This window comes from Rhizobacter sp. P2_D12 (assembly GCF_056404395.1).
Map to the genome: position 1 here is coordinate 1 of NZ_JBFUEB010000059.1, position 41,026 is coordinate 41,026.

The 41,026-nt window shown below is 70.1% G+C and carries 40 protein-coding genes; 13 read left to right on the forward strand and 27 right to left on the reverse strand.

Annotated elements, in window-relative coordinates; genetic code table 11:
* Positions 1 to 451, forward strand: a 451-nt coding sequence (locus AC1DYN_RS19375) for an anti-sigma factor (protein ID WP_477962509.1), incomplete at its 5' end; no start/stop codon positions are given.
* A gap of 28 nt (positions 452 to 479) precedes the next feature.
* Here AC1DYN_RS19375 and AC1DYN_RS19380 read toward each other — a convergent pair.
* The 11 genes from AC1DYN_RS19380 to AC1DYN_RS19430 all read right to left on the reverse strand — a co-directional run bounded on the left by AC1DYN_RS19380 (position 480) and on the right by AC1DYN_RS19430 (position 9,553).
* Positions 480 to 1,985, reverse strand: a complete 1,506-nt coding sequence (locus AC1DYN_RS19380; RefSeq protein ID WP_477962511.1) for a sensor histidine kinase — start codon at positions 1,983 to 1,985, stop codon at positions 480 to 482.
* Between the two features lie 5 nt (positions 1,986 to 1,990).
* A complete protein-coding gene (waaF, locus tag AC1DYN_RS19385; RefSeq protein ID WP_477962513.1) occupies positions 1,991 to 2,986 on the reverse strand; it encodes a lipopolysaccharide heptosyltransferase II in 996 nt (331 codons plus the stop codon).
* Positions 2,987 to 2,992: 6 nt separating this feature from the next.
* The gene (locus tag AC1DYN_RS19390; RefSeq protein ID WP_477962515.1) at positions 2,993 to 3,196 is read right to left on the reverse strand and encodes a zinc-finger domain-containing protein; all 204 of its coding nucleotides are present in this window, start codon (positions 3,194 to 3,196) and stop codon (positions 2,993 to 2,995) included.
* A gap of 10 nt (positions 3,197 to 3,206) precedes the next feature.
* Complete coding sequence (locus tag AC1DYN_RS19395) at positions 3,207 to 4,130, reverse strand: branched-chain amino acid transaminase (protein WP_477962517.1); 924 nt, start codon at positions 4,128 to 4,130, stop codon at positions 3,207 to 3,209.
* Between the two features lie 36 nt (positions 4,131 to 4,166).
* Complete coding sequence (locus AC1DYN_RS19400; protein WP_477962519.1) at positions 4,167 to 4,553, reverse strand: hypothetical protein; 387 nt, start codon at positions 4,551 to 4,553, stop codon at positions 4,167 to 4,169.
* 10 nt (positions 4,554 to 4,563) lie between these two features.
* On the reverse strand, positions 4,564 to 5,349 hold the full coding sequence (locus AC1DYN_RS19405) for a metallophosphoesterase family protein (protein ID WP_477962521.1): 786 nt from the start codon (positions 5,347 to 5,349) through the stop codon (positions 4,564 to 4,566).
* A 49-nt stretch (positions 5,350 to 5,398) separates the two neighbouring features.
* Positions 5,399 to 5,647: a DUF6587 family protein gene (locus AC1DYN_RS19410; RefSeq protein ID WP_477962523.1), complete on the reverse strand. Its 249-nt coding sequence runs from the start codon at positions 5,645 to 5,647 to the stop codon at positions 5,399 to 5,401.
* Between the two features lie 13 nt (positions 5,648 to 5,660).
* Complete coding sequence (gene feoB / locus AC1DYN_RS19415; RefSeq protein WP_477962525.1) at positions 5,661 to 7,508, reverse strand: ferrous iron transporter B; 1,848 nt, start codon at positions 7,506 to 7,508, stop codon at positions 5,661 to 5,663.
* Complete coding sequence (locus AC1DYN_RS19420) at positions 7,505 to 7,765, reverse strand: FeoA family protein (RefSeq protein WP_477962527.1); 261 nt, start codon at positions 7,763 to 7,765, stop codon at positions 7,505 to 7,507. Before AC1DYN_RS19420 ends, feoB begins: the two co-directional genes overlap by 4 nt.
* A gap of 106 nt (positions 7,766 to 7,871) precedes the next feature.
* On the reverse strand, positions 7,872 to 9,230 hold the full coding sequence (gene radA / locus AC1DYN_RS19425; protein WP_477962529.1) for a DNA repair protein RadA: 1,359 nt from the start codon (positions 9,228 to 9,230) through the stop codon (positions 7,872 to 7,874).
* Positions 9,227 to 9,553, reverse strand: a complete 327-nt coding sequence (locus AC1DYN_RS19430) for a DUF2917 domain-containing protein (protein WP_477962531.1) — start codon at positions 9,551 to 9,553, stop codon at positions 9,227 to 9,229. The genes radA and AC1DYN_RS19430 overlap by 4 nt, the downstream gene beginning before the upstream one ends.
* A 177-nt stretch (positions 9,554 to 9,730) precedes the next feature.
* On the opposite strand from AC1DYN_RS19430, the gene AC1DYN_RS19435 reads away from it, so the two are divergent.
* From AC1DYN_RS19435 to AC1DYN_RS19455, 5 genes are all read left to right on the forward strand, one after another.
* Entirely contained in the window at positions 9,731 to 11,179 is a 1,449-nt protein-coding gene (locus tag AC1DYN_RS19435; protein WP_477962533.1) for an aminotransferase-like domain-containing protein, read from the forward strand.
* A 26-nt stretch (positions 11,180 to 11,205) separates the two neighbouring features.
* Positions 11,206 to 11,829 carry a LysE family transporter gene (locus tag AC1DYN_RS19440; protein WP_477962535.1) on the forward strand — a complete coding sequence of 208 codons (624 nt, stop codon included), beginning with the start codon at positions 11,206 to 11,208 and terminating at the stop codon, positions 11,827 to 11,829.
* Positions 11,830 to 11,931: 102 nt separating this feature from the next.
* The gene (locus AC1DYN_RS19445) at positions 11,932 to 13,416 is read left to right on the forward strand and encodes a methyl-accepting chemotaxis protein (RefSeq protein ID WP_477962537.1); all 1,485 of its coding nucleotides are present in this window, start codon (positions 11,932 to 11,934) and stop codon (positions 13,414 to 13,416) included.
* Between the two features lie 68 nt (positions 13,417 to 13,484).
* Positions 13,485 to 13,763: an AbrB/MazE/SpoVT family DNA-binding domain-containing protein gene (locus tag AC1DYN_RS19450; protein ID WP_477962539.1), complete on the forward strand. Its 279-nt coding sequence runs from the start codon at positions 13,485 to 13,487 to the stop codon at positions 13,761 to 13,763.
* On the forward strand, positions 13,760 to 14,155 hold the full coding sequence (locus tag AC1DYN_RS19455) for a type II toxin-antitoxin system VapC family toxin (protein ID WP_477962541.1): 396 nt from the start codon (positions 13,760 to 13,762) through the stop codon (positions 14,153 to 14,155). The genes AC1DYN_RS19450 and AC1DYN_RS19455 overlap by 4 nt, the downstream gene beginning before the upstream one ends.
* Positions 14,156 to 14,168: 13 nt before the next feature.
* On the opposite strand, the gene arfB is transcribed toward AC1DYN_RS19455, so the two are convergent.
* Positions 14,169 to 14,570, reverse strand: a complete 402-nt coding sequence (gene arfB / locus AC1DYN_RS19460; RefSeq protein ID WP_477962543.1) for an alternative ribosome rescue aminoacyl-tRNA hydrolase ArfB — start codon at positions 14,568 to 14,570, stop codon at positions 14,169 to 14,171.
* Between the two features lie 6 nt (positions 14,571 to 14,576).
* Positions 14,577 to 15,677, reverse strand: a complete 1,101-nt coding sequence (gene alr, locus AC1DYN_RS19465) for an alanine racemase (protein ID WP_477962545.1) — start codon at positions 15,675 to 15,677, stop codon at positions 14,577 to 14,579.
* Positions 15,678 to 15,894: 217 nt separating this feature from the next.
* On the opposite strand from alr, the gene lplT reads away from it, so the two are divergent.
* On the forward strand, positions 15,895 to 17,172 hold the full coding sequence (lplT, locus tag AC1DYN_RS19470; protein WP_477962547.1) for a lysophospholipid transporter LplT: 1,278 nt from the start codon (positions 15,895 to 15,897) through the stop codon (positions 17,170 to 17,172).
* Between the two features lies 1 nt (position 17,173).
* Positions 17,174 to 18,064 carry a DMT family transporter gene (locus AC1DYN_RS19475; protein ID WP_477962549.1) on the forward strand — a complete coding sequence of 297 codons (891 nt, stop codon included), beginning with the start codon at positions 17,174 to 17,176 and terminating at the stop codon, positions 18,062 to 18,064.
* Positions 18,065 to 18,121: 57 nt separating this feature from the next.
* Here the strand turns inward: AC1DYN_RS19475 and AC1DYN_RS19480 are convergent, their stop codons facing one another.
* Both AC1DYN_RS19480 and AC1DYN_RS19485 read right to left on the reverse strand, forming a co-directional pair.
* Complete coding sequence (locus tag AC1DYN_RS19480) at positions 18,122 to 18,448, reverse strand: hypothetical protein (protein WP_477962551.1); 327 nt, start codon at positions 18,446 to 18,448, stop codon at positions 18,122 to 18,124.
* A 56-nt stretch (positions 18,449 to 18,504) separates the two neighbouring features.
* Positions 18,505 to 19,308, reverse strand: a complete 804-nt coding sequence (locus AC1DYN_RS19485; protein ID WP_477962553.1) for a response regulator — start codon at positions 19,306 to 19,308, stop codon at positions 18,505 to 18,507.
* A gap of 163 nt (positions 19,309 to 19,471) precedes the next feature.
* On the opposite strand from AC1DYN_RS19485, the gene AC1DYN_RS19490 reads away from it, so the two are divergent.
* The 3 genes from AC1DYN_RS19490 (at position 19,472) to AC1DYN_RS19500 (ending at position 23,851) form a co-directional block, all read left to right on the forward strand.
* A complete protein-coding gene (locus AC1DYN_RS19490) occupies positions 19,472 to 19,924 on the forward strand; it encodes a c-type cytochrome (RefSeq protein WP_477962555.1) in 453 nt (150 codons plus the stop codon).
* Positions 19,925 to 20,102: 178 nt separating this feature from the next.
* Positions 20,103 to 22,595 (forward strand): polysaccharide biosynthesis/export family protein, encoded by a 2,493-nt coding sequence (locus tag AC1DYN_RS19495; RefSeq protein ID WP_477962557.1) that lies wholly within the window; start codon positions 20,103 to 20,105, stop codon positions 22,593 to 22,595.
* Positions 22,596 to 22,603: 8 nt separating this feature from the next.
* Complete coding sequence (locus AC1DYN_RS19500) at positions 22,604 to 23,851, forward strand: Wzz/FepE/Etk N-terminal domain-containing protein (protein ID WP_477962559.1); 1,248 nt, start codon at positions 22,604 to 22,606, stop codon at positions 23,849 to 23,851.
* Here AC1DYN_RS19500 and AC1DYN_RS19505 read toward each other — a convergent pair whose 3' ends face one another.
* From AC1DYN_RS19505 to AC1DYN_RS19520, 4 genes are read right to left on the reverse strand one after another with little or no spacing between them, the layout of a single operon-like run.
* Positions 23,852 to 24,487: a VOC family protein gene (locus AC1DYN_RS19505; protein ID WP_477962561.1), complete on the reverse strand. Its 636-nt coding sequence runs from the start codon at positions 24,485 to 24,487 to the stop codon at positions 23,852 to 23,854.
* A gap of 5 nt (positions 24,488 to 24,492) precedes the next feature.
* Positions 24,493 to 25,326, reverse strand: a complete 834-nt coding sequence (locus tag AC1DYN_RS19510) for a PhzF family phenazine biosynthesis protein (RefSeq protein ID WP_477962563.1) — start codon at positions 25,324 to 25,326, stop codon at positions 24,493 to 24,495.
* Positions 25,326 to 26,504, reverse strand: a complete 1,179-nt coding sequence (locus tag AC1DYN_RS19515) for an aminotransferase-like domain-containing protein (protein WP_477962565.1) — start codon at positions 26,502 to 26,504, stop codon at positions 25,326 to 25,328. The genes AC1DYN_RS19510 and AC1DYN_RS19515 overlap by 1 nt, the downstream gene beginning before the upstream one ends.
* On the reverse strand, positions 26,501 to 27,421 hold the full coding sequence (locus AC1DYN_RS19520) for a DMT family transporter (protein ID WP_477962567.1): 921 nt from the start codon (positions 27,419 to 27,421) through the stop codon (positions 26,501 to 26,503). Before AC1DYN_RS19520 ends, AC1DYN_RS19515 begins: the two co-directional genes overlap by 4 nt.
* 86 nt (positions 27,422 to 27,507) lie before the next feature.
* Between AC1DYN_RS19520 and AC1DYN_RS19525 the strand changes: the two genes are divergently transcribed.
* Both AC1DYN_RS19525 and AC1DYN_RS19530 read left to right on the forward strand, forming a co-directional pair.
* The gene (locus AC1DYN_RS19525) at positions 27,508 to 28,989 is read left to right on the forward strand and encodes an aminotransferase-like domain-containing protein (protein ID WP_477962569.1); all 1,482 of its coding nucleotides are present in this window, start codon (positions 27,508 to 27,510) and stop codon (positions 28,987 to 28,989) included.
* Positions 28,990 to 29,022: 33 nt separating this feature from the next.
* Complete coding sequence (locus AC1DYN_RS19530; protein WP_477962571.1) at positions 29,023 to 29,781, forward strand: hypothetical protein; 759 nt, start codon at positions 29,023 to 29,025, stop codon at positions 29,779 to 29,781.
* A 16-nt stretch (positions 29,782 to 29,797) separates the two neighbouring features.
* Here the strand turns inward: AC1DYN_RS19530 and AC1DYN_RS19535 are convergent, their stop codons facing one another.
* The 8 genes from AC1DYN_RS19535 to AC1DYN_RS19570 form a co-directional block, all read right to left on the reverse strand.
* Positions 29,798 to 30,874 (reverse strand): AAA family ATPase, encoded by a 1,077-nt coding sequence (locus AC1DYN_RS19535; RefSeq protein ID WP_477962573.1) that lies wholly within the window; start codon positions 30,872 to 30,874, stop codon positions 29,798 to 29,800.
* Positions 30,871 to 31,443, reverse strand: coding sequence for a nicotinamide riboside transporter PnuC (gene pnuC, locus AC1DYN_RS19540; RefSeq protein WP_477962575.1), 573 nt, complete (start codon positions 31,441 to 31,443; stop codon positions 30,871 to 30,873). The genes AC1DYN_RS19535 and pnuC overlap by 4 nt, the downstream gene beginning before the upstream one ends.
* The gene (gene abc-f, locus AC1DYN_RS19545) at positions 31,443 to 33,332 is read right to left on the reverse strand and encodes a ribosomal protection-like ABC-F family protein (protein WP_477962577.1); all 1,890 of its coding nucleotides are present in this window, start codon (positions 33,330 to 33,332) and stop codon (positions 31,443 to 31,445) included. The genes pnuC and abc-f overlap by 1 nt, the downstream gene beginning before the upstream one ends.
* Positions 33,333 to 33,371: 39 nt before the next feature.
* The gene (gene gshB / locus AC1DYN_RS19550) at positions 33,372 to 34,316 is read right to left on the reverse strand and encodes a glutathione synthase (protein WP_477962579.1); all 945 of its coding nucleotides are present in this window, start codon (positions 34,314 to 34,316) and stop codon (positions 33,372 to 33,374) included.
* Between the two features lie 16 nt (positions 34,317 to 34,332).
* Entirely contained in the window at positions 34,333 to 35,517 is a 1,185-nt protein-coding gene (locus AC1DYN_RS19555; RefSeq protein ID WP_477962581.1) for a benzoate/H(+) symporter BenE family transporter, read from the reverse strand.
* Positions 35,518 to 35,552: 35 nt separating this feature from the next.
* Positions 35,553 to 37,427, reverse strand: a complete 1,875-nt coding sequence (locus tag AC1DYN_RS19560; RefSeq protein ID WP_477962583.1) for a potassium transporter Kup — start codon at positions 37,425 to 37,427, stop codon at positions 35,553 to 35,555.
* Positions 37,428 to 37,577: 150 nt separating this feature from the next.
* Positions 37,578 to 38,873 (reverse strand): glutamate--cysteine ligase, encoded by a 1,296-nt coding sequence (gene gshA, locus AC1DYN_RS19565; protein WP_477962586.1) that lies wholly within the window; start codon positions 38,871 to 38,873, stop codon positions 37,578 to 37,580.
* A gap of 782 nt (positions 38,874 to 39,655) precedes the next feature.
* Positions 39,656 to 41,026, reverse strand: a 1,371-nt coding sequence (locus AC1DYN_RS19570; protein ID WP_477962588.1) for an ammonium transporter, incomplete at its 5' end; no start/stop codon positions are given.

Genomic DNA, 41,026 nt, shown 5'->3' on the forward strand with positions numbered 1-41,026 from the left:
GCGCTGGTGGGCGCGGCTCGCGGTCTGGCGCGGGCTGACCGGCGCCGCGACGGCGATGGCCCTGGYGCTCACGCTGATCGTCGCGAGCCCGCCGCCGGCGCAGGCGCCGATCGTCGTCGTGCTGTCGGCCACCGCGCCGGCCGGCCAGCCGGGCGCCATCGCGCCGGCCAGCTTCGTCGCCAGCATCAGCGCCGACGGGCGCGCGATGGTCACGCGGCCGCTGACGCAGGTCAGCGTGCAACCCGACCGCGCGCTCGAGCTGTGGGCGCTGCCGCCGAGCGGCCCGCCGCGCTCGCTGGGCCTGATCTCGTCCAGCGGCGCGACGGTGGTGCGCAAGGGGAAGGTGTTGCAGGACACGGCGGCGTTCGCCGTCTCATTGGAGCCGCCGGGTGGATCGCCGACGGGGTTGCCGACCGGGCCTGTCCTCTACGTCGGGAAGTTGTCCTCCTGACTGGCGCCGTCCCGGATTGGCATCCGGGCTACGAACTCGCGGGAAGGTGCACGCTGAACGTGGACCCGCGGCCCGGCTCGCTCTCGACCTCGATGTGCCCGCCCATCAGCACGACCAGCGCCCGCGTGATCGCAAGGCCGATGCCGGTGCCCTGGATGCCGCTGCGCTGCTGGGCCAGCCGGTTGAAGGGCTCGAACAGCTGCGGCAGGTCCTGCGCTGCGATCCCCACGCCGTCGTCGGCCACCTGCAACATCACCCGGTCGCCATCACGCAATGCACGGACCCGCACCGAACCGCCGACGCGGTTGTACTTGACCGCGTTGCTCAGCAGGTTCAGCACCACCTGGCGCAGCCGCGTCGGGTCGGCGCGCACCTGCAAAGCCTGCGCACCCTCGATCGGCTGCAGCGCCACGCCGGCCTCGCCGGCCTGTGGCGCCAGCATGTCCAGGCACTCGCCGAGCAGCGGGCCGAGCGCGACGTCGGTGGCCTCGACCGGCAGCTGCCCGGCCTCGATGCGCGTGTGGTCCAGCAGGTCGCCGATCATGCGCAGCAGATGCTCGCCCGATTCGCGGATCAGTCCGACGCGGCGGCGCTGCGACACCGTCAGCGGCTCCTCATCCAGCTCGAGCAGCTGCGCGAAGCCGAGCACCGCATTCAGCGGCGTGCGCAGCTCATGGCTCATGCGCGACAGGAAATCGGTCTTGGCGCGGTTGGCCGCCTCGGCGCTGGTCGCCGCGGCGCGCGCGGCCTCCAGCTGGCGGTGCTCGGTGACGTCCTCCATGTAGCCGTGCCAGGTGATCGAGCCATCCAGGTCGCGCCGCGGCGACGACACCGACTGCATCCAGCGCAGCGTGCCGTCCGGGTGGTGGTAGCGGATCTCGGTGCGCTGCGTCGCCTGGCTGCGCGCCCAGGCCGAGGTCATGCCGATCAGCTTCTCGCGGTCGACGCGCGAGATGCGGCGGAACATCTCCAGCGAATCGGCCATCAGCTGCTTCGGCGTCAGCCCCAGCACCGCGGTACAGCGGTCGCTGACGTAGGGGATCTCGCCGCGCCCGTCGGGCCACAGCCGGTACTGGTAGAGCACGCCGGGCACATGGCGCGTGATCTGCTGCAGCCGCTCGCCGCGCTCGGCCGCCTCGCCCTGGGCCTGGCGGCGCAGCGTCACGTCGCTCAGCGTGCCGACCATGCGGCGCGGCCGGCCATCGGGCCACCATTCGACGATGCGCCCGCGCTCGGACAGCCAGCGCCAACTGCCGTCGCGGTGGCGCGCGCGGTACTCGCTTTCGTAGGCCGGGATCTCGCCGTGCGCGTGGCGCAGGTAGGCCGCGTGGTTCATCGCGCGGTCGGCCGGGTGGATCACCGTGTCCCAGCCGGCCTGCGTGGCCGGCAGCTCGCCGACCGCGTAGCCGAGCAGCGCGACGCTGCCGTCCATGCCGCTCAGCAGGTCGGCCTCCATGTCCCAGGCCCAGACCGAGGTGCCGGCACCCACCAGCGCCTCGCGCATCAAGCGGTCCTGCTGCAGCTCGGCGCCCACCGCGTTCAGCCCACGGTCTCGGCCAGTGCGGCTTCGACGCGCTGCGCGCTGACGCCGGTCAGGCACCGGGTGTGGCCGAAGCGGCAGGTGCGGTCGAAGCAGGGCGCGCAATCGAGCTGCAGCTCTTCCTTCAGCCAGATCACCCGCGCCCGGTCGTTCAGCGGCGGCGTGTGCTCGGGGCTGGTGGAGCCGAACACGGCGACCTGCGGGATGCCGAAGGCCGCAGCGACGTGCATCAGCCCCGAGTCGTTGCTGACCACGCCGCGCGCCGCCGCGATCAGCGCCATCGCGTCGATCAGCGTGGTCTTGCCGGCCAGCACGCGGCACGCACCGGGGGCGGCCGTGGCGATCTCGTCGCACAACGCCACCTCCTTGCCCGAGCCCAGCAACAGCACCGGCAGGCCATGCGCCGCATGCAAGGCGCGTGCGAGTTCGGCGTAGTGCGAGGCTGGCCAGCACTTGGCGGGGCCGTATTCGGCGCCGGGCGCGAACGCCCAGTAGCCCTTGGGGGCGACACCCGCGGCGTCGGTCACGCGGGCCAGCGTCGCATCGTCGAACTGCAGCAGCGGTTTGCCGCCGCCGTCCGGCCCGCCGGCCAATGCCGCATAGAACGCGACCATCGGCGGCCGGCCGCCCGGGTTCGGCAGCCGCTTGGTCAGCAGCAGCGGCCGGCCTTCGCCCTGGTAGCCGATGCGCTGCGCGATGCCGGCGAAGAACGGGATCAGCGCCGCCTTGATCGAGTTCGGCAGCACATAGGCGGTGTCGAAGCGGCCCCGCAGACCCGCGGCGACTTTGCGCCGCGCCGACCAGTCGAGCCGCCCGTGCGCGAACGGCAGCTCGATCACCTCGCGCACGCCCGGTATCGCCCGGTACACCGGTGCAACCCAGGGCAGGGCCGCCACCGTCACCTCGTCGCCGCGCGCCAGCAGCAGGCCGACCAGCGGCTGCGACATCACCGCGTCGCCGATCCACTGCGGGGCGATCAGCAGCGCGCGGGCCATGGCGGGTCAGTGGGTATGAAGCTTCTCGCCGGCCTTCAGGCGGTAGACGGTGCCGCAGTACGGGCACTTGCCTTCGCCCGTCGTCGCGACGTCGATGAACACCTTCGGGTGCGTGCTCCACAGCGTCATCTTCGGGTTCGGGCAGAACACCACGCCCGGGCCCTGCACGTCGTGCGCAGTGACTTCGACCACTTCCTGTTTGCTGCTCATGCGGGAATCCTCAGACGAGTGTCAGCCATTCGGCGTACTTGGGGTTGCGGCCGTTCACGATGTCGAAGAACGCGCTCTGGATCTTTTCGGTGATGGGGCCGCGCGAGCCCTGGCCGAGCTCGATGCGGTCGAGTTCGCGGATCGGCGTCACTTCGGCGGCGGTGCCGGTGAAGAAGGCCTCGTCGCAGATGTAGACCTCGTCGCGCGTGATGCGCTTCTCGACCAGCTTCAGGCCCAGGTCGTTGCAGATCGCGAAGATGGTGTTGCGCGTGATGCCGTTCAGCGCGCCGGCCGACAGGTCGGGCGTGTAGACCACGCCGTTCTTGATGACGAACAGGTTCTCGCCGGCGCCTTCGCTGACGAAGCCCGAGGCGTCGAGCAGCAGCGCCTCGTCGTAGCCGTCTTCCGTCGCCTCCATGTTGGCGAGGATGGAGTTGGTGTAGTTGCTGACCGCCTTGGCCTGCGTCATCGTGATGTTGACGTGGTGGCGGGTGTAGCTGCTGGTCTTCACGCGGATGCCGCGCTTCAGGCCCTCTTCGCCCAGGTAGGCGCCCCAGGACCAGGCGGCGACCATCAGGTGGATCCGGTTGCCCTTCGGGCTCACGCCCAGCTTCTCGGAGCCGATCCAGGTCAGCGGGCGCAGGTAGCAGCTGTCGAGCTTGTTCTCGCGCACCACGCTGCGCTGGGCTTCCATCACCACGTCCGGCGTGAACGGGATCTTCATGCGCAGGATCTTGGCGCTGTTGAACAAGCGCTCGGTGTGCTCGCGCAGCCGGAAGATCGCCGTGCCCTTGTCGGTCTTGTAGGCGCGCACGCCCTCGAAGGCACCGCACCCGTAGTGCAGCGTGTGGCTGAGCACGTGGATCTTGGCGTCGCGCCAGTCCACCAGCTGCCCGTCCATCCAGATTTTTCCGTCGCGATCGGCCATCGACATGGCAGGCTCCTGTGGGATGAGGCGAAACCGGCGATTTTACGGACTGGCCGGAGTCGGGCGCACCAGGGTCCACTTGACGAGCTTGCCGCCCTTGAATTCGAGCGTCACCTCGCTGCCGCCGTCGTCGGCCCAGGCCCAGGTGTCGGCCCGCGGATCGACCTGCCGGCCCAGGCTGCGCGCCATCGCCACCACCTGCATCATCGTCAGCCCTTCGCGCAGCTTGGCGCTCAGCATCACGGTGCTGCCGATGTGGCCGACCGGCGATTCGCCGGCGTTCTTCATCACGCGCAGCGCGCGGCTGAACTGGATCAGCAGCCAGAACACGATGACCGACACGGCCATCACGACACCCTGCCAGCCGTAGGCCTGCCAGGCCGCGGCGACGCCGATCGCCGCCAGGCCCCACCCGATGATTGGATTCATGCGCGCAATGTTACGGGGCGGGGCGCGCGCCGGGCTGCGCAGTTCCCACAGGCATGAAGCCGGTGCGCAATGCGCCCGCCCAATCGGGCCGGCCGTGGTGCTCGGCCAGCTGCGCGGCCGGTTCGGCGTCGTAGGGCACCGCGCGCAACTCGACCTGCCAGCCGGCGGGGCGGCGCGTCAGCAAGGCGTAGCGGGCATGCGGGGTGCCGTTCTCGACCAGGTGCGGGTGCGGGTAGTCGTCGTCGTAGGCCTGCAGGCCGACGCTGCCCGGGTTGACGACGAGGCGACCGTCGAGCAGCCGCAACGCGCGCGGCACGTGGGTGTGGCCGCACAGGATCACGCCGTGGCGGACGCCTTGCTGCGCACGGCCGGCGCGGGCGAACGCCTCGGCCTGCGTGGCCGGGCGCAGGCCGGCGGGATCGACCGATTCGAGGAAGTAGACCCGGTCGCTGTCCGGCGTGCCGTGGCAGCAGAACACCTCGTGCGAGAGCTGCAGCGTGGCCGGCAGGCGGGCGAGCCACAGGCGCTGGCGCGGCTGCAGCCGGGCGGCCGCGAAGGCGTCGGAAGGGCCCATCGCCGCCACGTCGGAGGCGAGCACCTGGCGCTCGTGGTTGCCACGGATCGTCGGGATGTCCAGCGCCATCAGTCGCTCGGCGGTTTCGGTGATCCACAGCGGGCCGGACACGATGTCGCCCAGGTTGACCGCCAGGTCGGCGCCGCTGTCGGCGATGTCGGCCAGCACCGCGTCGAGCGCGTGCAGGTTGCCGTGGATGTCGGAGAGAACGGCCAGTCGCATGGCCGGTATTGTCGTCAATTGAAGGACGATCCCCGGATGGCCATCCGGGCTACGAGCGGTGGATGCGGATCGGCTTGGCCTGGTTGGCGGCGGTCTTGGCCGGCACGTCGCAGCCGTCGCAACCGCAGCCCGAGCTCACCTGGGCTGCGCGCTGCAACCGCTGCGCGAGCGGCGCCGGCCAATGCGGCCAGCGCACCAGGCGCCCGGCCACGGCGCGCCGCAGCGCGGCCGGCATCAGCGCGTTGACCGCGTAACCGAGGCAGCCGAGGACGATCAGGCCGACGACAAGATCCTGCATGACGGGTCCTTTCTCAGGCGCCGAGCCACAGCGTGGCGCGGTAGGTGATGAACGACGCGACGTAGGCGAGCGCGAACAGGTAGCCGGCCATGATCAGCGGGTAGCGCCACGAGTTGGTCTCGCGCCGCACCACCGCCAGCGTCGACAGGCACTGCGGCGCGAACACATACCAGGCGAGCAGCGAATAGGCGGTGGCGAGCGACCAGCTCTGCGCGATCACCGGCGCCAGCGCATCGGCCACCTCGCCGCCGGCGGTCGACATCGCGTACACCGTGCCGAGCGCGCCGACCGCCACTTCGCGCGCCGCCAGGCCCGGCACCAGCGCGATCGAGATCTGCCAGTTGAAGCCGATCGGCGCGAAGATCACCTCCAGCGCGCGCCCCAGCATGCCGGCCAGGCTGTACTGGATGGCCGGGCCGGTGGCGCCGTCCGGCGGCGCCGGGAAGCTGGACAGGAACCACAGCACCACCGTCAGCGAGAAGATGATGGTGCCGACGCGGCGCAGGAAGATGCGCGCCCGCTCCCACAGCCCGATCGCCAGGTTGCGCAGGTTCGGCAGGCGGTACGGCGGCAGCTCGAGCATCAGCGGCTGGTAGCTGCTTTTCATCCACGAGCGCTTGAGTACCCAGGCCACCGCCATCGCCGACAGCACGCCGGCCACGTACAGCACGAACAGCGTCAGCCCCTGCAGGTTGAACCAGCCGACGCTGCGCTGCGGCACGAAGGCGCCGATCAGCAGCGCATACACCGGCAACCGCGCCGAGCAGGTCATCAGCGGCGCGACCATGATGGTTGCCAGCCGGTCCCGCCAGTTGGGGATCGTGCGCGTGGCCATGATGCCGGGGATGGCGCAGGCGAAGCTCGACAGCAGCGGGATGAAGGCGCGGCCCGACAGGCCCACCTTGCCCATCACGGTGTCGAGCAGGAAGGCGGCGCGCGGCAGGTAGCCGGAGTCCTCGAGCACCAGGATGAAGAAGAACAGGATCAGGATCTGCGGCAGGAACACCAGCACGCTGCCGGCCCCGGCGATCACGCCGTCGACCAGCAGGCTGCGCAGCGGGCCGTCGGCCATGTGGGCGTTGAGCCACTCGCCGGCCGCGGCCATCGTGTCCTTGATGGCGTCCATCGGCACGTTGGCCCACGAGAACACCGCCTGGAACATCAGGAACAGCAGCACGGCCAGCAGCGACAGGCCCCACACCGGGTGCATCACGACCGCGTCGAGGCGGTGGTTGAAGCGCTTGAACTGCATCGCACCGGGCACGGCCACCGACAGGACGCGGCGCACCTCGCGCTGCAGCTCGGGCAGCGTCGGCGTGTCGGCCACCGCGGCCGGGGTCGGCCAGCCGGCCTGCTTCTCCAGCTCGGCCAGCAACGCCTCGTGACCGCGGCTTTGCACCGCCACCGTCTCGACCACCGGCACGCCGAGCTCGGCGGACAGCTTCGCGACATCGATCTTCAGGCCGCGCGCACGGGCGACGTCAGCCATGTTCAGCGACACGATCATCGGCCGGCCCAGGCGGCGCAGCTCGAGCACCAGGCGCAGGTTCATCGCCAGGTTGGTGGCGTCGACGACGGCGACCAGCGCATCGGGCGCGGCCTCGCCGGCGCGCAGGCCCATCACCATCTCGCGCGTGACTTCTTCGTCCGGCGTGGCCGGCGTCAGGCTGTAGGCGCCGGGCAGGTCGATCACCGACACCGTGCGGCCGCTGCGCAGCGTCGCGCTGCCGACCTTGCGCTCGACCGTCACGCCGGCGTAGTTGGCGACCTTCTGGCGCGCACCGGTCAGCAGGTTGAAGAGGGCGGTCTTGCCGCAGTTCGGGTTGCCGACCAGCGCGATCCGCAGTGAGGGCGTGCTCATGCGGCAAGCCCGTCCAGGCTGACCTCGACGCACTGCGCCTCGACCCTGCGCAGCGCGAAGAAGGTCTCGCCGATCTGCACCGCGAGCGGCTCGCGCCCGCCCGGGCCGCGCCGCAGCAGCTGCACCGGCTCGCCCGGCAGGAAGCCGAGTTCGCTCAGGCGGTGCAGCATCTGCGGGTCGGGAGAACCGTCGGCGCACAGGCCGATCACGGTGCCGCGGGCACCGTTGGGCAGGTCGGAAAGTCGGGGAGCGGGCATACGGGCGGCCGGAGCAGTCACAACTGGGCGAAGGTCTGCCCGATGCAAATGATAATAGCTCGTGTTTGCCCTGCTGTCCGCAGGGGCCGCCCTGGGGACCGGTCCGTCAATTGAGCTCGCGCAACAGGTGGATGGCTTCCTCGATGCGCTCCACCGGGTGGATCGTCAGCCCCTCGATCGGCTTCTTCGGCGCATTGGCCTTCGGCACGATCGCGACGCTGAAGCCCAGCTTGGCCGCCTCTTTCAGGCGCTCCTGGCCGCGCGGCGCCGGCCGCACCTCGCCGGCCAGGCCGACCTCGCCGAACGCGATGAAACCGCGCGGCAGCGGCTTGCCACGCAGGCTGCTCTGGATCGCCAGCATCACGGCCAGGTCGGCCGCCGGCTCGCTGATGCGCACCCCGCCGACCGCGTTGACGAACACGTCCTGGTCGAGGCAGGCGATGCCGGCGTGGCGGTGCAGCACCGCCAGCATCATCGCGAGGCGGTCGCGGTCGAGGCCGACGCTCAGGCGGCGCGGGCTCGGGCCGCCGGAATCGACCAGCGCCTGGATCTCCACCAGCAGCGGCCGCGTGCCTTCGAGCGTGACCAGCACGCAGGAGCCGGCCACCGGTTCGCCATGCGTCGACAGGAAGATCGCGCTCGGGTTGGCGACGCCCTTCAGCCCCTTCTCGGTCATCGCGAACACGCCGATCTCGTTGACCGCGCCGAAGCGGTTCTTGATCGCGCGCACCAGCCGGAAGCTGCTGTGCGTGTCGCCTTCGAAGTACAGCACGGTGTCGACGATGTGCTCCAGCACGCGCGGGCCGGCCAGCGCGCCTTCCTTGGTGACGTGGCCGACCAGGATGATGGTGGTGCCGCTGCTCTTGGCGACACGCGTCAGCTGGGCCGCGCATTCGCGCACCTGGGCCACCGAGCCGGGCGCGGAGGTCAGTTGCTCGCTGTAGACGGTCTGGATCGAGTCGATCACGCAGATCGCCGGCTGCTCGGCATCGATGGTGGCGGTGATCTTCTCGAGCTGGATCTCGGCCACCACGCGCACCTGCGAGCCGTCGAGGCCGAGCCGGCGCGAGCGCAGCGCGACCTGCGCGCCGGATTCCTCGCCGGTGACGTACAGCGCGCGCATGTTGCGCGACAGCGCATCCAGCGCCTGCAGCAGCAGCGTCGACTTGCCGATGCCCGGGTCGCCGCCGATCAGCACGACGCCGCCGGCAACGATGCCACCGCCGAGCACGCGGTCGAGCTCGTCGATGCCGGTGGGCTGGCGGTCGACGTCGGAGGCCTCGATCTCGGACAGCGTCGCCACCGGCTGCGCGCCGGCCAGCGACTGGTAGCGGTGTTTCGACGGGCCGTCGGCAACGCCTTCGACCAGGGTGTTCCAGGCGTTGCAGTGCGGGCACTTGCCCAGCCATTTGGGGCTGGTGCCACCGCACTCGCTGCAGGTGTAGACGGATTTTTGTTTGCTCACCCCGCGACTGTAGCGGCCGGCCGGCGCCCGCCGGCCCAGCGCTGCAGCCACTGCCGCCAGCGCGCGCCGCGCGACTGCAGCGGCACGCCGGACGGCGCGAACAGGCGCAGGCTGGCTGCGCCTTCGGCCTCGATCAGCGCCAGCGCACCGGCACGCAGCCGCAGCGTGTCGCCGGGCGACATGAAATGGTCATCCTCGTCGCCGGTCTGCGTGACCCAGGCGCGGCCGGACAGCAGCTGCAGCTCGATCGCCGCGGCCGGCTGCCAGCGCAGCAACTCGCCGGCATCGAGCCGCAGGTCCAGGGTGTGGAGTGTCTTCAACATGATGGTCGTGCCTCGTCTTCCTCAGGGTTCCAGTCTGGGTGGGAACTCGTTGTCGCAACACATCCAGACACCCGCGAACTGCAGCAGCACAGATGCGTGCAAACTAGGCTGTGCTGGTGACAACAGACGGGCTCTGTACCTGTGCTGGCCAAGCCTGCCCGGAGACAATCCCCACCCATGGACGACGCTGTGCTCGACGCCGACCCGCAACTGCAGACGCCCCTGTACCAATCGGTGGCCGGTGCGCTGGAGCAGGCCATCACCGGCGGCAGCCTGCGCAGCGGCGACCGGCTGCCGTCGGTGCGGCAGCTGTGCCAGCAGCACGGCGTCAGCGCGTCGACGGTGACGCTGGCCTACCGCTGGCTCGAGAACCGCGGCCTGGTCGAGGCGCGGCCCAAGTCGGGCTATTTCGTCGCGCCGCGCCCGCAATCGCTGCCCGAGCCCGAACTCGATGCGCGCATGGGCAAGGCCGATTTCGTCACGCCCGACGGCCTGACACGTCAGTACCTGCTGGCCGCCAACGAGCCGGGCTCGATGCCGGCGTTTCGCGTGCAGGCCGGCCGCAGCCTGCTGCCCGAGGGCAAGCTGCGCCAGCTCACTGCCAGCATCAACCGGCGCCACCCCGAGTTCGCCTCGCGCGTCGAGATCGGCGGCAGCCTCGCGCTGCGCCGCGAGATCGCGCGCCGCGCCGTCCACAGCGGCCTGCGCCTGCACCCCGACGAGATCGTGCTCACCAACGGCGGCATGGAGGCGATGCACATCGCGCTGCGCTCGGTGGCCAAGGCCGGCGACACGATCGCGCTCGAATCGCCGACCTATTTCATGCTGCTGGAGGTGATCGAGAGCCTGGGGATGCGCTCGCTGGAGATCCCGACCCATCCGCGCGACGGGCTGTCGCTGGAGGCGCTCGACTTCGCGACGCGCACGCCCGGCACGGTGCAGGCCTGCGTCGTGATCCCGAACTTCCAGAACCCGGTCGGCAGCCTGATGCCGGTCGAGAACAAGCGCCGCCTGGTGGCGCTCGCGGCCGAGCGCGGCTTCGCGCTGATCGAGAGCGACATCTACGGCGAGATCCACTTCGGCGACGAACGCCCGCCGGTGCTCAAGAGCTTCGACCGCCGCGACGACGTGATCCTGTGCTCGGCCTTCACGAAGGCGGTGGCGCCGGGCTACCGCGTCGGCTGGATGGCGCCGGGCCGGCATTTCCGCGACTGCCAGTCGGTCAAGTTCCGCACCTCGTCGGCCGGCGTGCAGCTGCAGCAGGAGGTGATCGCCGAGTTCCTGGCCGACGGCGGCTACGACCACCACATGCGCCGGCTGCGCGCCGCGCTGAAAACCCAGGCCCAGGCCATGGCCGACGCGATCGCGCGATACTTCCCGCCCGGTTGCCGGCTCAGCCGGCCGCAGGGCGGGCTGGTGCTGTGGATCGAGCTGCCGCGGCAGGTGGATTCGCGCAAGGTGTTCGAGCAGGCGCGGCGCGAACTGATCGGCATGGCCCCTGGCGCCACGTTCAGCTGCAGCGCGCGCTTCGACCACTTCATCCGACTGCAGTACGGCGAGCCGTGGACACCGCTGCTCGAAACACGGCTGAAACGGCTCGGGCAGATCATCGCCGGGCAACTCTGAACACGGCTTCTCCTTCAGGACACGACATGGATTTCTCGCTCTGGCTCGCCTTCTTCGCCGCCGCCTGGGCCATCAGCCTCTCGCCGGGGGCCGGTGCGGTCGCGGCGATGAGCGCCGGCGTCAACCACGGCTTCGCACGCGGTTACTTCATGACCTTCGGGCTGGTGATGGGCATCTGGACCCAGGTGCTGGTGGTCGGCCTGGGCCTGGGCGCGCTGATCGCGGCGTCGAGCCTCGCGTTCGCCGCTGTCAAGTGGCTGGGCGTCGGCTACCTGCTGTGGCTGGGCATCAAGCAATGGCGCGCACCGGCCACGCCGCTGGTGGCGAGCGCCGGCGAGGCGCAGGTGACGCGCCGCTCGCTGGTGCTGCGCGGCTGGATGGTGAATGCCGTCAACCCGAAGGGCACGGTGTTCCTGCTGGCGGTGGTGCCGCAGTTCCTCGACCTGGCGCAGCCGCTGGCGCTGCAGTACGCGGTGATCGGCTCGACGCTGATGTTCACCGACCTGGTCGTGATGGCCGGCTACACCGCGCTCGCGTCGCGCCTGCTGCGCCTGATGAAGTCGCCGACGCAGATCCGCGCACTGAACCGGCTGTTCGGCAGCCTGTTCGTCGGCGCCGCCGCCTTGCTGGCGCTGTTCAAGCGGGCCTGACCCGGCTGTTTGCCTCCGGCTTGCCCCCGCCTGTACGATGGGGCGCCCGCCACGGGCGCATCCAGACGCTGGGGAGACCGGATGGAAGTGATGGGGTTGGGGGTGAGGTTGTTCCGCGGGCTGAACCTGGGCGCCAAGATGGGCCTGCTGTCGCTGGTGTGCGCCTTGATGCTGGCCGCCGCGCTCGGCACGTGGCTGCAGCAGCATGACTGGACGCACTGGGGCAGCCTGGCCTGGCTGGCCGGCGCTGCGTTGCTGGCCTGGCTGCTGGCGGCGCTGTACCTGCAGATGGCCGGGGCGATCGGCGCGCTCGAAGCCGCCACCGCGCGCATGCGCCAGGGCGACCTGTCGCGCCGCATCGAGATCCACGGCCGCGACGAGTTCGCGCGCATCGGCGCGACGATGGATGCCGTCAACGACACGCTGTCCGGCCTGGTGGCCGACATCCGCAGCAGCGCCTTGCTGGTGTCCGCGGCAAGCGCCGAGCTGAACGCCGACACCGCCGACCTGTCGCGCCGCACCGAGCAGCAATCGACCCGTCTCGAGCAGACCTCGGCGAGCGTGCAGCAGCTCGATGCCACCGTGCGCCGGAACGCGGGCGATGCACGCGAGGCCGAGGCGCTGGCCGCGCGGGTGCACGGGCTGGCCGGTTCCGGCGGCGGCGCGATGCGCGAAGCGGTCGATGCGATGCACGCGATCAAGGGCAGCTCGGAGAAGGTCGCCGACATCATCGGCGTGATCGACTCGATCGCGTTCCAGACCAACATCCTGGCGCTCAATGCGGCGGTCGAGGCGGCGCGCGCCGGCGAGCAGGGCCGCGGCTTCGCGGTGGTGGCCGCCGAGGTGCGGGCGCTGGCGCAGCGCAGCGGCGAGGCGGCGCGCGAGATCAAGCAGCTGATCGAGCAATCGACGGCCGGGATCGGCAACGGCGTCGGCCACATCGACCGCGTCAACGGCGTGCTGTCCGAGATCGTCGGCGGCATCGCCGAGCTGGCCGGCAGCATGGGCCGCATCACCGCCGCGGTCGGCGAGCAGAGCGACGGGCTGGCGCAGGTGTCGCAGGCGATGACGCAACTCGATGCGCTGACGCAGCAGAACGCGCAGATGGTCGGGCAGACCTCGCGGGCCTGCGAGGGGCTGGGCGACAGGGCGAAGCAGCTGTCCGAAGCGGTGGTCGGCTTCCGGCTGCGCCAGGGCACGGCCGACGAGGCCCAGGCGCTGGTGCAGCGCGCTGTGGCGTTCTACAAGGAGCGCGGCGGCAACGCGGCGCTGCCGGCGATCACCGCGCCGGGCAACGGCTTCTCGGACCGCGACATGTACGTCTTCGCCTGGGACCGGCAACTGGTCTACCACGCGTTCGGCGGCAAGCCGGCCAACGTCGGCAAGAGCGCGCAGCAGATCATCGGCACCGACGTGACGAAGCTGGCACACGACGTGTGGGCCGCGGCCGCGGCGGGCGGCGGCTGGGTCGACTACGACTTCCTGAACCCGGCCAACGGGCAGGTGCTGCCGAAGACCTCGTTCATCGTGCCGGTGGCGCAAGACCTGGTGCTGGGTTGCGGGATCTACAAGACCCGGCGTGCCTGATTGGATTTTCGTCGGCTTCCTTACGACATTAGAATGTAAGGAATCATCGACGACCGAGGTCCTCCGCCATGTATGCCACGCTCACCAGCAAAGGCCAGGTCACGGTCCCGAAGGAGATTCGTGACAGGCTCGGCCTTGATGCCGGCTCGACCCTGGATTTCCAGGTGCTGCCGGACAACACGATCACGGCTCGGCACGTCACGGCCGACGCCCGCCGGATCCGCGGCATCCTGAAGTCGCCGCATGCCGGCCCCCTGACCGTCGAGCAGATGGACGAAGGGATTGCAAGACACCTGCGCGACAAGCACGCGCCTGCAGTGGGCCGACCCAAGACGCCCCGTAGATGATCGGCCTCGACACGAACATCCTCTTGCGGCTGTGGCTCAACGACGATCCGGTGCAAAACCGGCGGATCGACGCGCTGCTGGCCGAGCACGGCAGCGTTCCGGGTTCGCTGCTGGTGACCGACGTCGTGCTGGTCGAAGCGGTGTGGACCCTGCGATCCGCGTTCTCGCAGGACAAGACGGCGCAGTTGACTGCCGTGCGCAGCCTGCTGGACGAGCCGGCTTTCGCATTCGAGGACCGCGACGCGATCGGGCGCGCGGCCACCCTGTTCGAGGGCGCATCCTGTGGCTTTGCGGATTGCCTGGCGGTCGCCAAGCATGCGCATCACGGCTGTGACTTCACGGCCACCTTCGATCGCGGCATGCGCAAGCTGCCCGGCGTGCGCATGCCGTGACGTGGGTGTGCCGTCAGGCGTCGCGCACCTTCCCCCGCGAACTCTTCAACTCGCCGCGCTGAGACTTCCCTTCGAGCCGCCGCTTCTGCGCGCCGCGCGTCGGCTTGGTCGGCCGGCGCACCGCCGGCACCACGGCCACGCTGTCGACCAGCTGCTGCAGCCGCTGCAGCGCGTCCTGCCGGTTCATGTCCTGGCTGCGCGAGGTCTGGGCCTTGATGACGACGACGCCCTCGCCGGTGATGCGCTGGTCGGACAAGGCGAGCAGCCGCTCCTTCAGCGGTTCGGGCAGCGACGAGGCGCGGATGTCGAAGCGCAGGTGCACCGCGCTCGACACCTTGTTGACGTTCTGCCCGCCGGCCCCTTGCGCGCGGATCGCGCTGAACTCGACCTCGGCCGGATCGACTTGCGGTGTCACGTCAAGTCAGGCGACTGCGTGCGTCGGCACGCGCGGCGCCAGCGCGCACATCAGCTCGTAGCCGATGGTGCCGGCCGGCCGCGCGACCTCATCGATCGACAACACGCTGCCGTGCGGCCCCTGGCCCCACAGCGTGACCTCGCTGCCGATGCCGGCCCCGGGCACCGGCGTCAGGTCGATCGACAGCATGTCCATCGACACCCGGCCCGCCAGCGTGCAGCGCACGCCGTTCACCAGCACCGGCGCGCCGTTCGGTGCAAGGCGGGGATACCCATCGGCATAGCCGCAGGCCGCGATGCCGATGCGCATCTCGCGCTCCGCGGTGAAGGCGCTGCCGTAGCCGATGGTGTCGCCCGGCTTCAGCGACTGCACCCCGATCAGCTGCGTGCGCAGCGTCATCGCCGGGCGCAGGTCCCAGTCGGCGATGGTCGCGTCGGGATGGTCGGGCGCCGAGCCGTAGACCATGATGCCGGGCCGCACCCAGTCGCCACGCACCTTCGGCTGCTGGCGCGCGAAGCGCAGCGTGGCCGCGCTGTTGCTGAGCGAACGCTCGCCGTCCAGGTCGGCGGTCGCGGCCTCGAACACCGCCGCCTGCGTTTCGATGCCGCGCGGCCCGTCGGCATCGGAGAAGTGCGTCATCAGCGTGATCGCGTCGACCTGCGGCAGGTTGGACAGCCGCAGCCACGCGGTGCGGAAGGCGGCCGGCGCAAAGCCGAGCCGGTTCATGCCGCTGTTCATCTTCAGGAAGACATGGTGCGGCCAGGTGGTCTTGTGCATCGCGAGCCAGTCGATCTGCGCCTCGTGGTGCACCGTGTGCCACAGGTTCAGGCGCGAGCACAGCTCCAGGTCGCGCGATTCGAAGCAGCCTTCGAGCAGCAGGATGGGCCCGCGCCAGCCGAGTGCGCGCACGCGTTCGGCCTCGGCCAGGTCGAGCAGCGCGAAGCCGTCGGCCGCCTGCAGCGCGCCGTAGACCCGCTCGATGCCATGCCCGTAGGCGTTCGCCTTGACCACCGCCCAGACCCGCGCATCGGGTGCGCAGGCACGGGCGCGCTGCAGGTTGTGGCTCAGCGCATCGCTGTGGACCAGGGCTTCGATGGGACGCGGCATGGGGCGATTCTGCCAGTGCGATCAAGCAACGACCCGGGATCCGGCTTTGCCGGGCCCAGGGTTGGTGCCCCTTGGGGGCAGGAGCGAAAGCGACTGGGGGGCGCCATCCCGCATGCTATAACCGCCGCCGCGGGGAAGCAGCGGCGGCCGGGACGAGCGCTGCATCGATTGATGACCGGGACCACCCGGCTGGCGACAGGCAGCACGCTCTCAGCGAATGAAAAAAGGTTTCTACACCATCATGTCGGCGCAGTTCTTCAGCTCGCTGGCTGATAACGCGTTGCTGGTGAGCGCCATCGAACTGCTCAAGACCTCGCATGCACCAGCGTGGCAGGTGCCGGCATTGAGCCCCATCTTCGCGCTGTTCTACGTGATCCTCGCACCCTTCCTCGGCGCGTTCGCAGACGCCGTGCCGAAGGGCCGCGTGATGTTCGTGTCGAACGCGATCAAGGTGATCGGCTGCCTGATGATGCTGTTCGGCAGCCACCCGCTGGTGTCGTACGCGATCGTCGGGCTGGGCGCCGCCGCCTACTCGCCGGCCAAGTACGGCATCCTGACCGAGCTGCTGCCCAACTCGCAGCTGGTCAAGGCCAACGGCTGGATCGAGGGACTCACCATCCTGTCGATCATCTTCGGCCTGCTGCTGGGCGGCCAGCTGGTGGGCCACGCGATGTCGGCGCACCTGCTCGCCTTCGACATGCCGATGATCGACACCGGCATCAGCACGCCGCCCGAGGCCGCGATCTCGGTCATCGTGTTCCTGTACGTCGTCGCCGCGCTGTTCAACCTGAAGATCCCGCGCACCGAGGCGCCGCTGCAACCGCTCGCGCACAGCGTGGTGGTGCTGGTGCGCGACTTCTCCAGCTGCAACGCGCGCCTGTGGAGCGACAAGCTGGGCCAGATCTCGCTGTCGACGACGACGCTGTTCTGGGGCGTGTCCGGCAACCTGCGCGTGATCGTGTTCGCATGGGCCGCGGCGGCGCTCGGCTACACGACCACGCAGGCCTCGACGCTGGCCGGCGTGGTGGCCCTGGGCACCGCGGTCGGCGCGATCGCCGCGTCGATGCGGGTGCGGCTGGACCAGGCCACCAACGTCATCCCCCTGGGCATCCTGATGGGCGGCCTGGTGATCGGCCTGAACTTCATCCACAACGTCTGGGTGGCCGCGCCGTTCCTGATCATCCTGGGCGCGATCGGCGGCTACCTGGTGGTGCCGATGAATGCGCTGCTGCAGCACCGCGGACACAACCTGATGGGCGCCGGCCGCTCGATCGCGGTGCAGAACTTCAACGAGCAGGCCTGCATCCTCGGGCTCGGCGCGTTCTACACCGGCATGACCAAGTTCGGCATGTCGGCCTTCGCGTCGATCACGGTGTTCGGGCTGGTCGTGGCCGGCACGATGTGGCTGATCCGCCGCTGGCATGCGCGCAACTGCATCGAGAGCCGCGACGAGGTCGAGCGCCTGCTTGCCCTCGCGCGCAGCGACAAGCACTGACGTGCACGCGCCGTCCAGACTGCTCCCCGCCCTCGCCCTGAGTTTCAACGCCCTGGTGTGGGGCCTGTCCTGGTGGCCGTTCCGCGAGCTGCAGGCGCTCGGCCTGCACCCGCTGTGGGCCACGGTGCTGATCTACGGCGTGGCGGTGCTGCTGATCGGGCTGACGCGGCGTCGCGCGTTCGCGACGCTGGTGCGCACGCCGACGCTGTGGATCCTGGTGCTGGCCTCGGGCACCACCAACGCCGCCTTCAACTGGGCGATGGTGATCGGCGACGTGGTGCGCGTCGTGCTGCTGTTCTACCTGATGCCGCTGTGGGCGGTGCTGCTGTCGCGGCTGGTGCTGAAGGAAGCCTTCACGCCGACCGCGGCGCTGCGCATCGCGCTGGCGCTGGCCGGCGCCTTCATCGTGCTGAAACCGGCCGGCGGCGCGATCGAACTGCCGCTGCCGCAATCGCTGGCCGACTGGCTGGGCGTGCTGGGCGGGTTCTCGTTCGCGCTCAACAACGTGATGCTGCGCCACCAGGCGCGCCAGCCGGAAGAAGCGCGCGCGCTCGCGATGTTCGCCGGCGGCGTGCTGGTTGCCGGCGTGCTGGCCGCGAGCCTGGCCGCCGGCGCGCTGATGCCGTGGCTGCCGGCGCCGCAGCCGGGCTGGCTGCTGTTCGTCGCGGGCCTGAGCGGCGTGTTCCTGCTCAGCAACCTGGCCTTGCAGTTCGGCGCATCGCGGCTGCCGGCCAACGTCACGTCGGTGGTGATGCTGTGCGAGGTGATCTTCGCGACGCTGTCGGCGGTGGCGCTGGGCGCCGGCACGCTGACGCCCGACGTGCTGCTCGGCGGCGCGCTGATCCTGGCGGGGGCGCTGCTGTCGGCCTTCGAACGAAGCGGCGCGCATTGACCCCGGATTGCGCTGCGCTTCATCCGGGCTACGCCGCTGGGGCGGCCCGCTCGAGCGCTACTGCAGCGTGCGCGTGCCCGGCAGGCTGAACACCTCGGCCGGTGCCTCGTGCGCCCGGCAGGCCGCGCCGGCCTCGCGCGTGCAGCCGGCCATCACGGCCCAGCGCTCGTGCAGGTGCCACAGCACGCAGCGGCAGTCGCCGGACAGCTGCGGGTGCCCCGCCAGCATCGCCAGGTTGTGCGCGATCTTCTCGCCCATGCCGGCCCGGTGCGCCGGGTCGGTGGCCGCCTGCAGGTACTGGCTGTAGCCCGTCATCAGCGCCAATGTCCCGGCCAGCACGGCTTCGACGCCAGGCATCTGGTGTTCCTCGATCAGCAGGTCCATGCGGTGCTCCGATGGCAGTGGCAATGGAGGCATGCTATATCAAATGAGAATCATTCTCAAATAGCCGCGAAATCGGGATCGAGCTGGCGCAGCGCCTGGACGAACTCGGCCTCCATCAGCGGCTTGGTGAGGTAGGCGTCGCAGCCGGCCAGCGAGCCGCGCACCCGGTCGGCGGCGCCGGACAGGCCGGTGACCATCACGATCTTCGGGGCCTCGCCGCTGGAATAGCGCGCGCTCTGCTTCATGAACTGGCACAGCTGCAGCCCGTCCATCGGGCTTTCGGCGCCGAGCGCGATGTCGATGAAGGCAAGCGCGAAGCGGTGCAGCGTCAGCCGGTCCAGCGCCTGCGTGCTGTTGCGCGCGAGGTGCACGCGGTAGCCCAGGCGCATCAGCCGCGCCTGCAGGAACTTGAGCGCGATGCGGCTGTCGTCGACCACCAGCACGTCCTTGGCGACGCGCACGGCACCGGCCGGGTCGTCCAGCACCTGCGGGTCGGAAGCGACCCAGTCCGCCTGGCGCGGCTCGTCGAGCAGCGCGAGCCGCTGCTCCAGCAACTGGTCGAGCTCGCGCACGATGTGCGTCGGCGCGATCGGGCGCGGCAGGCAGGCGACCGCGCCGGGCGGCACCTGCGCGCCGACGAACACGGTGTCCTGCAGGCGGCCGGCCGCGATGACCGCGCTGACCGAGGCGGGGTGGTCGGCATCGGCGATGACGAAATCGCCGTCGGCCAGGCTGTCGGCGCGGTGGTAGGCGGGAGCGCGCTGTTCGGCCAGGCGGAAGAACGAATGCAGGCCGTCGCGCTCGAAATCGCTGAATCCCTGCAACGCCACCGAATACCGCATCGGAATGCGCTCGGACACGGTGAGCTCCCTTCGTCTTGTGTGGCCTGCATGTTCAGCGCCGCCGCCGGCTGCGTCAAGCGCCGGGAATGGACCGCAGGCCTGCTGCGTACACTGCCGTGCGCCGCCGCCCGGCGCGCATTGCGTTTCAACACGACACCCAGCCCCAGCCAGGAGATCCCGCATGAAACGATTGTTCCTCGTCTTCGCCACCATGGCCGGCCTCGTCGCCGCGCTGCCGGCGGCGGCCCAGTTCGCCAAGCCCGAAGACGCGATCAAGTACCGCAAGGCCGCCTTCACCGTGATGGCCGCGCACTTCGGCCGCGTCGCCGCGATGGCCAACGGCCGCATCCCGTTCGACGCCAAGGCGGCCGCCGACAACGCCGAGATCGCGACGATGATGTCCAAGCTGCCGTACGCCGGCTTCATCGAAGGCACCGACAAGGGCGACACCAAGGCCAAGCCGGAAATCTGGACCGAGCAGGACAAGTTCAAGGCCGCCGCGACCAAGATGCAGGACGCGATGGAGAAGCTCAACGCCGTCGCCAAGGCCGGCAACGTCGACACCCTCAAGGCCGCGGCCGGCACGGTCGGCCAGGCCTGCAAGGGTTGCCACGACACCTACCGCAAGGAGTGAGCCCGGGCGCCGGCCGGGCCGGCTGCCACGCCTTCCCGGGCCCGCTTCGGCGGGCCCGCTGCGTTTGTAAAGACGCCCGGGGGGCATCCGCTACCATTCGCAGTTGCGCTGCGCGCGCCGCCCGTCCCCCCAAGACTTCAACGAGCCGTTTCGAATGACCGTGTTTTGCTCCCGAGCCGTGCGCATCCTCGCCCTGCTGTTGCCGTTGCAGGCCCTGGCAGCACCGGCCGCAGACGAAGCCTCCACCGGCGGCCTGTTCAACACCCCGGCCTATGCGCCGGCAGGCGCGGCCAGCGCGCCGAACACCGGCAGCAACCCGCCGGGCGGTGCCGCGCTGCGCAACCTGCCGGGGCAAGGGCAAGGGCAGGGGCAGGCCGGACGCGACGACGAGGATGGTTCGGGGCGCGTGCGCAACCTGCCGCTGCCCAAGCCCAGCGAGTTCCAGAAGTTCGTCGAAGCGGCCACCGGCCGGCAACTGCCGGTGTTCGGCAGCACTTTCTTCACCGACGCGGTGCGCGGCTTCCAGTCGGTCGACAACGTGCCGGTCTCGGCCGACTACACCGTCGGCCCGGGCGACGAGGTGATGGTGCGGGCCTGGGGCTCGATCGACGTCGACTACCGCAGCATCGTCGACCGCAACGGCCAGCTGAACCTGCCGAAGATCGGCAGCTTCACGGTGTCGGGCATCAAGGCCTCAGAACTCGAAAGCCAGCTGCGCGCACAGATCGGCCGGCTGTACCGCAACTTCAACCTCAGCGTGTCGCTGGGCAAGCTGCGCGGGCTGAAGGTGTTCGTCGTCGGCCCGGCGCGGCTGCCCGGCGTCTACACGGTGCCGAGCCAGTCGACGATGCTGTCGGCCGCAGTGGCCGCCGGCGGCCCCGGCCCGAACGGCTCGATGCGCCGCGTGCTGCTGCGCCGGGACGGCAAGGTGGTGTCCGAACTGGACATCTACGACTTCCTGGTCCAGGGCGACAAGTCCAAGGACCTGCAGCTCTCCGCCGGCGACGTGATCGTCTTCCAGCCGGCCGGCCCGCGCGTCGCGCTGAACGGCGCGCTCGACAATGCCGCGATCTACGAGCTCAAGAGCGCGCAGGAACCGTTGGGCGAAGTGCTCAAGTACGCCGGCGGCTCGCAGGTGCTGGCGAACCCGAACCGCGCCCAGCTCGAGCGCATCGACCCGTCGCAAAGCCCGGCCGCGCGCTACGTCGAGGACCTCAAGCTCGATGCGGCCGGCCTGCAGCGTCCGCTGCGCGACGGCGACGTGCTCACGCTGCTGGCGATCTCGCCGAAGTTCGCCAATGCCGTGACGCTGAAGGGCCATGTCGCGCAGCCGCTGCGCTACGCCTACACGCCCGGCATGCGCATCCGCGACCTGATCCCCGACAAGGAAGCGCTGATCTCGCCCGACTTCTACCGCCGCAAGAACCTGCTGGTGCAGGTGATCGAGGACGACGACGAGGACGATGCATCCCTCGCACAAACGCGGCGGCCACTGCGCGTGGCGGACGGCAGCCGCGACGCGAGCCGTTCGGGCACGCAGCGCACGCCGACCACGGCCCGCGCGCAGGACGACACCGTGCGCAGCGGCATCGGCGTGGTGGATCGCAATGATCGCAATGACGGCTACGACACCGAACGCCCGTCGCGGCGCCGCCAGGACCGTGTCGCCGTACAGGAGGCCAAGCGCACGCCGGCCACGCTGTTCGACGAGCTGAACTGGGACTACGCCGTCGTCGAGCGCCTGAACGACAAGGACCTGAGCACCCAGGTGATCCCGTTCAACCTCGGCAAGGCGGTGCTGCAGGGCGACGACGACAACAACATCGAGCTGAAGGCCGGCGACGTCGTGACGGTCTACAGCCAGAAGGACGTGCGCGTGCCGGTGGGCAAGCAGACCCGCCTGGTGTCGCTCGAAGGCGAGGTCGGCGCTCCCGGCGTCTACCAGTTGCTGCCGGGCGAGACACTGGCGCAACTGATCACGCGGGCCGGCGGCTTCACGCCGCAGGCCTACGTGTATGGCCTGGAGTTCAGCCGCGAAGAGACGCGCGTGCGCCAGCGCGAGAACCTGCAGGCGGCGATCGCCCGGCTCGAAGTGCTGTCGGCCCAGCAGGCGGCACGCGAGGCCGCGAACCGGCGCGACGAGCAGGCCGGCGGCGCCGCCATCAGCTCGGCGGCGACGCAGGCGCAGATGGCGCGGCTCAGCCGCATCCAGCCGAACGGCCGCGTCGCGCTCGAGCTGACGCCCGACACCACCTCGGTGTCGCAGCTGCCGCTGGTGCCGCTGGAGCACGCCGACCGCATCGTGGTGCCCAGCCGCCCCGGCTTCGTCACCGTGGCCGGCGCGGTCGTCAACAACAACGCATTCCTGTGGAAACCCAACCGCACCGTCGGCGACTACGTGAAGCTGGCGGGCCTGGACGAGGCGGCCGAGCCGTCGAACATGTTCGTGCTGCGCGCCGACGGCACCGTCAGCCATGCCAACGAGCGGCGCGGCTGGTTCGGCAGCCTCGAATCGCAACCGCTGCAGCCGGGCGACGCGGTGGTGGTGCCCAACCAGCTCGACTATGAAAGCTGGGGCCGTGCCGCGATGCGCAACCTGAAGGACTTCTCGCAGATCTTCTACCAGTTCGGCCTGGGTGCGGCCGCCATCAAGACGTTGCGCGGGGACTGAGGCAGGCGATGACGATCGATCAAGAGACGAACCTGGCGGCCGACCACCCCCAGGAGGACGACGGCCCGGGCATCAGCCTGGTCGACCTGCTGGTCTGGCTGGGCGAAGGCAAGCGGGTCATCGCCGCCTGCACCGGCGCGGCGATGGTGCTGGCGGTGGTCGTGACGCTGCTCAAGCCGGACATCTTCACCGCGCGCGCCACCTTGCTGGCGCCGGGCGGGCAGCAGCAGAGCTCGTCCGTCGCGGCCCTCGCGGCCCTGGGCTCGCTCGGCGGGCTGGCCGGCGGGATCGGCAGCAAGACGCCCGACGAGTTGTACGTCAGCCTGCTCAAGAGCGACAGCGTGCAGCGGGCTCTGAACCAGCAGTTCAAGCTGCAAGAGCGCTACGACGTCAAGACCTACGAGCAGCTGCGCAATGCCCTGCCCGACTACGTTCGGGTCGGCTCGGACAAGAAATCCGGCCTCATCACGGTCGAGGTCGACGACAAGGTGCCCCAGTTCGCCGCCGACCTGGCGAATGCGCACGCCACCGAAGTCACCAAGCTGCTCGGCCGGCTGGCGGTGTCCGAGGCCCAGCAGCGCCGCGTCTTCTTCGAGCAGCAGCTGAAGGACACCAAGGAGAACCTGATCCTGGCCGAGCAGGCGCTGCGCCAAGTGCAGGAAAAGTCCGGCATGGTGGTGCTCGACAAGCAGGCCGAAGCCATCATCACCGGCGTCGCCCAGCTGAAGGCACTGATCGCCGAGCGCGAAGTGCAACTCAAGGTACTGCGCACGGCTGCGACCTCCGAGAACCCGGATGTGCTGCGCTTGACGTCGGAACTGGCCGCATTGCGCAGCGCACTGGCACGGATGGAATCCGCGCCGGGCGGCAACGCCGCCAACACCACCCCCGGGAGCATCGACATTCCGGTCGGAAAGCTGCCGGGTACGGCAGTCGTCTATGTGCGGGCGCTGCGCGAGGTGAAGTTCCAGGAGTCGCTGCTCGAAAGCATGCTGCGCCAGTACGAAGTCGCCAAGCTGGACGAGGCGAAGGACGCACCTTCGCTGCAGAAGGTCGATATCGCGGTGCCACCGGACCGCAAGTCGAAGCCGGTGCGCACGATCATCGTCCTCGCATCCACCCTGCTGGCGCTGCTGGCTTCGTCACTCTTCGTGATCGCGCGCCGCTACATGGCGTTGCAGCAGCAACAGGGAGCTTCCGACCAGGCCCAGGCGCGCCAGGCGTTGCGCCATGCGTGGCGCTGGCGCCGCGCCTGATCAGGTGTCGAGCAACACGGTTCCTGCAGGCGTCTGAAAACAGGCCTGCAGCGATTCGCCATTGGCCAACGTGAACACGCCCTGGCGGACCAGCGCCGGCGCGCTCGGCGTCGCCAGCGCCTGCAGCCACACGCCCGCATCGGGCAGCCGGTCGCAGGGATGCTCCTCGCCCCATTCGATCAGCGCCGGCCAGGCGCCCCCAGCCAGGCGCCGCCCGTCGGCGCGCACGCAGATGCGCCAGCGCAGCAGGCCGGCGGCGGTCTGGCGTTCGACCTGCCGCACCTCGCCCGGGTCCATGCCGTCGGCCCGCCATCGGTGCGCGACGGCCTCGATGTCGTCGCAGCGCAGCGCCCAGTGGACGAGCCTCGGGCCGCGTTGCAGCTGCGCCTGCAGTGCCGGGTCGTCGAGGTCGAACCAGCGCCGGTGCGAAGGTGCCGGTGCGTCGGGGTCGGTCGCGATGATCTCCAGGTAGCTGCGCGGGAATGCCGGCGAGGCGATCGCGAGCAGCCGGTTGTGCGTGCCCATCATCGGGTGCTTGCCACCGGGCGCCGGCGTGACGCCCAGCGTGGCCTCGCACCACGCGACGCCCTCGTCGAGCGAGCGCGCCGCGACGACGAGGTGGTCCAGCGCCAGCATCGTGCTCAGAGCGACAGCTCGCCCCGGATGCAGCTGACGCTGTGCCCGCCGACCCAGACCTGGCCGTCGCGCTGGGCGATGTGGACCCGTCCGGCGCGGCCGAGACGCGTGCCCTGTGCGGCCACGTACTGCTGGGGCGCGAGACCGGCACCGATCAGCCATTGCGCCAGGCTTGCGTTCAGGCTGCCGGTGACGGGGTCTTCCGGGATGCCGATCGGCGCGGCGAAGGCGCGCACCTCGAACTGGCAGGCCCGCCCGGCCGCATGCGGCGCGATCACGCCGACCTTGGCCAGCGACTTCAGCGCCGCGTGGGTCGGCTCGATCGCGAGCACGGTCTCGGCCTGGTCCAGCAGCAGGCCGAGCCAGCGCGGGCCGTTGTCCAGCCACTGCGCCTCGCGCAGCTGCTCGCGCCGCACCCCGAGCGCGGCGAGCACCGGCTCCAGCAGCGCCGCATCGACCGGCTCGCGACGCAGCGCCGGCGCGGCAAAGGCCGTGCGTTCGCCATCGCGGCGGATCTCCACCAGGCCGACGCCGCACTGCTGCACGACCCGCCCCGGCGTCTTCGGCACGCCGCCCGCCTGCAGCCACGCATGGCAGCTGCCGAGCGTCGGGTGGCCGGCGAAGGGCAGCTCGCCGCCCGGCGTGAAGATGCGCACGCGGTAGTCGGCCGCCGCATCGGTGGGCGCGAGCAGGAAGGTGGTCTCCGACAGGTTGGTCCAGCGCGCGAAATCCTGCATGCGCGCGTCGTCCAGCCCGTCGGCGCCATGCACCACGGCCAGCGGGTTGCCCCGCAATGCCGTGTCGGTGAAGACATCGACCTGCGTGAATGAAAAAGCCATCACACCGCCTCCTTCAGCGCCTCGGCCAGCGCCTTCACGCCACGCTCGATCTGCTCCGGCGCAACCGTCACGAACGACAGCCGCAGCGTGTTCGGCAACGGGTGCTCGGCATAGAACGCCGAGCCCGGCACGAAGGCCACGCCCTTGGCGACCGCGCGCGGCAGCAGCGCGAGCGCATCGCTGCCGGCCGGCAGCTCGACCCAGAAGAACATGCCGCCGCTCGGCACGTTCCAGCGGCAGCCCGGCGGCATGTGCGCCTCCAGCGCGGCCCGCATCGCATCGCGCTGCGCCTTGTAGCGCGCGCGGATGGTCGGCACGTGGGTGTCGAGGAAGCCGTCGCGGATCACCTCGTGCACGATGCGCTGGTTGAAGCCCGGCGTGTGCAGGTCGGCCGCCTGCTTGGCCTGCAGCAGCTTGGGCACCAGCGGCGCCGGCGCGACCACGTAACCCAGGCGCAGGCCGGGCGCCAGCACCTTCGAGAATGAGCCGAGGTACACCGTGCCATCGGGCCAGCGCGCGGCCAGCGGCGGCGGCGGCGGGGCGTCGAACCACAGGTCGCCGTACGGGTTGTCCTCGACCAGCGGCAGGTTCAATGCCTGCGCGCGCTCGGCGATCGCGGCACGGCGGGCCTCGCCCATGCAGCGGCCGCTCGGGTTCTGGAAGTTGGGCAGCAGGTACAGGAAGCGCGCGCCCTCGGCACCGTGCAGCGCATCGGGCAGGGGGCCGTCGTCGTCGCAGTCGACCGCCGTGAAGACCGGCTCGTACGGCGCGAAGGCCTGCAACGCGCCCAGGTAGGTCGGCGACTCGACCGCGACCCGGCTGCCCGGGTCGATCAGCACCTTGCCGACCAGGTCGAGGCCCTGCTGCGAGCCGGTGGTGATCAGCACCTGCGACGCATCGACCGGCTGCCCGTGGCCGCGCAGCATCGTCGCGACCCAGTCGCGCAGCGCCGGCAGCCCTTCGCTCGACGCGTACTGCAGCGCCTCGCGCGGCGTGTCGCGCAGCACGCGCGCGGTGGCCTCGCGCATCGCCTCGACCGGGAAGCTGTCGGGCGACGGCAATCCGCCGGCCAGCGAGATGATGCCGGGCTGTTCGGTGACCTTCAGGATCTCCCGGATGATCGACGGGTTCATGCGGTGCGCGCGTTGCGCGAGCTGCCAGGGGGTGCGCGAGGTCATGCGGGATTCCTTGGGGACAGGGGAACGGACGGGGAGGACGGGAGCGAATGGGTCGGCATCTTCTTGCCGACGAACACGGTGGCGATGACGGCCAGCGAGAACAGCACGGTGGTGGCCGACAGCTGCTCGCCGAGCACCGGCACGGCGAACAGCAGCGACAGGAAGGGCTGCACCAGCTGGACCTGGCTGACGCGCAGCGTACCGCCGAGCGCGAGCCCGCGGTACCACGCGAAGAAGCCCAGCCACATCGAGAACAGCGTGACGTAGCCGAAGCCGAGCCAGGCACCGGCCCGCACCGGCTGGGCCGGCCACGTCCAGGCCATCAGCGGCAGCGTGAGCGGCAGGCTGATCGCCAGCACCCAGCAGATCACGTGCTCGGCCCGCCATTGCCGCGCCAGGTGGGCCCCGGCCACGTAGCCGACCGACGCGCTGGCGACCGCCAGCAGCAGCAGCCCGTCGGCCCATTGGACGCCGCCGCCGGAACGTGCCGCGAAGGCCAGCACCAGCGCGCAGCCGACGGCGGCACAGGCCCAGAAGCCGAACGACGGCCGCTGGCGGAAGAACAGCGCCGCGACGATGGCGGTGCCCAGCGGCAGCACGCCGGTGATCACTGCCGCGTGCATCGCATCGACTTGGCGCAGCGCAAGGCCGAGGAACAGCGGGAAGCCGATCACGGTGCCGGCGGCGCTGACCAGCAGCGCCGGCAACTGCGCCCCGGTGAGGCGCGGCGCACGCGTGAACCGCAGGTAGAAGAGGCTCAGCAGGCCGGCCAGCGCGGCGCGGCCGGCCACGACGAACCACGGCGACAGCTGCGGATCGCTGTCGGGGCCCACCGCCAGCCGGGTCATCGGCGTGGTCATCGCGAAGATCGCGACCCCCAGGAAGCCGATCCACAAACCCTTGCGCTCATCGTTCATGCGGCAGTCTAGACCGTACGACCAACACAGGGCCGGTACACTTGGACTGCCCTCTGTGCGCACTGTATTGGTCCTTTCGCCAGCACATGAACCCCTTGCCACCTTCCTCCCCACTGTCGCGCCATGCCGACGCGACGCTGACCGAGCAGCTGTCCGGCCGCTTCGCCGAGCGCATCCGCCAGCGCCTGCTCGCGCCCGGCACGCGGCTGCCCTCCGTGCGCGAGTGCGCGCGGCGCCACGGCGTCAGCGCCTACACGGTCGTGGCGGCCTACGACCAGCTGCTGGCGCAGGGCCTGGTCGAGGCGCGCAAGCAGCGCGGCTTCTTCGTGCGCGAGCCGAACCCGCGCGAGGCGGCCCGCGCATCGGCCACGCCGGCGACCCGCCCGGTGGCGCCGCTCAGCGCGATCGCGCTGGTGCGCAGCATGTTCCAGCCGCCCGGCGCCCGGCCGATGCCGGGCCTGGGCACGCTGCCCTCCGAGTGGCTGGACCTGGCCATGCTGAGCACCGCGCTGCTCCGCGTCAGCAGCGGCCCGCAGCTGGCGGCCCTGGCGCTGCAGTACGGCGAGCCGGCCGGCGACCTGCGGCTGCGCCGCGCGCTGGCGCAGCGGCTGGCCGACGTCGGCGTCAAGGCCGCGCCGGAACAGGTCGTCACCACCTTCGGCGCGACGCACGCGCTGGACATCGTCACGCGCAGCCTGACCCACGCCGGCGACACCGTGCTGGTCGACGAGCCCGGCTGGTCGGTCGAGTTCGCACGGCTGGCCGCGCTGGGCCTGCGCGTGCTGCCGGTGCCGCGCGGCGAGGACGGCCCGGACCTGGCCGTGATGCAGCGCCTGATCGAGGCCCAGAAGCCGCACGAGCGCCCGCGCCTGTACATCACCGTCTCGGTGCTGCACAACCCGACCGGCGCGACGCTGTCGCTCGGACATGCGCACCGGCTGCTGAAGCTGGCACAGTCGCACGGGCTGCTGATCGTCGAGGACGACACCTACGCCCACCTGGCAGCGCCCCACCTGCCGCGGCTGGCGGCGCTGGACGCGCTGGAGCGCACCATCTACATCTCCGGCTTCTCGAAGATCCTGGTGCCGAACTGGCGCGTCGGCTATCTGGCAGCACCACCGGCCCTGGTCGACCGCTTCATCGACACCAAGCTGCTCGGCAGCCTGACCACCACCAGCCTGACCGAGCAGGCGCTCGCGCACTGCCTGGAGCAGGGCCTGCTGCGCCGCCATGCCGAGCGGGTGATGGCGCGGCTGGACGCGGCGCGCGCCCGCTCGGTGCAACTGGCCGAGGCGGCCGGATGCCGCTTCGCGGCCCCGCCGCGCGGGCTGTTCGGCTGGGTCGACACCGGCGTCGACACCGAGCGCTTGTCGCAGGTGATGCTGGACGACGGCTGGCTGCTGGCCCCCGGCTCGATCTTCCATGCCACGCCGCGCCCCACCCATCTGATGCGCATCAACTTCGCGACCACGCAGGATGCGCAGTTCTGGCAGGCGCTGCAACAGGCCCGTGACCACGTGGTGTCCGCCCCACCCCGGAATCCGGGCTTTGCTTCGCCGCCCCAGTGACCTACAGTCACACTTCCTTGCGTTTCTGAGTCCATGTTCGAGCCCACCATTCCCTTCGGCGAGCCCGAGTTGATGCGCGTCAGCGCCTTCCAGCGCTACCTGCACGAGCCGGGCGGCCCGCGCGCCCTCGGCGAGGTGCCCGACAGCAGCATGCGCGGCGCGACGCTCAGCCCGTCGCTGCTGGCCGACCTGAGCCGCTTCGAGCGGGCCGGCCACGCGTCCGAGGTGCTGGAGGTGCTGGCCGCCTGCGTGCGCCATTCGCAGCAGGTGGTGATCCACCTGCAGATGGGCGACGCCGTGGTGCCGCTGACGGTGTTCGCGCTCGAGCGCCTGGTGCACTGCCCGATCAACCTCGATGCGCTGCTGCGCGAGCGCCCGACCGAACTGCGCGTGCTGCACGTCGAGCCGGCCGTGCTGCGGCCGCCGGGCGACGAGGAGCTGTCGCTGGTCGGCGACGAGCACCATTACCACTCGCTCGGCCCGGTGTTGTGGGAGCTGGCGCTGCGCGGTTCGCGCGCTTCGCTGCTGCCGGAGATCGCCGGCCCGGTGGCCTACCGCGCCGCACCGGGCTTCACGCTCGGCGGCTTGCGCGCCGGCGGCGTGTTGCGCACCGCGGTGCACCGGTTGCAGGGCGACCGCTATTCGCTGCGCGAGATGGCCGAGTGGCCCGGCTTCGACGCGTCGCGCGCGGCGCGGCTGCTGAATGCGTTGTACCTGCAGTCGGGGCTGATCATCAGCCGCACGCACCGAGCGGCGATCGGCGAATCGTGGTTCGGCGCGCTCGGGCGCTGATCCGGGCGAGGGGCCGTCAGTCCGCCGGCTGTGGCGCGCCGATCGCGGCGACCGCCTGCGCCAGCCGCTCGGCCGGCGTGCCGCGCAAGCGCGTGAACGGGATGCCGCGCTCGGTGAGGCGCGCTTCGTACCAGGCGTGCTGCCACTGCCGGAACGCCTCGTCGCGGCGGGTGCCGTCCTGCACCAACGGGAAATCGGGCTCGCACAGCAGCCAGCGGTCGTAGGCGCGCCGCGACAAGGCCTGCAGCGCCGGCACCGCCGCGCCGAACATCGCCTCGCTGTAGCCGTGCGTCACCAGCGGCGTCGTGTCGCAGGGCAGCACCTGGTGCGCGCGCGGCAGCAGTTCGTCCTCGCGCGCCGCCTGGGTCTGCGCGATGCGCAGCAGGTCGGGTTCACCGAGCTGCCCGGACTGCGCCTCCCACAGCTCGCGCCCGAACTCCGCCGCCCAGACGCTGCCGTAGTGCGCTGCCAGTTCGCGCGCCAGGCTTGTCTTGCCGGTTGACTCGCCACCGACCAGCGCGACGCGCAACACGAAGCCGGCATAGACCTGTGGATCGAGGAAGCGCCGGTGGCGGTGCGGCTCGGCGCGGATGCGGGTCGCGCTGATCGGCACCGCCAGGCGCTGCGGGTCGAACGGCCGCGCGGCGACGTCGCGGCCCAGCAGCGCCGACAGCGTCGCGGCGGTCGGGTGCACGTAGTCCTCGCTCGCGAAGATCGCGTCCACCGGCGCGCGCAGCACGTCGCGCAGCAGCAGGCCGAGGAAGCGCTGCTGCTCGGCTTCCGGCGCGGCGTTGGGCGGCAGGCGCAGCGCGCTGCCGCGCGCCTGCAGCCAGTGGTCGTCGATCACCTGCACCTCGGCCGACGGGCAGCAGCGCCGCAGCCATGCGCTGCGCCGCACGACGCCGCAACCCGCGAACTCCGGATTCGTGTACGACAGCACCAACAGTCGGCCGCAGTGCGCCAGCGCATGCTGCAGCAAGGCCTCGTGACCGAGGTGCAGCGGCGCGAACTTGCCGACCACCAGCCCGTTCACTGGAGTACCTTCGTGCTGCGCACTGCGGTATTCGCCCTTGGGGCGGCCCGGCGGGCTCATGCCGCCACCGCGCGCCAGTCGCGCCACCAGCGCCAGCCGCCGTACCAGGCGTTGAGCCAATAGATGGCATACAGCATGGCCGTCAGCGTCAGCCCGCGCGAGGCATACAGCGGCACCGACAGCGTGTTGACCAGCAGCCAGGCCGGCCAGGTCTCCAGGCGCCGGCGCATCAACAGCAGTTGCGCGACGACGCTGAACGCCAGCACGGCCGAGTCGACGTAGGGCGCATAGGCATCGGTCCAGTGGTGCAGCAGGCTGCCGTACGCGGCCGTCACCGCCAGCGCCGCCAGCAAGCAGCCCCCGATCAGCCGCGCCGAGCTGCGCCGCACCGGCGGTGCGACGGCGGCCCTGCCGCCATGCCAGTGCCACCAGCCCAGCAGGCTGGTCGCGACGAAGAAGCCCTGCAGCGTCACGTCGGCATACAGCTGGCTCTGGAAGAACAGCACGCCGAACAGCAGGCTGCCGGCGATGCCGGTCCACCAGGTGTGCACGCTGTTGCGCGCCGCGAGGCCGATGGACAGCGTGGTCACCGCGTTCGCGGCCAGCTCCAGCGGGGGCGGCCACGCCATCAGCGGGCGCCGAGTTCTTCCCAGCGCGTCAGCGCGCCCAGCAGCTCGTCGTCGAGCGCGGCATAGCGCGCCTGCGCGGCGGCCAGCTTCGCGGCATCGCCGGTGTAGATCCCGGTACCGGCGAGCAGCTCGGACAAGGCCTTCTGCTCGGCCTCCAGCGCCTCGATGCGGGCCGGCAGGCCGTCCAGTTCGCGCTGTTCCTTGTAGCTGAGCTTGGCCTTCTTCGCGACCGGCGCGGCCGGTGCGGCCGCCGCTGCCGCGGGCGGCGTCGGCGCCGGGGCGGCCTTCGCGGCCTTGTCGCGCAGCGCCCGTGCGCGGTCGCGCTGCAGCTTCCAGTCCTCGTAGCCGCCTTCGTACTCGCGCCAGAAGCCCGGACTCTCGTCGCCCTCCCACGCGATCGTGCTGGTCACCACGTTGTCGAGGAAGCGCCGGTCGTGGCTCACCAGGAACACCGTGCCCGGGTAGCCCTGCAGCAGTTCCTCGAGCAGCTCGAGCGTGTCGATGTCGAGGTCGTTGGTGGGTTCGTCGAGCACCAGCACGTTGGCCGGCAGCGCGAACAGGCGCGCCAGCAGCACGCGGTTGCGCTCGCCGCCGCTCAGCGTGCGCACCGGCGAGTTGGCGCGCTCGGGCGAGAACAGGAAGTCGTTCAGGTAGCTCATCACGTGCTTGCGCTGGCCGTTGAACTCGACCCATTCGCTGCCCGGGCTGATGGTGTCGGCAAGCGTCGCATCGAGCTTCAGCGTGCTGCGCATCTGGTCGAAGTAGGCGACCTCCAGCTTGCTGCCCTGGCGCACATGGCCGGAGTCGGCTTTCAGTTCGCCGAGGATGAGTTTCAGCAGCGTCGTCTTGCCGGCACCGTTCGGTCCGATCAGGCCGACCTTGTCGCCGCGCAGGATGGTGGCGGTGAAGTCCTTCACGATCACCTTCGCGCCGAAGCGCAGGTTCACGTCGCGCAGCTCGGCCACGATCTTGCCGCTGGGTGCGCCGGAGTCCACCTCCAGGCGCACCTGGCCCAGCGAGTCGCGCCGCTTCCGGCGCTGGTCGCGCAGGACTTCCAGCCGCTGGATGCGCGCCACGCTGCGCGTGCGGCGTGCTTCGACGCCCTTGCGGATCCACACCTCTTCCTGGGCCAGCAGCTTGTCGGCGCGCGCGTTGGCGAGCGCGTCGGACGCGAGCTGCTCTTCCTTCATGCGTTCGTAGGCGCTGAAGTTGCCGGGGTAGCTGCGGATGATGCCGCGGTCGAGCTCGAGGATGCGCGTGGCCACGCCGTCGAGGAAGGCGCGGTCGTGGGTGATCAGCATCACGCTGCCCTTGAAGCCGCGCAGCAGCTCTTCGAGCCAGGCGATCGAGTCGAGATCGAGGTGGTTGGTCGGCTCGTCGAGCAGCAGCACGTCGGGCACGGCGACCAGGGCCTGCGCCAGCGCGACGCGCTTCTTCATGCCGCCCGAGAGCTGGCCGATCTCGCGCGTGCCGTCGAGGTGAAGCTGCGCGAGCGTGGTGTCCACGCGCTGCTCCCAGTTCCAGGCGTCGAGCGCCTCGATGCGCGTCTGCAACGCGTCGAGGTCGACGCCTTCGGCATGCTCCTCGTAGGCCTGGCGAACGGCGCGGGCTTCGGCCACGCCTTCGCTGACCGCTTCGAACACCGTGTGGCCGGGCTCGAACGCCGGCTCCTGCGGCACATAGCAGATGCGCACGCCTTGCGTCATCTGCAGCAGGCCGTCGTCGAGCTTTTCCAGCCCGGCGATGATCTTCAGCATCGAGGACTTGCCGGCGCCGTTGCGGCCGATCAGCCCCAGGCGCTCACCGGTTTCCAGCGAGAAGGCCGCGTTGTCGAGCAGGGCCACGTGGCCGTAGGCCAGGTGGGCATTGGAAAGCGAGAGGACGGCCATGGCGAACCCGGCGATGAAGCCAGCGAAGGAAACCGCGGATTATCCCAGGGCGGCCTCCAGCGCGTCGATGAACATCTCCGCCACGTCGAAGCCGGCTTGCTGCGTGATCTCCTGGAAGCAGGTCGGGCTGGTCACGTTGATCTCGGTCAGGCTGTCGCCGATGATGTCCAGCCCCACCAGCAGCAGCCCGCGCGCGGCCAGCACCGGGCCCAGCGCCTCGGCGATCTCGCGGTCGCGGGCCGACAGCGGCTGCGCCACGCCCTTGCCGCCGGCCGCCAGGTTGCCGCGGATCTCGCTGCCCTGCGGGATGCGCGCCAGCGAGAACGGCACCGGCACGCCGCCGATCACCAGCACCCGCTTGTCGCCCTTGACGATCTCGGGCAGGTAGCGCTGCACCATCACCGTCTGCGTGCCGCCCTTGTTCAGCGTCTCGGTGATGCTGCCCAGGTTCAGCCCATCGGGGCCGACGCGGAAGATGCCCATGCCGCCCATGCCGTCGAGCGGCTTCAGGATGATGTCCTGGTGCTCCGCATGGAAGCGCTTGATCTCGGCCTCGTCGCGCGTCACCAGCGTCGGGCCGATGAAGTCGGGGAACTCGAGGATCGCGAGCTTTTCAGGGTGGTCGCGCAGCGAGGCCGGCTTGTTGAACACGCGAGCGCCTTCGCGCTCGGCCTGCTGCAGCAGGTGGGTGGCGTAGAAGTACTCGCTGTCGAACGGCGGGTCCTTGCGCATCAGCACCGCGGTGGTGTCGGCCAGCGCCAGCGTGCGCGCGGGCTGTTCGTCGAACCAGGCGTGCGGGTCGCCCGTGAGGGTGAACGACCGCACCTTGGCCTGCACGCGGCCGCCGCGCTGCCACACCAGGTCGCGCGGCTCGCAGGCGGCCAGCGCGTGGCCGCGCCTCGCGGCTTCGCGCATCATCGCGAAGGTCGAATCCTTGTAGGTCTTGAAGGCTTCCAGCGGGTCGGCAACGAACAGCAGCGTCATGGCGAGGCTCTTTCGGTCAGGCAGCGATTCGGGGTCGCCACTGTTGCACAAAAAGCGCGAGCGCGCCGGCCACCACGCCCCAGAAGGCCGAGCCGATGCCCCACAGGCTCAGGCCGCTCAGCGTGACCAGGAAGGTGATCAGCGCGGCCTCGCGGTGCGCGTCCTCCTTCAGCGCCGATGCGAGCCCGCTGCCGATGCTGCCCAGCAGCGCGAGGCCGGCGATCGCCACCACCAGCTCGCGCGGGAAGGCGGTCAGCACGCCGGTGACGGCGGCGCCGAACAGGCCGATCACGACGTAGATCAGCCCGCAGGCGACGGCGGCCATGTAGCGGCGGTCCTTGTCTTCATGCGCCTCGCGGCCCATGACGATGGCGGCGGTGATGGCCGACAGGTTCAGCGCGAACGCGCCGAAGGGCGCGAGCAGCAGCGTCGCGACGCCGGTGATCGTGATCAGCGTCGACACCGGCATGTCGTAGCCGGCCGCGCGGATGGCGGCGACGCCGGGCAGGTTCTGCGAGGCCATCGTGACGACGAACAGCGGCAGCGCCAGGCTGACGATGGCCGGCAGCGTGAACACCGGCGCGGTGAAGACCGGCAGCGTCAGGCCGAGCGACACCGCGCCCAGGTGCAGCTGGCCCTGCAGCGCCGCGCAGGCGGTGCCGGCGGCCAGCACGCCGGGCACCGCGTAGCGCGGCCACAGCCGGCGCCCGACCAGGTAGGCGGCGAGCATCAGCAGCACCAGCGCGAACGACGACTTCAGCGCGATGAAGGCATCGAGCCCGAAGCGCGCCAGCACGCCGGCCAGCAAGGCGCTCGCGAGCGGCATCGGGATGCGGCCCATCAGCCGCTCGAACCAGCCGGTGACGCCGAACAGTGCGATCAGCGCGGCACTGACGAGGAAGGCACCGACGGCCTCGGGCAGGTGGAAGCCGCCGCTCGCGGCGGCGGTGGCCAGCACCGCGGCGCCCGGCGTGGACCACGCGATCATCACCGGCTGGCGCAGCCACAGCGACGGCACGATGGAGCACAGCCCCATGCCGAGGCCGAGCGCCCACATCCACGAGCTGATCTCGGCCGGCCCGGCGCCCAGCGCCTGCGCGGCCGAGAAGACGATGGCCACCGAGCTGGTGAAGCCGACGAGGACGGCGACGAAGCCGGCCACGAAGGCGGACAGCGACATGTCGGACGGGCGGATCTTCATTCGTGACGGATGATCCCGGCTTGGCATCCGGGCTGCTAGATTTCGACTTTCGAGCCCAACTCCACGACGCGGTTGGTGGGCAGGCTCAGGAAGTCCGCCGCCGCCGCCGCGTTCCGGTGCATCCCTGCGAACAGCTTCTCGCGCCAGCTCGCCATGCCGCTGCCGAAGGTCGGGATCACGATGTCGCGCGACAGGAAGTACGAGGTCTCCATGTCGTCCATCTGGCAGCCGCGCGTGCGCAGGAAGGCCAGCGCCTCGGGCACGTCCGGCTCGTTCTTGAAGCCGAAGTGCACCGTCACCTGCCAGCAGTCGCGCCCCAGCGATTCCATCTCGCAGCGCTTGTCGAAGCCGATCCACGGCACCTCGTGCTGCTTGACGGTGACGAACAGGTTGGTCTCGTGCAGCACCTTGTTGTGCTTGAGGTTGTGCAGCAGCGCGTTCGGCGTCAGGCCCTGCTCGCTGACCAGGAACACCGCCGTGCCGCCCACGCGCGTCGGCGGGCTCACGAACACCGCGTCGAGGAAGCTCTTCAGGTCGATCGCGTCCTCGCGCAGGCGCTCGGCCATCAGCCGGCGGCCCTGCTTCCAGGTCATCATGATCATGAACATCACGCCGCCGATCACCACCGGGAACCAGCCGCCGTCGAACACCTTGATCACGTTGGCGCTGAAGTAGGTGAAATCGACCAGGAAGAAGAAGCCGGTCGCCGCCGCACTGAGCGACCACGGGTAGCGCCAGCCGTAGCGGATCACGAAGAAGGTCATCGTGGTCGTGATCAGCATGTCGATCGTCACCGCGATGCCGTAGGCCGCGGCCAGCTTGCTGCTGGAGCCGAAGGTCACGACCGCCATCACGATGCAGGCGTACAGCCCCCAGTTGACGAACGGCAGGTAGACCTGCCCCGTCTCGCGCACCGAGGTGTGCAGGATGCGCAGCCGCGGCAGGTAGCCCAGCTGCATCGCCTGCTTGGTGACCGAGAACGCCGCCGTGATCAGCGCCTGCGACGCGATCACCGCGGCCAGCGTCGCCAGCCCGATCAGCGGGTACAGCGCCCACTGCGGGGCCATCTCGTAGAACGGGTTCTTCACGTTCTCCGGATGCGCCAGCAGCATCGCGCCCTGGCCGAAGTAGTTCAGCACGAGCGCCGGCATCGCGAGGCTGAACCACGCGAGGCGGATCGGCCGCTTGCCGAAGTGACCCATGTCGGCGTACAGCGCTTCGGCACCGGTCACGCACAGCACGATCGAGCCGAGCGCGATGAAGGCGATGCCCGGGTGGCCCAGCAGGAAGGCCAGCGCATATTGGGGGCCCAGCGCCGCCAGCACCGCCGGGTTGGTCGCGATCTGCGCCAGGCCCAGCACCGCCAGCACCGCGAACCACAGCACCATCACCGGCCCGAACAGCTTGCCCACCGTGGCCGTGCCGTGCCGCTGCACCAGGAACAGCAGCGTCAGCACCACCAGCGACAGCGGCACGATGTAGTGGTGCAGGCCCGGCGCGGCCACCTCCAGGCCCTCGATCGCGCCCAGCACCGTGATGGCCGGCGTGATCACGCCGTCGCCGAAGAAGATCGCGGTGCCGAAGATGCCGACCATCAGCAGCCGTTTGCGCAACACAGGCCTGTCCTTGACTGCTTGAGAAGCGAGCGCCAACATAGCGATCAACCCGCCTTCACCGTTGTTGTCGGCACGCAGGATCAGCACGACGTACTTGATGGACACCACGACGGTCAGCGTCCAGAACACCAGCGACAGCACGCCGTAGATGTTCTGCGGCGTCAGCGGCACGTGGCCGTGGGCAAAAACTTCCTTGAGGGCGTAGAGGGGGCTGGTGCCGATGTCGCCGTAGACGACGCCGATGGCCCCCAGCGTGAGGGCCGCCAGGCTGGAGCTGGGACGATGCTGATTCACGTTCCACCGCGCCCGCCAAGGGGGCACGGCTCAATCAAAGGACGCTCATTGTGCGCCCGGGGATACGAGCGGAAACATGCCGTCGCGCCGCACCCCCGGCCCACAGGGGTTGATGTTGCAGTGCAGCAACGAGAGGAGTAAAAGGCGGGCTTACTCGTAGACCTCGGCGTCCGGGTCGGTCGCTTCGAGCTCGTAGCTGGCGGCCAGCATCGCCAGGCGGGCGATCACGCCATACATGTAGAAGCGGTTCGGCGCGCTGGCGCCCGGCTTGACGCCCGGCTTCGGCAGCTGGTTGGATTCGGCGAAGGCCAGCGGCACGAAGCTCGCCCCCGGAGAGTTCAGGTTTTCGTCGATGCCGCGTTCGGCGTTGACGCGGTAGAAGCCGCCGACCACGTAGCGGTCGATCATGTAGACCACCGGCTCGGCGACGGCGTCGTTGACGCGTTCGTAGGTGGGCACGCCTTCCTGCAGGATGACCTCGCTGACCTCCTGGCCGTCCTTGATCACGCTCATCTTGTTGCGCGACTTGCGGTTCAGGTCGACCAGGTCCTTCGGGTCGCGCACCGTCATGATGCCCATGCCGTAGGTGCCGGCGTCGGCCTTCACGATGATGAACGGTTTTTCCTGGATGCCGTATTCCTTGTACTTGCGGCGGATCTTGCCGAGCAGCGCCTCGGCGTTGCTGGCCAGGCATTCGGCGCCGGTGCCGTCGGTGAAGTTGACCTCGCCGCAGCGCGCGAACATCGGGTTGATCAGCCACGGGTCCATGCCCAGCAGCTTGGCGAACTTCTTGGCCACTTCCTCGTAGGCCTGGAAGTGGTTGGTCTTGCGCCGCACCGCCCAGCCGGCGTGCAGCGGCGGCAGCAGGTACTGCTCGTGCAGGTTCTCGAGCACCTTCGGGATGCCGGCCGACAGGTCGTTGTTCAGCAGGATCGTGCAAGGATCGAAGTCCTTCAGGCCCAGGCGGCCGCGCGTGCGCAGCAGCGGCTCGACCGTCAGCGAGCTGCCGTCGGGCAGGTCGATCTGGGTCGGGGCCTTGATGCTGTCGTCCAGCGTGCCCAGGCGCACGTTCAACCCGGCCTGGTGGAAGATCTGCGTCAGCCGCGCGACGTTGGTCAGGTAGAAGGTGTTGCGGGTGTGCTTCTCGGGGATCAGCAGCAGGTTCTTGGCTTCCGGGCAGATCTTCTCGATCGCCGCCATGGCCGCCTGCACTGCCAGCGGCAGCATCTCGGGGGTCAGGTTGTTGAAGCCGCCGGGGAACAGGTTGGTGTCGACCGGCGCCAGCTTGAAGCCGGCGTTGCGCACGTCCACCGAGGTGTAGAACGGCGGCGTGTGCTCCATCCATTCGAGGCGGAACCAGCGTTCGATGGCCGGCAGCGATTCGAGGATGCGCTGCTCCAGTTCGTTGATCGGGCCGGTGAGAGCGGTGATGAGGTGGGGAACCATAGAAGCCCGGAATGAACGCCTGAGGCAGGGATTCTAGGCATCTGGGGTCGGGCGCGTCGATGGCAAGGGACGAGGCCCCGGGCGGGGTGAGGCTTGCGTCACGGCGTGGGGGCGTTGTTTTTCTCGCTGCGCGAGGGCTTGCGCAGGTTCACTGCGTGAGGCTGTTGCCGGGTCTCGCCCCGGCGGGCGAGTCACTTTGGCTTCGCCGAAGCTTCGCTTTCATTTGCGGCCCAAATGAAAGTAACCAAAGCAAAGGGCCTCAACCCGAACACCATGCAGTTCGTTCTGCACGCTTCGGCCACAAGCGGCCTTTACACGGCCGTTCTGGCTCTGACCCTCATCTCGATTGTTGGATCTTCTTCTCCATCCGCCTCGCTTCGCATCGTCGGGAGCCCGCYGCTACGCGGCAAAGTGATSGACGAACCCCGGATTGGCATCCGGGCTACGAACACTGGGTAGCCCGGATGCCAATCCGGGAATCGTTCCTCACTTCGTTGAGACGAGGCGCAGCGAGTCGGGTGGAGAAGAAGATCCAACAATCGAGATGCGGGTCAGATCTCRAGCGGCCGTGTAAAGGCCGCCTGTGGCCGAAGCGTGCAGAACGAACTGCATGGTGTTCGGGTTCAAGCGCCTTCTTTGGTTACTTTCTTTGGCAAGACAAAGAAAGTGACTCGCCCGCCGGGGCGAGACCCGGCACGCCACGCAGTGAGCAAAAGCCCTCGCGCAGCGAGAATGAAAAAGGCCGCCTCGCGGCGGCCTCCCGATGGCATCGCGCCAGCTATTTACTGGTGATAAGCCGTCTCGCCATGGGCCGAGATGTCCAGCCCCTCGCGTTCCTCTTCCTCGGTGACGCGCAGGCCGATCACCAAGTCGACGATCTTGAAGGCGACCAGCGACACCACGCCCGACCAGACGATGGTCACGACCACGGCCTTCAGCTGGATCCAGACCTGGGCGCCGATCGGGTTGGAGATCACGGAGGCCGTGACCCAGTCGCCGACCAGGCCGGGGCCGCCGAGCGATTGCGTGTTGAACACGCCGGTCAGCAGCGCGCCGACGATGCCGCCGACGCCGTGCACGCCGAACACGTCCAGCGAGTCGTCCGCGCCGAGCAGCTTCTTCAGGCCGTTGACACCCCACAGGCAGGCGAAGCCGGCGATGAAGCCGATCACGATCGCGCCCATCAGGCCGACGTTGCCGGCCGCCGGGGTGATCGCCACCAGGCCCGCCACCGCACCCGACGCCGCACCCAGCATCGAGGCCTTGCCGCGCATCAGCGCTTCACCGATGCACCAGGCCAGCACCGCGGCCGAGGTGGCCGTGAAGGTGTTCATGAAGGCGAGCACGGCGCTGTTGCCGGCTTCCAGCGCGGAGCCGGCGTTGAAGCCGAACCAGCCCACCCACAGCAGCGCGGCACCGACCATCGTCAGCGTCAGCGAGTGCGGCGTGAACGACTCCTTGCCGTAGCCGATGCGCTTGCCGATCATGTAGGCACCGACCAGGCCGGCCACCGCGGCGTTGATGTGCACCACGGTACCGCCCGCGAAGTCGAGCGCGCCCCATTGCCACAGCATGCCCGCCTTGGCGTTCATCTCGTCGACGACGCCGGCAGCGCTGTATGCATCCGGGCCCATCCAGAACCAGACCATGTGCGCGATCGGCGCGTAGCTGAAGGTGAACCACAGCGTCATGAACAGCAGCACGGCCGAGAACTTGATGCGCTCGGCGAAGGCGCCGACGATCAGGCAGCAGGTGATGCCGGCGAAGGTGGCCTGGAAGGCGGCGAACAGCAGCTCGGGGATGTAGACCCCCTTGCTGAAGGTGGCGCCCATCGCGAACGTGCCGGTGGCCGCGTCGAAGATGCCCTTCATGAACAGCCGGTCGAGGCCGCCGACGAACTTGTTGCCTTCGGTGAACGCGAGGCTGTAGCCGTAGATGGTCCACAGCACGACGATCAGCGAGAACGTGACCATCACCTGCATCAGCACCGACAGCATGTTCTTGCTGCGCACCAGGCCGCCGTAGAACAGCGCCAGGCCCGGCACCGTCATCATGATGACGAGCAGGGTCGCGACGATCATCCAGGCGACGTCGCCCTTGTTGGCCACCGGCGCGGCCGGGGCCGATGCGGCGGTGGCCGCCGAGGCTGCGGC

Bases quoted from the DNA above. Each gene is read 5' to 3' on its own strand.
- AC1DYN_RS19480 (WP_477962551.1), bottom strand. From the start codon at position 18,448: ATGGACCTGCTGATCGAGGAACACCAGATGCCTGGCGTCGAAGCCGTG.
- AC1DYN_RS19440 (WP_477962535.1), top strand. From the start codon at position 11,206: ATGGATTTCTCGCTCTGGCTCGCCTTCTTCGCCGCCGCCTGGGCCATC.
- AC1DYN_RS19490 (WP_477962555.1), top strand. From the start codon at position 19,472: ATGAAACGATTGTTCCTCGTCTTCGCCACCATGGCCGGCCTCGTCGCC.
- AC1DYN_RS19435 (WP_477962533.1), top strand. From the start codon at position 9,731: ATGGACGACGCTGTGCTCGACGCCGACCCGCAACTGCAGACGCCCCTG.
- feoB (WP_477962525.1), bottom strand. From the start codon at position 7,508: ATGAGCACGCCCTCACTGCGGATCGCGCTGGTCGGCAACCCGAACTGC.
- AC1DYN_RS19515 (WP_477962565.1), bottom strand. From the start codon at position 26,504: ATGACCTCGCGCACCCCCTGGCAGCTCGCGCAACGCGCGCACCGCATG.
- lplT (WP_477962547.1), top strand. From the start codon at position 15,895: ATGAAAAAAGGTTTCTACACCATCATGTCGGCGCAGTTCTTCAGCTCG.
- AC1DYN_RS19450 (WP_477962539.1), top strand. From the start codon at position 13,485: ATGTATGCCACGCTCACCAGCAAAGGCCAGGTCACGGTCCCGAAGGAG.
- pnuC (WP_477962575.1), bottom strand. From the start codon at position 31,443: ATGGCGTGGCCGCCCCCGCTGGAGCTGGCCGCGAACGCGGTGACCACG.
- AC1DYN_RS19430 (WP_477962531.1), bottom strand. From the start codon at position 9,553: ATGTTGAAGACACTCCACACCCTGGACCTGCGGCTCGATGCCGGCGAG.
- AC1DYN_RS19405 (WP_477962521.1), bottom strand. From the start codon at position 5,349: ATGCGACTGGCCGTTCTCTCCGACATCCACGGCAACCTGCACGCGCTC.
- AC1DYN_RS19555 (WP_477962581.1), bottom strand. From the start codon at position 35,517: ATGAAGATCCGCCCGTCCGACATGTCGCTGTCCGCCTTCGTGGCCGGC.
- AC1DYN_RS19535 (WP_477962573.1), bottom strand. From the start codon at position 30,874: ATGAGCCCGCCGGGCCGCCCCAAGGGCGAATACCGCAGTGCGCAGCAC.
- AC1DYN_RS19410 (WP_477962523.1), bottom strand. From the start codon at position 5,647: ATGCAGGATCTTGTCGTCGGCCTGATCGTCCTCGGCTGCCTCGGTTAC.
- AC1DYN_RS19395 (WP_477962517.1), bottom strand. From the start codon at position 4,130: ATGTCGATGGCCGATCGCGACGGAAAAATCTGGATGGACGGGCAGCTG.
- AC1DYN_RS19505 (WP_477962561.1), bottom strand. From the start codon at position 24,487: ATGCTGGCGCTGGACCACCTCGTCGTCGCGGCGCGCTCGCTCGACGAG.
- waaF (WP_477962513.1), bottom strand. From the start codon at position 2,986: ATGGCCCGCGCGCTGCTGATCGCCCCGCAGTGGATCGGCGACGCGGTG.
- gshB (WP_477962579.1), bottom strand. From the start codon at position 34,316: ATGACGCTGCTGTTCGTTGCCGACCCGCTGGAAGCCTTCAAGACCTAC.
- abc-f (WP_477962577.1), bottom strand. From the start codon at position 33,332: ATGGCCGTCCTCTCGCTTTCCAATGCCCACCTGGCCTACGGCCACGTG.
- gshA (WP_477962586.1), bottom strand. From the start codon at position 38,873: ATGGTTCCCCACCTCATCACCGCTCTCACCGGCCCGATCAACGAACTG.
- AC1DYN_RS19510 (WP_477962563.1), bottom strand. From the start codon at position 25,326: ATGGCTTTTTCATTCACGCAGGTCGATGTCTTCACCGACACGGCATTG.
- AC1DYN_RS19500 (WP_477962559.1), top strand. From the start codon at position 22,604: ATGACGATCGATCAAGAGACGAACCTGGCGGCCGACCACCCCCAGGAG.
- AC1DYN_RS19530 (WP_477962571.1), top strand. From the start codon at position 29,023: ATGTTCGAGCCCACCATTCCCTTCGGCGAGCCCGAGTTGATGCGCGTC.
- AC1DYN_RS19420 (WP_477962527.1), bottom strand. From the start codon at position 7,765: ATGCCCGCTCCCCGACTTTCCGACCTGCCCAACGGTGCCCGCGGCACC.
- alr (WP_477962545.1), bottom strand. From the start codon at position 15,677: ATGCCGCGTCCCATCGAAGCCCTGGTCCACAGCGATGCGCTGAGCCAC.
- AC1DYN_RS19400 (WP_477962519.1), bottom strand. From the start codon at position 4,553: ATGAATCCAATCATCGGGTGGGGCCTGGCGGCGATCGGCGTCGCCGCG.
- AC1DYN_RS19455 (WP_477962541.1), top strand. From the start codon at position 13,760: ATGATCGGCCTCGACACGAACATCCTCTTGCGGCTGTGGCTCAACGAC.
- AC1DYN_RS19390 (WP_477962515.1), bottom strand. From the start codon at position 3,196: ATGAGCAGCAAACAGGAAGTGGTCGAAGTCACTGCGCACGACGTGCAG.
- AC1DYN_RS19520 (WP_477962567.1), bottom strand. From the start codon at position 27,421: ATGAACGATGAGCGCAAGGGTTTGTGGATCGGCTTCCTGGGGGTCGCG.
- AC1DYN_RS19525 (WP_477962569.1), top strand. From the start codon at position 27,508: ATGAACCCCTTGCCACCTTCCTCCCCACTGTCGCGCCATGCCGACGCG.